Genomic DNA, 57671 nt, shown 5'->3' with positions numbered 1-57671 from the left:
ATTTACAAAATAAATAGTGCCGTATCCAGTTGCTTCTTTACGTCCGATACTACCACCATAATGAAGCCCTTTACCTGTTAATACTCCAGCTTCATATTTACCACGAAGCATTTTATATTGGCCGAATAAATAACCAATTTCCTTTGCACCAACGCCAATATCGCCAGCAGGAACATCAACATCAGGTCCGATATAATTCACTAATTCATTCATAAAACTTTGGCAAAAACGCATAATCTCCGCATCGGATTTTCCCTTTGGGTCAAAGTCGGAGCCACCTTTTCCACCACCAATAGGCTGCCCGGTTAGTGCATTTTTAAAAATCTGTTCAAAACCTAAAAATTTAATAATACTAGCATTCACAGACGGGTGAAAACGCAGTCCTCCTTTATATGGACCTAGTGCACTATTAAATTGAACACGAAAGCCACGATTGACATGAACCTTACCATGATCATCTACCCATGGTACCCGAAATGTAATGAGACGTTCAGGTTCTACAATGCGACCCAAAATATTTAAATCAACGTATGTAGGATTTTTAACAAGAACTGGTTTGATAGAAATGATTAAATCACGTACAGCTTGGTGAAATTCCTTTTCATAGGGATCTCTACTTATTATCTTTTGAAAAACAGATTCTGTGTAATGTTGGACCCTTTCTTCAATCGATATACCACGTTTATTCATTTGCATGCATGTGTCACTCCTTCACGTATACACCCCGTTAACGATCTGTATTTACGCTACTATTTTCATGATACATAAACAGGAGGGAAAGTCATGTTAAAAATAAAATCGGCATAGGCCGACTGTATTATGTATATGAAGATTACCGTAAATTTATTATCTTCTTTCTATTTTACATGTATTCATGCAACGAATCAATTTAAATCATGCATATAGATAGATGAACTAAAAATATAAGGTCACAAAATTGGTGGATAACTTTACGTTAAATCGTTCAATATGAAACTCACTTCTACTGTTATAAATCAATTAAACTTAATTCACCTGTTACAGCATGAACGAAATAGGGGCAAGATATTTTCCCACATAATTCATATGACTGTTTTTCCACATCGTACACATAGGTTGGCGTTAATGTAACATGTTTTTGTAGCTTTTCAAAAGCTTGTTCTTTTGTAATGACAGCAGCTTTCGGTTCTTTTAAATTCACATAAAGATTATCCCATAATGCTTTGTCGTCCAACACATGAACAATATGGTACAGTTCTGCATCTTGTTTTATAAATAATGTATGCCGTGGTTCAATAGCTACATCATAATCTTTATTTGTTTGTTTTAAGATGGCGATAAGATATATATCGTATCTGTAGACTTCACATAATCTCCAACGGCCGGTATCAGAGGGTGCCACAGCTTGAAGATAATGTGTTGCTTCGTGGATACATGCATCCATATCTTGTTCTGTAATCTGCTGTACAGCAGGGGCTGGTTCGTGACTGATTGCTTGCTCAATTGATATATTCCGTTCAACTTGTATTTGTTCATTTATTTTTAAATTATCCGATGTTTTCTTTTCTTGCCATTCTAGTAGCACATCCATTTTTTTGAATGTACCGTTGCGTGTGACTGTATCAACGGGGAAATGTTTCTTCCCATCATTCGTTACAAATTGATCATGTATGCCATATACATATTTCCAACTAGTATCCCCTGGAACTTTCATTAATTTACAATTGGCAGAAGCGATATATGCTGTTGCTTCTGGGATAAGTGAAAATGGCTCCCAATTCAACATTTCTTCGCTAGGGAAAACACCATCTTTTGTAAAAGAAACGAGCTGGTCATGATGATTAAACTCTAAATCAATCGTACCTGTTGGCCAAACAGGCATATTATCAACTGTTGCTTGAAAATGAAATTCCTTTTTATCTAGCGACTGTGAATGCAACTGGATTTGTCTTCCCCAAGTAAGGCCGGTCATGACTTCAATCCAATCAATAATATGTTCTAAATCTGGAGTAGGAAACACCTGCTCCTTCGTTGTATACGTCACCCCATTTACAAAAATGATAGAATTGACATCTTCTGTATGGAAATCTACTTCAATTACTGCGGTCCCGTCCGGATTTGTATCCTCCACCCATTTCGCATATTGATTAGGAAACCACTCCATCGTGATGTAATAGTTTGTTTGTAATAGAGAATTCACACGTCGTGATAGATGGTATGTTTTAAGAAAATAATCATTTAAACCAAATGTTCGTTGGATATCTTTTGTCATTTTTTCAATACGCTTTTCCATTATAAATCACCCTCACATTCCTCACTAAAGTGTACCATGTATCATTTCTCTTGAAAATAAAAGTAGACATGGCATTTCCCTTATCAAAAATGGGGGGGAATACAGATGTCTAGAATGTCTATGAGCAGAATATATGATTCTTTGATATTGGAGGAGTAAAATAAAACTGTAATTGAAAATATTACAGGGAAAGGGAGAATTTCAAATGAATGTAAATCAATATGTAGATTCTTCATATAAACTATATATCAATGGTCAATGGGTTGAGGGGACAGAAGGTAATAAGATTACGAGTTTTAACCCAAGTACAGGTGAAAAACTATCTGAATTTATCGATGCAACACATGCAGACGTTGATGCAGCAGTAGTTGCGGCAACAGAAGCATTCAAAACGTGGAAAACAATCGGCGTAGAGCAAAGAAGTAAAATGCTTCTTGATATCGCCGACTTAATAGATGAAAACCTGGAGCATTTAGCAATGGTCGAAACATTAGATAATGGGAAACCATTACGTGAAACACGGACTGCAGATGTTCCATTAAGTGCAGATCACTTCCGTTATTTTGCCGGAGTCATCCGCTCAGAAGAAGGAACTGCTAAAGAATTAGACGAAAATAATTTAACTCTCACATTAAAAGAGCCAATTGGTGTTGTGGGACAAATTATTCCATGGAACTTCCCTATATTAATGGCAGCATGGAAATTAGCTCCAGCACTTGCAGCAGGTAATACAGTCGTGATCCATCCATCATCGACAACATCGTTAAGTATTTTAGAATTAGCGAAGTTATTGGATCAAGTGTTACCAGCCGGTGTTGTAAACGTCGTAACAGGTCGTGGTGCTGACTCTGGAGATTATATGCTTCATCATGAAGGATTTAGCAAATTAGCATTTACGGGCTCAACAGAAGTTGGCTATACCGTTGCAAAAGCAGCTGCAGAGCGCCTAATCCCAGCAACACTCGAACTAGGTGGAAAATCAGCAAATATTATCTTTAATGATGCACCATGGGATCGCGCAATCGAAGGTGCGATGTCAGGTATTTTATTCAACCAAGGACAAGTATGTAGTGCAGGCTCCCGGATATTTGTCCAAGAAGGTATCTTTGACAAATTTGTCGGCGAATTAAAAGAACGCTTTGAGAACGTAAAAGTTGGCTTACCTTGGGAAGATGGCATCCAAATGGGTGCACAAATTAACAAACGCCAACTAGAAAAAATATTGAGCTATGTAGAAATCGGCCAACAAGAAGGTGCTGAGTTACTTACTGGAGGATATCAGCTTACTGAAAACGGCTTAGAAAATGGTGTGTTCATGGCACCAACTATTTTAGTTGCAGACAGTAATGATGCGCGCATTGCGCAAGAAGAAATCTTTGGCCCAGTAGCAACCGTAATTAAATTCAAAACAGAAGAAGAAGTAATCGCATTAGCGAACGCATCTGAATATGGTCTCGGTGGTGGTGTATTTACCCGTGATATTAACACTGCGCTACGTGTAGCACGCAAAGTAGAAACAGGGCGTATGTGGGTAAACCAATATACAAACTTCTCAGCTGGTGCACCATTTGGCGGATACAAAAAGTCAGGCATCGGTCGTGAAACGTACAAGAGCATTCTTGATGCATACACACAAACAAAAAATATCTTCATTAATATGAATGAAGAAACGGATGGATTGTATGAATAATAAATCATGCAAATTCTGTATCGTAAATAAGATGAAAAAAGCTAGCTACTTTCCTGTGGCTAGCTTTTTTAAATGGTATAGATGTCTTGTTATATGTTAGAAATGGCCTGATATGTCCTAATACGAGCATACTACTTTATATGCTGGAGTAAAATTAGATATTTATCTCATGAATTTACCCAACTTGTTTTTCATACACAGTGATTTGTTTGGAAGTATTATTTGTGCCATTGCACGCTTTCTTTAAATTTATAGATATGAAGCAAATCGTCATCGTCTATTTGAATTAGAAAATTGTGTTCGGCTGTCTCCATTTTGTATATGCTGTTATTCACAGCATGTATATTTTTAATAGTAGACATACTTCCCAAGGCTTCCAATCTGACCGAGGAGTCTTCAAAAATACTTTTAATCGTTTCTTTATCGTTATGATCCGAAATGCCTTTTTGGCGTATATACTTTATATACGTAAATACTTCAATGATTTTATCGGTATTAAACGTGACTAAAAAGGAATTACTTGTAGATGTCATATGGTAAATACCAGCACCAATATATTTACTCTTTAGTATTTCAGCATCATCCCCAAATACAGCTTCACGAACGGCAGGGTCTTTAAAAATGCTATTTAAATCAGTCATTTCAAATTCAGGATTATTACCTTGACCCGCACTATCAGATTGCTGGTTAGTTATAAAGAAGTAGCCTACAGCAATAAAGACAAACAATAATAGCAATGTATGAATGGCGGGAATCATTGGCTTCCAGAGCTTTATATTCTTTTGTTTATTATGAGATATCGACTCTATATCACTTGAAATCTTGGACTTCATTTCGTCTCTATCCATGTCACGAAGACTAATAGTGTTCAAACTTTTAAAGATCTCGTCATATTCGCTATGTTTATTATTCATGTTCATAACCCTCCTTAATCATTTGTCTTTTTAATGCATGTAACCCCCTAAACAACGTTACTTTTACCTTTGATTCACTCCAATTTAGTATTTCAGCAGTTTCCTTTATGGAAAGCTCTTTGATTTTCCTCAATATAATTACTTCCCGATAAGACCTTTTTATTTTTCTAAGAGACTTATATAGTTGCTGTTCCTTTTCCCCTAACAGGAGGATGCTTTCTGGAATATTTTCTTGCCAGTTATGATTTGGATTTATTGCTTTCATTAAAACATTAACGGGGTTCCTTTTTCGAAAGTAGTCGATAGTCAAATTTCTTGATATTTGATAGAGCCAATTTTTTGCACTCGTTTGGTTTTGAAAACTTCCAAGGTTTATAAAAGCTTTAATGAAGGTATCGTGTGTTAAATCTTTGGCTTGTTCATGATTTCCTGTAAGCATGAGAACAAACCGATATATTTCATCGTTATATTGTGTATACCAGTCTGTTATTATTTGCTTGGTATTCGCATTCTCCCCCAATCATTTCACCTCTTTCAATTAAAGTTATTTATTATAAAGACGATTGAGTTATAGGAAAGTTACACTTATTCTAATAAATATTTTACATGAAGAATCTCTTTTGCCATAGGGACTTACTCAAACCGTTTATTTACAATAACTCAACTATCGCAGACTAATTTAAGGATAAAAACCTTGACACAATTGGTGTAGAACAGACTTTTTAACGAACTTTTTTTTGCATTGGAAAAAGTGACATATAAATGGAATAAGGTTTATAACGCCGTTACCTTCCACGAAAGGTGACATGCTTTATCATTCAGATGATTATCTGCACACTCTGTAAATACCACTAGGAGATTAAATATGGTACTGAAAAGAGGTTGTTGCTGGCAAAAAAATGATGACACCTATTTTAGGCATCTTGCATATACGTAGACTCCTGTGGGAAGTAAGAGATCGGCGAGACCCCGCAGGACGGTAGTCCGAGGAGGCTCGGCACTCGCCCACGGAAAGCGAAGTATATGCAAGGTGCGGTGTTTTGATTACCTGTTTCTATAAAAAGTCGTGTCAAGAACACTATTCTAGGTAATTATAAGTATAATCATAACAAGTGTATTCCTCTTTTTCGGGGTGTGAAAGTTGAGCAATAATAATTTGCTAAGTCCCCTTTACCTTCCCGCCACGTTAACGTTTATAATCAATACAAAGGGGAGGAGATACGGTATGCAAATAAAGGAAGTGGCGCAACAATTACACACGACAGCACGAACGATTCGTTACTATGAAGAAAAAGGGCTCATTCATCCAGATAAAGATCCAGAAAATGACTATCGGATTTTTTCGGAACAGGATGTGATGCGTTTAACTACGATATTGGCACTACGAGAAGTGGAAATGCCACTTGAAAAGATAAAACTATTACTACAAGACGAGAAGATGAGTATTGGTGACTATTTAAATGTGCAGCGTGCGGCATTATTTGAGAAGTGGTTGGAGTTGCATGACATGATCCAAACGATAGATGAGATGGTGAGGCAAACGAATGCAGGGAGTTATTCAATAGAAGGAATTCATCAACTAGCAACTCATCTCCATCATTTAAAAGCAATGCGAAAAGGTTGGGAAGATCGCTGGCATTTTGATAAACAGGCAGACACATATGATCGATCCATTAAAAAGGCTGGTCATACGTTCAATATTCATGCGAGTTATGATGAAGCATTAGCGATGGTTGTGGACGAGGTAAACGTTAGACCAAATGATATTGTACTAGATATAGGTATTGGAACGGGTAATCTAGGTGCCATGTTTTTGGAAAAAGGGGCAACCGTCATCGGTGTGGACCAATCAGACAAAATGCTAGCAACATGTCACCAGAAACATCCAGCAATTGAAACGAGAAAAGGTCATTTTCTAGCTTTACCACTAGTTGATCAACAAGTTGACGCTATTGTTTCAAGCTATGCCCTTCATCATTTGCCAGACCATGAAAAGCTCCTAGCCTTTCAAGAAATGCATCGCGTATTAAAGCCAAATGGCCAAATTTGTATTGCTGACCTCATGTTTATCGATGGAAAACATCGTGAAAAAGTGATAGAAAAGTATCGGGAGTCTGGAAATATGGAGGCAATTCTTTCCATAGAGGATGAATATTTTGCAGATCAAACATTACTCACAACATGGTTGCGAGTCAATGGGTTTCATGTGAGAGAGCATCGATTTCATGGTTTTCTTGGGCTCATTTATGCAAGGAGAGAGTCTGGTGGAAACTAGGTTCATAGTATTAAATAAAAAGACGAGCGTAACCGGGAAGATGGATATAAGCGAGACAAATTCGCTTATGATCGTGGATGGAAGAAAAAAACATCCATGCTAATGTAAGTTAAAAAATCAGGAAGCACCTCTTTATTGGAGTGCTTCCCGGGTTCGCTTAGGGAGACTTCTTTTCAAACACAAACTTTGCAAGTCCTTCCAAAATGGCATCTGCAACTTCATTTTGAAATTCCTTTGTTTGTATTTTCTTCCAATCAGAAGGGTTCGTCATAAAACCTAATTCTAGTAAAACAGCAGGCTGATTGTTCTTACGTAAAACGAGATAATTGGAACGTTTCATTCCACGGTTATCTAATGGTACGTGTTCCTTCAAGGATGAATGGATATTTTGTGCTAAAGTTAAACTTTCGCCTTTCTTACTAAAATGTGTTGTCACACCACTTGCCTCTGTTCGTTCAAAAGAATCAAAATGGATGCTAATGAAGGCATCTGATTGATGCTGATTACTAATAGCCGCTCGATTTTCTAATTCAATGAATTCATCACGACTTCGTGTAAGTGTTACAGTGGCACCTACTTCACGTAAATGTTCCGCGACTACTTCTGCGGTAGCGAGTGTGAGATCCTTTTCTTGTGTATCTTTTATAACTGCACCAGGGTCTTTACCACCATGACCAGGGTCAATTGTAAAATGGAAGTTTTCTAAAGCTTTAATCGACTCGTGTGAAACTTTTGGTTTTTGGGGTTGATGTGCATTTAATTTCTTTTTTTGTGGCACATTACTTTTTTCTGTCACTTCGTCCGAAGAGTTATCTTCACGGTCATTCGGCTCCTCGACTTGTTGTTCTACTAGTGCATCACTTAAGTCTAGTAATCTAGATTGAAAATATGGTAAAAAGTCTTGAAGTGTTGGCTTGTTGTCTCCGCTTTTACTATCTGTAGCTTGCTCCGTATCTTTTGTATCATTCTTTTCACCACTGTTATGCGGCCTATTTAAATTTGTATCTCTTTTCTTCCTTTTTTTGTCTTTCTTCGCGTTTGCTTTTTTCCTTTCTTTCTCAGTATCAATAGATAATGGAATTAAATGTTGTTCTGCTACCCATACTGGTTTTCCATTATAAAAGGTCTTCACCCAACCATTGTCTTTAGCAAATGTCTTTAATTTACTCCCGACGGTTAACTGACCAATAATTTCTGCATCTAATGATGGGCCTGTACGCATATTTAAAAAAGTAACACCAACTTCATACGTCGTATTCTCTTCTGCCTTTGCATATGCTACCGTAAAAGGTATACATGTGAATATGAAAGTAAAAACAATAACTGCAATCAAACTACGTTGTAAATTCCCCATGTTTTCTGCCATCCCTTCGGAAAATAGTAAACTAGTAAAAGGATGGACACAATCTATTGTAATTATACGTAGTAGACTAAAAGAAAATAAAATTTGCACAATCCCCATTTATGGTTAGTTAAAAGAGTCGGGCCTTTCTTTGCTTTTAATCCACTGTCAATCAATCTTAAAATCCCACGAATACTTGAAGTGGGGACTTACAGTTGTTTAACTTGCGATAAAAAAATCCCCTACAGAAATGTAAGGGAGATAAGGAAAACTATTATTTTTAATCGTCATTCTTAAAATCTAATGTAATAGGTTCATTGTCTGCCATTGTAGCTTTGTATAAGCTAATTTGGCCTTTTTGAATAGGTTGGTTTGCTTGGTCAACATGGAAGTTTTCATTTAAAGCAATTGTCCAAGCAGCACTTCCGTCAGGATTTGTTAGTACAACCGCAAGGGTACCGTACTGATTAATATGATCCCAATCGAAAGAATCTGTATTTCCATTATCAATAATAGTGATGCCATCTGTATGACTAATAACCTGTATTTGATTGCCTATCCACGTACCATGTATTTCAGCACCAACATAATAATAGGAAGTTCCACCACCACGATCACCGTATGTGCCGATGTATTGATGGATAGATTGATCGGGCGCCGTGTATGTGACAGCTGCTACATCATTTGCTAACCATGCTACTTTAAATTCATCTGTCATTTGTTTCGGTAAAATTTCCTTTGGTCGGGCAAATATACCATAGTAGGATCTGTAATACATAGCTAATCCAACATTTTTGGTCATTTTTATGGATAAGATATTTTTATAGTTAGGGGATATACTCGTGATATTTTTAATTTTATCATTGTCTGAAATGAGTAAAGCTGCATTTACGGTAATAAATAGGCTAACAATTACAACGCCAATTATCTTCCACATTTTTGATAAATGAAGGAGAAATTGAAAAGCGAGTGTGAGACAAAGTACGCAAAGGATGTTTACGATATAAAATAATCGGTTATCAATAAGCTCTACGTGGTATATGTGATGAAGGAAAAGGTAGCCAATTTGAAAGCATAAGCAACCGATAGCGACGAGTAACAATACCCAGCCGACTATTGTTAGTCTATTCGATTGTTTCATCTGGTTCTACCTCCTTTGCGAATTCCCAAGTCTCCCCGTTATCATTAGAAATAAATGCCCCTTTTACTTGTCCACCTTTATAGTCTCCATTTGGTCCTTGATTCACAAGTACAGTTAAATGATTGTAATCTTTTTGTGGCACTTCAGCTGTGGTGAAAACTTTATCATACGTTTCTGGTATATGAAACGTAGCGAATGTCCAAGTTTCCCCGCTATCTTGTGTTACATATAACTCAGGTTCTTCAGGGTTAATTCTACTAAAGGATAAAAAGCCAACTTGTTCATCAAGAAAAGCCCCATCAGAAATTAAAGTAACTGTATCTGCTTGATTTGTTACTTGCCAATTTTCCCCACCATCATATGTTAAGAATACACTTGTGGCTTCGGCAGACATGGTACGATCTGTTGAAACAATCATATAACCAAATGAATGATTTAAAAAGGCTATTTTTCTAAAGCGTAGTGAGGGGACGTCCGCTAACTTCACATGTTGCCACGTTTGTCCTTTGTCTTTTGTGTATACAACGGCAAGTTGCCTATTATCATGACTTGCACCATCAAGATATATGAAAGAAGTATTGTGGTTTGATAGTACAAAGCTTCCGTCAATCAGTTTATCTTTAGCTCCATTATACTCTCCACCAAATAACTTATCTATCTCAACAGGAACAGTGCTCCATTTCGAACCGTTGTCAAAAGTAATGTAAAGCTCATGATCTTGAAACGCATAACCAATATTGTCTTGTTCGTAAATCGGCTGTATTTTTTTGGGCTCGTTTTGTGTTTGGTTCTGTGTTGTATCATGATCTGGATGTCCACGTAGTATTGGATATGCATCAGCAAGTGTTAGGGGTGGCAACTTTTGATAATAGATGGTAGCTACACTTAATCCGACAATAATGATACAGGCAATACTGATTATGATTTTTTTCATTATCGTACGCTCCTATCTTGATAAAGTAAAACTTTCGTTAGATTAAAATAATCACCCAAATCGAAACGTGTTCTGATTTGGGTGATTGAAGGTACGTTATTCATTCAGATTCACAATATGAATGATAACATATGAACGATATGTTATGCACGTAGCCATTTCCAAATTTCCTTAGGTGTCGCATTTTTTCCGTACATTAAAATACCTACTTTGAATATTTTCCCAGCCAATTTCATAAAGAGCCAAATACTTACGATGAGGATGACAAGGGCGATTGCAATTTCGATCCAAGGCCATTCCTCTAGCATCGTTAAGCGTAATAGTAAAATACCTGGAGTTGTAAACGGTACATATGTGCCAATTTGGGCAACCAAACCACTTGGATCACTAATGACAGGTCCTATTAACGCAAATGGTAGGAATGGAAGCATCATCACAATACCTTGGAAGTTTCCTGCTGAGCTAACATCTGCCATCGTTGCTCCAATTCCAACAAACAGTGAAGCAAATAATAAGTAACCTAGAATCGCAATGAATACGAGTAATAACGTTTCCGGTACGAATAAGTATTCAAATACAGGAATATCTGTTTTCCACAATGTAATTGGAATCGCAAAGAAAAGTAAAACCGCCGCTTGCACAAGTCCGAGTACAAAATAGCCAATAATTTTCCCTTGCATCAATTCCCCAGGTGTAATGGAAGATAAAATTATTTCCGCAATTTTATCTTTCTTTTCTTGGGAGGCGCTTTGGAAAATATACATCCCTGCAAAAATAATCGATAGCAAGATAATGCCAGCAAACATACCTGGTACGAGTGTTTTAAATAAATCATCACCTGTTAATCCATCTACCCCAGAACTTTCACTGTCATCTTCTTCTACAGCGGATCCAACTTCTTCAAACTGAATATGTGTGGAAACAGCTGCTAACTGCTCATCCGATAAACCAATTTCTTTCATTTGTTGGGCCTTAATAGGTGATTCTAATACTTGTACTTCACTCATAAAATAAGAGGCGATTTCTTCACTTGTATAAACTGGAATGATACCTTCATCTACAGCACGCTTATCCACAAAAATATAAGCGGCATCTTCTTTATCAGCTAAATCCTTTTCCGCTTCTTCCTCAGAAAGATCTGCCTGATGTACATTCCAATCAAGCTCAGCCACATTTGCAGTTTCTTCTATTACATCATAGACACCTAATGCATCAACAATATAAACATTTGTCATTGCCTCATCGTCATCTGAACCTACTAAACTACCAATAAATGCAAATCCTAAAATAAGTAATGGCGTAAGGAATAAGCCAATTAAAAATGTCTTATTCTTTAAATTACGCTTTATTTCCCACTTCGCAACCTTCATAGCATTACGCATATTGTTCACCTGCTTCTACTAATAAATTTCTATCTGTTGCAATGTCGATAAAAATCTCATGAAGTGAGATTCTATCAATCGTTAATTCGTGTATGACAAGATACTCTGGCAATTCTCTTAGCCATGTTGTTGGAAAAACATCCTTTTCTAAGTATAGGATGGAAACGTCATTTTTTTGTTCTACACGTTGTACACGAGGGATTCTCTCTAAATCAGCTAGTTTATTTTTCCCGCGTATCGTACATTTAAAGTTCGCATATTCAGTTTTCACTTCATCTAAAGTGCCATAAATAATCTTTTGTCCTCGTTGAATCATAAATAACCGATCACAAATCTCCTCAACTAAATTCATCTGGTGAGAAGATAATAAAATGGCAGTTCCATTATCTGCTAGGCTGCGGATTTCGTCTTTGAATATGTCTTGACTAACCGGGTCAAGTCCTGAAAAGGGTTCATCTAAGATTAACAGTTCCGGCTCATGCAGGATGGAAGAGATAAATTGAACCTTTTGATTCATTCCTTTAGAAAGTTCTTCTAGATTCACATTTTCTTTTCCCTTTAGGTCAAACTTTTCTAAGTAAGCGAATGCTCTTTCTTTCGCTTTTTTTAAAGGATAATCTTTCAATTCAGCAAGATATAGTAGCATATCCATTACTTTTACATTTTTATATAGGCCACGCTCTTCAGGTAAGTAGCCAATTTTATGCCGTGGAATATCGTGATAGTTTTCAAATTTGACGGAACCAGTATCGGGATACATGATTCCCATGATATTCCGAATCGTTGTTGATTTACCTGCACCATTTGGCCCTAATATAGCCATGATTTCTCCCTTTTTCACTTCAAATGTTATACCATTTAAAACCTTTTTATCTTTAAATGATTTCTCTAAATTATTTACAGCTAAAACAGTATTCATTTATCTACTTCCTCTCTTGAAAACGATATGTTTACATTATCTCTTTATTAAACTATTGCGTATTGGCGATTCTCCATCAAACTGAATTTGTATCCCAATCCCATTCTCTTCTGCATGTATATGTAGATGTGGCTCAGTTGTATTACCAGAGTTCCCAACCTTCCCAATTATTTCGCCTAGCATCACCTGATCCCCGATATGTACTTGTATACTATCCTGCTGCATATGTGCGAGATACACGGTAGCCTGTGATCCTTCACATTGCATACCGATATAATTTCCATAAGGTTTCTTACTGTCCATTTGGAGTGGCGTTAAATCAGGTAACGTATTTTGCATGTCAGTCACAACACCATTACATGGGCTATACAGTGTATCACCAAAAATTTCATATTTTTCTAGCTCGCTTGGAAATATTCCGGTGGCGCGTGAGCCGTATGTATTTAGTTTTACAATATCATATGCATATTGTTGTGGTACATTATCATGATGATTAAGAAATCCTGTATTCCCACCTTGCCCAATATAATAAGTACCATCTTGAAGCGGAAACGTAAGATGTAAAGGATGATGACGGTCTGTAAAACTCATCAAGATGGAAAAGCCACCAAATAAAAATACACTTATGGCTAGGTAAATGAAAATATTTCTAAATCCTAATAGCTTTTCAGTGGAGAGACGGTTCGGTAATGATTTTACACGTAACCATGAAAAAACGATTGCGATGACGAGTAATACGACCAAGACGTAACGAATGTAATACCCTAAAATATCCCACGCACCAATTAGAAAATAAAGGATAATGAAAAGGGAATACAAAAGCATGGACAAAAGCCAACTAAATTTACTTTTAAATTTTGCTCTCCACAGTTCAATGATAAATCCAATTGGAATAATGATATGGAATAAAAAAATAATCATATAATCGATAAAACTCATTTAATCCCCCTTTCAACGATTTGTGTAATATATAGTACGTTGAGGGAATTTGGAAGGTTTCAATAAAAGTTAAAAATATGACTTTCATTATAAATGTGGTGGGACTGGATTAAATTTGCGATAACATCATTTATTTGAACGATTGATATGATAGGGTTACACATAGATGGATGTCACAAGTTTGCCATAAACTAAAATAAGTTTGTGAAATGATGAACAAACTAATGCAAAATATATAGAACCATGTTAATATAAAAGCGTAGTAGAAACAGATTAAATTTATCACTATATGTGAATGGTTGAACAAACAAAAAGGAGTGGTGGATATGTTTTTAAATTTCATTCGGACTAATAAAATAAGTGCAGGTATTTTAGCTTTCTTAAGAATTTATATCGGTTATGCCTGGTTAACTGCTGGAATTGGAAAATTAACTGGTCCTGGTTTTGATGCAAGTGGATTTTTGCAAGGTGCGATTGCAAGTGCAGGTGGAGATCATCCCGCAGTACAAGGATGGTGGGCAGCGTTTTTAGAGCATGTTGCACTACCAGGTGCAGGAGTTTTTAGCTATCTCGTCATGTTTGGAGAAGTACTTGTTGGTCTTGCTTTAATACTAGGTATTTTCACAAACTTCGCAGCAATTATGGGGATGACAATGAACTTTGCCTTCTTGTTTAGCGGTACCGTAAGTACAAATGCTCAAATGGTACTGATTACATTCTTTATCGTTGTAGCTGGAGCAAACGCTGGAAAAATTGGTTTGGATCGTTGGGTAATTCCATTTGTTAAAGAACGTCTTCACAAAGATAACCATAAAAGTGAAAAACATATTGCAACAGTTTAACAATTCATTATTCGATGGGCTTTCCTAAAATATAGGAGGCCCTTTTTGTTTTGGCCTTCACGATTTACACTGGCGTCTATGCGTGTAATCAGTGAAAAGGGCAAATGAGGTGGCGCAGCATTTCCTACTACGAAATTATTGTAAAGTTTATCACGCGGTAATAAGTTTATTGAATTTAAAAATGATGTTTATTCCCGCGAAGTGTTGTCGATAATTGTGAGTGACAACAACTATCGGAGGGATTGACATGAAGAGAAGTTATACCATTTTTATTTTTGCCATGTTTATTCTCATTGTCGGTGCTTGTTCTAATTCAAATGGAACTGAGAAGGATCAAAACGAGGGCACTGCTGTTGAAACGACGGTTGCAAATGAGGAAACGCCTTTAACAGCTCATGCAACGATGATAAATACGCAAGGTGAGAAAGTCGGTACAGCTAAATTAGAACAAGTAGATGATGGTGTTATGATATTTATTGAAGCCTCAGGTTTAACGCCAGGGTTACACGGCTTCCATGTTCATGAAAAAGGTAAATGTGATCCGCCAGATTTTGAATCAGCAGGTGGGCATTTTAACCCGACAAATAAGGAACATGGATTTGATAATCCGAAAGGGCCACACGCGGGAGATTTGCCAAATATTGAGGCAGATGAAGAAGGTTATGTAAGAGCGGAAGTACTGGCCAACATGGTTACACTAGAAAAGGGAAAGAAAAATTCCTTGTTTAAAAAAGGTGGAACAACACTCATGATCCACTCGCAATTAGATGATTATAAATCACAGCCAGCAGGTAACTCCGGTGATAGAGTATCTTGTGGTGTGATTGAAAAATAACAAAATGGCTGATTTCCGAAAGATGGGGATTGGCCTTTTTATTTAAATGCGTGAATATTTTCTTGCATGCTTGAAGGCGATGGTCTAACAGCATGTAAATATGCGATGAAATTGTCATGCAACATATATTGGCTATATTCTTTCCAATAATTCGAATAATCATGTATAATTATATTTCGAGTAGCGAAAGAAGGAGACAATCATATGGGGATTCAACAGAACATACAAGCATCACCTAAGGTAGAAAAAATCTGGTCGCGCGACTTTATTCTCGTTTGTATTGCGAACTTTTTTATTTTTTTAGGCTTCCAAATGACCTTACCTACATTACCACTATTTGTGAAGGAATTAGGGGGGAGCGACCAAGCAATTGGCTTAATCGTTGGTAGTTTTACATTTTCCGCTTTAATCTTTCGCCCTTACGCAGGACAATTGTTGGAGACAAAGGGAAGAAAGTTTGTGTATATGTTGGGCCTAGGCATTTTTGTCGTATCAATTGGTTCATTCGCCTTTATTGCTAGTATTGGCTTTTTAGTTGCCATGCGGATGGTGCAAGGCATAGGTTTTGGTTTTTCAACGACAGCAACAGGGACAATTGCTACAGATTTAATTCCTCAGAAACGGCGGGGTGAGGGGCTCGGATATTTTGGTTTATCGGGCAACTTGGCATTAGCATTAGGTCCTTCGCTTGGGCTTGCTTTAGTTGGAAAAATATCCTTTGCGATGTTATTTCTTATTTGTGCAGTTTGTGGATTAGTTGCATTTCTTCTAGCGACAAAGGTTCGCTATAAACAAGTGGAGCAATCACCAAATCGCGCTGCAACTGTAAGATTTGATTTCTTTGAGAAAACAGCTATACAACCATCCATCTTACTGTTTTTTATTACCTTCACATTTGGAGGAATTGCATCTTTCCTACCTCTATACGCAACGGAAAAAAGTATTGCTGGAATTGAATGGTACTTTCTTATTTATGCGTTATTCCTAATGTTATCCCGTACATTTGCGGGAAGAATATATGATCAAAAAGGGCATCTTTACATCTTTTTACCGGGTACGGTACTTATCTTTATTGCGATGTTATTGTTGTCATGGCTTCCGAATACAGGTGTTTTATTGTTTGCTGCCGCATTATACGGTCTAGGGTTTGGAAGTGTTCAGCCAGCGTTACAAGCATGGGCGGTTGATAATGCCCCTGCACACCGAAAAGGGATGGCTAATGCAACCTTCTTCTCCTCGTTTGATTTTGGAGTCGGGATTGGTGCAATCTTATTTGGTCAGCTTGCTTACATGTTCCATTACGGTGTTATTTATGCAACAGCTGCAGGTTCAGTGATGATATCTATCTTGTTGTATATATACTTATATATGAAAGCACGCCGATAAGGGGTCTGACCCCTTATTCGTGCGTATAAATGACTTCTATTTTTAACAAATGAACGATGTGTATTCCTACTAATATGATAATATGAGGATGTGGGATGTTAGGATATGAAGATCGTATATACAGGTTGAGTTAGAGGTTGGCAAAGAACGTGAAATGAGGGAATTAGCCAAGCTTCAACCTTCGTAATCCCGCCTTTAGAATGAAATGATGAAGAATGGATAGGGTGTGTATCTAAAATGAAAGCTGTACCCATCAAAAACTTAGTTGAAAGGTTTTCTTTAGAAGTATTAGTAGGTGAGGATGTATTAGATCGTCTAATTACGAAGCCAAGAACATATCGACCCGGCTTAGAATTTACTGGATACTTTGATTACTTTCCCAAAAACCATGTACAAGTACTAGGTCGAAAGGAAATTACTTATTTGCATAAGCTCAGCCAGGAAGAAAGACAAATTCGGATAGGGAATATCGTAAAATATCGCCCACCTTGTTTTATCGTGACTGCGAATCAAGAAGGGTTAACATATCTTATCCGGTACTGTAAGGAAGAAGGCATTCCATTATTACGTACAAAGGATTCTACTTCCTCATTTATTGAAAAATACGATGCATACATGGTGAGGGAGCTTTCGCCTGAAATGACGATACATGGTGTTTGCGTCAGTGTTTTTGGAATGGGTATTTTATTGCGGGGGAAATCCGGTATTGGTAAGAGTGAAACGGCACATACGTTAATTGGCAGAGGACATCGTTTAGTTGCAGATGATATTGTGGTGTTAAAAAGACTTGGCCCAGATACTATTTTAGGCACACATCATGAAAATAATAAGGAATTTCTTGCATTACGTAGTATTGGCTTACTAAATGTGGCACGGGTTTATGGATCAAAGGCTTTTCAGGACGAAACACGAATCGTACTTGATATTAAGTTGACAAATTGGGAGAAAGATTCCTTACATAATGATTTAGATTTGGAACCTAGATATTCGCAATACTTAGGGGTGGAAGTACCATATATTGAGATCCAACTACAGCCCGGCCGTGATATCGTAGGTTTAATTGAAGCGGCTGCAAACAATTGGTATCTCAAACAACAAGGTTACAACGCTGCCCAGGAATTCATGAAACGCGTAGAAGGTCGTGAACTGTAAATTGAACGGCAAAATAAATGTGACATCATTTGCAGATGCTTAATCGTTTGATGTTATTGAAACGACAGCATGCTGTAATCACACTAATTTATGCACGGTTTTCAATCCTATATATATAAAGGATAGCTAGCAATCAGCTTCTACGAATGCTAGTTTTTTTCTATATCATTTAGTTCTGATTCATGAACCAGCAAATGAAATAGATAGTGGAGATTTCTTCTGTAAATTATTTTTTACATCGTATATGCAATTTAATAGTAAAGTAACTGTCTAATGTTTCATAAATTAAAATACCTCACACTATAAATATGACGGTGTAATCTGTTAGAATAGTACATAGTATCATTTTTTATATAGTTGAAAAAAGGCAGGTAAAACCATGTCAAATATACTATCGAAAGTAAACTTAGAACGAATGTTTCCGTCGTTTTTATATAAACGTGGACTGAAATATTATCAAGAAGGTCGAGTTAGTGACCTTTTGTATGACATTAACCACCATGTTTGGACTGCAACGGTACATGGTACGGAAGATTACTTTGTTGAGATTAATATGCAGGATATAGAAAAAGGTACAATCCGGCCATACTGTGATTGTCCGGCTTTTCATGCTTATGATGCTTGTAAACATATTGTAGCAACACTATGTAATGTGCAAGCAAGGGCAACAAATCAGCAATATCCTGGAAATAGGGTGAATTATACGCTGACAGACAATTTTATTCGTGCCCTTACCTCCGTACAGCGTAGGTCAGTTTCGACAGAGGTTTTACCTGAAAAAATACCATTGGCAATCGAATATTACTGCCAAATTACGTATGATGAAAAATTAATATTAGAACTCAAAGCAGGCGCGAAACGGTGCTATGTAGTGAAGGATATAAAACGTTTTTTAGAAGACGTGTTACAAGAGCGAGAACACGAGTTTACGAAGAACTTTTCATATTCGCCAGAAAATCACAATGTGTTACAACAGGATTGGGAAATCTTTGAAGTACTTTACGACGCTATTAGAAATCGTGAAGTATATCGTGATCACTTTTATTCTAGTGAAAGTTTCGATGAGAATCGTTATATGGTCATCCCACCATTAATTGCGAAAGACCTCATTACAAAGCTCATCACACGGAACTTTAGGATGGGAAAAGTAAATCATATATCGAACCAACTGAACATGGAGGCAGATGTACTTCCTTTTCATTATTCATTGACGAAGAATAATGATGATTTATTATTGCATGTAGAATCAGGAAAACATCTGGTGTATTTAAAAGCATATCAGATGATATATGACGATGAAACATTTTATTTTCCAAGTAAAGAACAAATCCCGATAGTAGAGCAAATGGCGCAGTTTCGAATAAATGGTCAAGAATTACCAATATCGAAGGAACAGGCAGATCAATTTGTATCCGAAGTGTTACCTGCACTAAAAACAATCGGATCAGTTGAAATAGCGGATAATGTTGCTTCAGAAATTATTCAAGTTCCGCTCGTGGCGAAGCTATATTTGCAACTAGAAGAGGAAAATATTGTTGGGAATTTGGAGTACCATTACGGAAATGAAAAGATTGATCCATTCTTACAGTCCCAACCTAAAGATGTGTTTATTGTTCGCGATGTGGAAAAGGAACAACAAATTATGCAGCTCATCGAACATGCCAATTTCCATTATAATGGAAAGCAATTATATATTGAGGCCGATGAAGAATCTTTATATGATTTTTTATATCATATTTTGCCTATATTAGATGAATATGTTGCCTTGTTCTTGACGGCAGATGTGCGTAATATGATTGTAGAACAAGATACGGCACCAAGTACGCATGTGAGTATGGAATCTTCGACTAATTTATTGGAGATTGGTTTTGATATGGATGGTGTCAATCAGGATGAGGTCGAGCATATTTTAAATGCAGTTATTGAGAAAAAGCGATATTTTCGTTTGGCAAGTGGTGGCTTACTCTCACTAGAAAATGAAGGCTTTACATCATTACAGCAACTCATTCAAGATTTGAAAGTTAAAAAATCAGATATGCATGATGGACGTATCGAAATGCCGGCCTATCGTGGTATGCAAATTGATGAATTAATTGAAACGGATAAATCATATGATGCTTCTTTTCGTAAATTATTACGTCACTTGAAATCACCAGAAGAGCAATCATATGAATTACCAGACACCATACAAGCAAAACTAAGAAAGTATCAATTAACAGGTTACCAATGGTTTAAATCATTAAGCGCCTATCATTTAGGTGGAATTTTAGCCGATGATATGGGGCTTGGAAAAACATTACAAACCATCGCTTATCTGGCATCTGAACCTAGTGAAAACCCGCATCTCGTCGTTGTGCCATCCTCTGTTGTGTACAATTGGAAAAGTGAAATAGAAAAATTTTCACCTTCAATGTCCGTGGCAGTCCTTACAGGAAATCCTGTGGAACGACATGATAAAATTGTCGACTCACAAGAAATTGATGTTTGGATTACTTCTTATGCAACATTGCGACAAGATATTGCGTTATATCGAGAATATACATTTCAAACACTTGTTTTAGATGAAGCTCAATATATTAAGAACTATGCAACGAAAACATCCAAAGCAATCCGAGAGATAAGGGCGAGTCGTAAATTTGCGCTTAGTGGTACACCAATTGAAAATACAATTGATGAGTTATGGGCAATTTTCCAAGTTGTGTTACCAGGGCTGATGCCAAACCGTAAGGAATTTCGTCAATTGGAACATGATAAAATTGCTTTTTTAACGAAGCCATTTATTTTACGAAGACTGAAATCAGATGTATTAAAAGAATTACCTGAGAAGATTGAGTCGGTCAGTATTTCTGAGTTAACGAAGGAACAAAAAGAACTGTATGTTGGTTATTTACATCAATTACAACGAGAAACGACTCAAAGCTTGAAAGAACAAAGTTTCCAAAAAAATCGTATGAAAATATTGGCTGGTTTAACAAGATTGCGTCAGTTATGCTGTCATCCTTCGTTGTTTATTGAAAATTATGCGGGGCAATCGGGGAAACTAAATCAGTTAATGGATACGATTCATACTGCAATAGAGAATGGAAAACGAATGCTTATTTTCTCCCAGTTCACAAGTATGCATGAACTAATTGCTACAAAGCTTGAAGATGCTGGCATTAGCTATTTTTATTTACATGGTCAAACGCCGTCGCAAGAACGTGTAGAGATGAGTGAGCGCTTTAACCAAGGTGAAAATAGTGTCTTTCTTATATCACTAAAAGCTGGAGGAACTGGCTTAAACTTAACGGGGGCAGACACCGTCATTTTATATGACTTATGGTGGAATCCAGCGGTAGAGGACCAAGCAGCGGGAAGAGCACACCGATTTGGGCAAAAAAATACGGTACATGTCATTCGTATGATTACTGAAGGAACGATAGAAGAGAAAATTTATGAACTACAGCAGAAAAAACGGAAGCTCATCGACCAAGTAATTCAACCAGGTGAAACAATGCTTTCAAGCTTAAGTGAAGATGATATTAGGGAATTGTTAAGTGTATAAAAAGAGAAAAACTATTCTGTTTAGCTTGCTGCAGAATAGTTTTTTTCATCATGGCAGTTATTAAAAAACGAGTTATTGATTAACTTTTACTCTTAATGTTTTTCTCGCAATAAAGTAATCTCCATCAATGGATTCCTCTTTCTTCGTGAGGTCACCAGTTAGTTTATCTCCGTTCTTTCCATAAGCCTCTCTTACATGCGATCCGTTATTACTATCATGTGGATCAAGTGTTAGAATCAAATCATATTCCGTAACGTTTTTTAATTTTGAATTGCTTAGTGGATTTTTGTAGTAAATGGTAGCTGTACCATCTGGATTTATCTGACTTATTCCATCAAAACCAAAGGAAATATAGTCTGGTATATCAGCCCTAACATGTATACGAGCATTGTCTACGATGTTACTTTTTAATTCGACTTTCATAAACTCTTCTCCAGCAATTACTTCAGGTTCCATGCGAACTTCGGGGCTACCTAAATCTTCCGGTTTTTCCCACTGCGGTGGTGTAATTGGAATCGTATGATTATTTTCCTCTAATAAAATAGTAGTTTCAAATGCTGCTATATCATATGATTCACTTGCGTCACTATATATGCGCACATAATCTCCTACTAACTTATCCATATATTGCTGCTTAATGGTCTCGTCTTGTTCATGTGGTTTAAAATTTATATTGATATGCAAAATATCCCCATTAAATGAATTTGGGAGTTTCGTTTCCAATGTAAATTCTCCATCCTCTGTTACATTACCAAAATCAGAAGTACCGATAAGATGAACACCTTCAGAATCTAGAACGAGACCGAGCCTTGAACCAGGTAATAAATTAGTTTTTCCGGTTGCAATAACTTGTTTACCGTTTATTTCAATTTGTCCATCAAACCAAACGTCTACATCCCCTTGATCATCAGGGGCGATAACTTCTGTGACTTCTACGTTATTTTTATCTTTTTTATCTTCTATATCTGTCTGATTATCTTTTTGATTGGTTTCTGTTTCTTGCGGATTAGTTTGTTCGTTCTTTGTATTTTCATCCTGTTTACATGCAGTAAGAAGTAATAATGGCAAACAAAAGATGATAAAAGTAAATACTGCATATCGCTTTTTCATTAAATCAGCTCCTAGTCAATTTAGATTACTTCCTTCTAAATTTTAGCAAACGACTGCGTTATAATATATAGGTATTTCTCATTATAAATGAGAAGGGAAACGTCATTTGTAGGCATAACGTATGAAAAAGAGAGCAAGTCAAATATAATAAATCAAGATACGCTAAAAGAGTTACCCCGAAGAATAGCGTTTTATTTTATCCTTCGAGGTAACCACCTAATCTCATATTTACTATTAATCTAAGCCTTTCGCTTTTGTTAAGAGCTAATTCCGATATCTATTTGAAATAGCTTTCTCGGTCTTCCTTTTACATATGGCTTTTCCTCACCAACAACTTTAATGACCTGTCCGGAGAGTAATTTATTAATTGTCCGTTCTGCGCTACGTTTTGTAACTTGATAATATTGTGCCACGTCGTGTGAAGAAAAAGGCTCATTATTTCTTAGTGTAATAAAATCAATAAAATTATATGATAGCTCATTATTCAGGCGTGCCTGATGAATTAATGCCCGATACAGTTTTGATGTATCAATCTTTCGTTTTACCCCAATTGGACCAATCGTTTCTTGGCGGTCGTTGACAATGTAACAACAGCTTACAGGGTCCTTGCTACACGTTTCAAGTGCTAGTTGTGCATGTTTTTCTGCTTGCTTTGCTGTTAAGCCTAAGCCAAAACCTATTTCAACTGGTATATCTAATGTCTCTTCTATTTCTTCTAGCAATGGAAAGGTTCGAAAGTGATTCGTAATGTGATCAAGTACCCCTCGTGTACCAAAAATAATATAGTTATTTTTATCATCGGTTAGTAAGGAGGCATATGTCTTTTGGGCAAATCTCTTTAGAATCACATGTAAGTTTTTATATATTTTATCTTGTTCGTCCCGCCCCTTTTTACTCGTTGGATGCTGATCCTTTAATCGTACATAACCTGCGACAATTTGCGAACTAATACTTTTATTTAAGGCAATCATGGACTTTGCCCTCTTTAAAGCATGTTCGAGGTTTGCTTGAGGTATTTGCATATAGTAATTCGGAATGTCCATATTGGTTAATCTTAAGGAAACTTCATGACTTGATGTTAAAACATAATCAATCTTATCGTTATCCCATAAGTTTTTATGGTGAAAAATAATGCTGTCAATTTGATCTAAGGGAAGATGACCATAACTATATGTATACACATTTCGATTTGTTAGTTTAAGCTCTTGTAATACCTCTTCCACATGACAAACTTCTAACAAATCAATTGAAATTCGGTCTATCGCTTCTTTCTTATCATATACAAGGTGATAAAAAGATGTTAGAATCGCATATTCATCTAGTTCAACATTAATAGTAGGTAAACGTTTTACCTCGATTTTATCCTTTACAAATAAATAGGAAAGTGCCTCGGTAAATAGATAAACATCACACATGACAGCTCTTTCTATTAGTTCGCGTGTTTCTATTGCTTCATGATAAGGAAATGGAATCATTTCAATATTGCCTTTCATTTCAATTAAAGCTTGCACACGATTAATAATCTCCTCTCTTCCAAACACAGCAACCTTTACAGTCATCTTTTTCTCCTCCGGTCATATCATTAACGGTATAAATAATAGTTAAATAAGTCCATATTTTCAGAATAAAAATGATAGCCTAGTTTAAGATATTTAAAAATAATCTAACTATATAAATATTATCATATTGAATTTTCTAAAAATTGTCAAGAGGAGAATCAAAAATATTCTTTATTTGAATGAGTTTTTTATCGCAAAATTTACTGTGAAACTATCACATCAAGGATTCGAGGAGTCTACCTTTGATAAACGAGAAATCAAAAACGAGTAAAAGCCTGATTCGTTCTATTTATATTAGTGGAGAGGGTCGAACATCGCTACTAATTACGTCTTCTCTACACAGTAGAGTGACTACACATGTTACAATGAAGGGGATTATAAGGGCTAAGGAATGATACATATGTCGGGACAACGTGATTTTACCCAGGGGAATATATTCAAGCAACTCATTGTATTCTCTGGACCCATTATGTTAACGAATTTATTACAAATTTCTTATCAAATCGTGGATAGTTTGTGGGTTGGAAATTTATTAGGGGCAACATCATTAGGTGCTGTCGCAGTTTCAGGAACAATTGTATTTACAATGCTGTCTTTTGTTATTGGCCTTAATAATGCTGCCTTAACAATTCTATCCCAGCAAAAAGGTCGAAAAGATGAAGCGGGATTGAAAAGGTATTTAAATGCCTTTGTTGTAATTTTAACTGTTATGTCTATCGGATTAGGTGTGGTAGGCTTCATTTTCTCTGAAGGACTCTTGACATTATTAGGTACGCCGAGCACGATGCTTTCGAGTGCCACCTCATATTTACAAATCAATTTCATTGGCATTCTCTTTTTGTTTGGATATAACTTTATAAGCACAGTGCTGCGTGCGTTAGGTGATAGTAAAACACCGATGCGCTTTGTGCTTATTGCGGTACTTTTAAATATTGTCCTCGATCCTTTGTTTATTGCTGTATTTAATTTGGGAGTAAAGGGTGCAGCATATGCGACGATTTTATCTCAAGGTATTGCCTTTTTATATGGTTTGATTTATGTATTATATCGAAAACTGGCACCATTTACTATTCCGTATGTACCAGCAGCTCGCGACATTAGGTTGATATTAAACTTGGGAATACCAGCAGGATTACAAATGGCAGTAATATCTGCTGGGTCTGCAGCGATTATGAGCGTCGTAACAGGTTTTGGTGCCCATGTTGTTGGTGGATTCAGTGCTGCCCAAAGATTGGATAGTATCATTATGTTACCTGCACAAGCATTAAGTACTGCGGTTAGTAGTATGGCTGGTCAAAATATTGGCGTACAAAATTGGGAACGTGTACGAAAAATCGCCAATTACGGTGTTATCTATAATTTTTGCATTATGTTTGTTATTGGTTTACTTGTAGTTGTTCTTGCACAGTATGGAATCCAATTATTTATTCAAGATGTTGACGCCGTTACATTTGGGACTGTTTATTTGCAGATTATTGCTTTAACGTATCCATTTCTTGGCATTAACTTCATATTAAATGGTATTGTTCGGGCAGCTGGTGCGATGTATCAAGTTTTATTATTAAATATCATCTCATTTTGGGTATTACGTTTTCCTTTCACAACATGGTTTTCAAATCTTTTTGGAGAGAAGGGAATTGCGATGGGAATGGGTGCGAGTTTTATGATAAGTAGTATCATTGCATTTCTATACTTTCGTTTTGGAAAATGGCGTGAAAAGAAGTTGTTTACACAAAAACAGCAGACTTCTACACAATGACATATCCACAAGCTGTGCATAGTATTGAGGATAACTCCATATTTTGTGGTCATCAAAATGAATTCATACAAAATGTAGACAGAAATACGCAAATTTCGACGGGAAACCTGTGTATAACTCTGTGGACAGTGTGTAAAGATTACATCATGTGGATAGGTGGTGTTGAAAATCAAAATTATATTAGCATTGGACGCTTATAAAGGTAGCTTAACGCAGATAGATGCAATAAAAGTGATGAAATCTGCCATACAGGATGTTTTTCCCTATGCGGATATTGTTGAAATGCCAATGGCAGATGGGGGAGAAGGTACGCTTGATGTCATTTCTTATGCAATGCCTTCCGTAGAGAAGGTTCCAATTTGCGTGACGGGTCCTCATGGTAAAAAGATTGATACATCTATGGGTGTCATGAATGAAGAGACGGCACTCATCGAAATAGCAAAAATCGCCGGACTAACACATGTACCAGAGCAGAATAGGAATCCCCTTAACATGACGACGTATGGTATTGGAGAGGCAATACAAATAGCTTTAGATAGTGGAATAAGAAAGTTCATCATTGCGCTTGGCGGAAGTGCAACTAATGATGGTGGTATAGGTATGCTATTGGCATTAGGTGCTGACATCCGAGATAAAGTAAAACAAATGATAAGTAAATATGGCAAAGGTTTGTTAACAATCAAATCAGTAAACATAGATCCGGTTATGGATCGATTGGGGACGTGCACCTTTCAAATTGCAACAGATGTTACAAATCCGCTTTTAGGCAAACAAGGAGCAAGTGAAGTTTATGGCCCACAAAAAGGAGCAACAGCGGAGCAAATAAAGAGTTTAGATGAAGGATTAGCGAACTTTTGCCATGTGATGGAACAAAGTTATCCACATTTTATCAACATACATAAACAGTCAGGCACTGGTGCGGCAGGAGGATTAGGATATGCCTTTCGTTTATTAGGCGGAAGACAGTATTCAGGTGCAAGCTTGATTGGTGAAATGATGGGGCTAGGAGGAGAAATTCAAGATGCGGATCTCGTTATTACAGGAGAGGGAAAGAGTGATGCGCAAACTTTACTAGGAAAAGTACCGTTCTATGTTGCAAAATTAGCGAATATGCATGGAAAACAAGTATGTTTAGTATCTGGTACGATTGAAGGAAGGGAAAACATACAGGATTATTATACAAGGCTTTATGAATTAAAGAATGAAAGTATGTCTGTAAAGCAAGCGATGGAACAAGCAGAAAGTTTATTATATAATCAAACTAGGCAAATGATTGTAGACTTTATCGAGGGGAGAAATGAAACATGTTAAAAGAGATTCACGCAGAGGTGGCACCAGCAGCTATTGGGCCTTATTCACAAGCAATTCAAGCAGGGGACTTTATTTTTGTTTCTGGCCAAATTGGGGTAGATGCAAAATCGGGAGAAGTAGTAGCGGGTATTGAAGCCCAAACAAAACAAGTATTAAATCATTTGAAAGCTATTTTAGCTGAAGCAGGTACAGATTTTTCGAAAGTCGTGAAATTCACGATTTACTTGTCATCTATGGATAATTTTGCTGTCGTAAATGAAATATATGCGAGTTACTTAACAGAGCCTTATCCGGCTCGTGCAACTGTTGAAGTAAGTAGGTTGCCAAAAGATGTATTAGTAGAAATGGATGTTGTCGTATATAATGGCTAAATCTGCCCAGCTTACTTTACTTGTAATGAATAAGTAGGGGAGCTGAATACGATGAAGTGTGTGAACATCCTCATCATTCGACAAAATATATTTCCTGGGCAATGAAAAAACAGGATTGCTGTCGAAGGTGTGTTTATATAGATGACAATGAGATTATTTCAATCCTCATTTGTTGCTCGCACATTTGACAGTAAGTTTCGCTTAAGGATAGTTGATAAACTAATGGACTTACACGCTTTATTTGATAAACATAAACAACAATTGAATTCACAGCGCAAATCACATACAAAAGGCTGGGACATAAGGGTCTGACCCTCCCTGTTTGTCCCAACCTTATTATTTATCTTTGTCTCATAAACGAATGATGAAATATTTAAGTTGCCTGAATCATTTCGACTCTGTTTCCGAATGGGTCTCTGAACTCAAAGCGTTCAAAGCCTGGTATCGGTACTCCCTCGACTATTTGAATATGATGTTGCTTTAATACATCTTTCCAGTATGATATATCCTTCACTTGGTAAGCTAAATGGGCTTTTGTTGTTAATCGGTCAAACCCGTTCTCCGTACCTACATGTACATCTCTATCTCCAACCTCTAACCAAAATCCTCCACGTCCCTTTAGGGATGCAGGCTTTTCCTTCTCAGGTAAACCGAGAATTCCGCAATAAAATTTTTTACCCTCTTCTTCAGCACCTGTTGGAATCGTAATCTGTGCGTGATGTAAACCAAGAATCATAAAATCCCCTCCATTTATAATGAGAATTTGTAACCTATAATAAAATTCCTTCGATATGAAATGATATGCTTCCTATATATTTTATGTTTTTCATATCAATAAGTAAAATACCTATTTTATATACTAATTGATAACTATTATTTATATAGCGGCTATGATATGCTCTTCAAAGGGTTCTTTAAATGGAAGAAAGTTATCACAAATATAAACTATCCGAAATAGTTTTCTTTTCATGTAAAAAATCTTAGTGCTCTTAAAATTGAAAAGACCATATGAAATCAATGTACATACCTTGATTTCATATGGCTCTACTTTTTAGGATATAATTTTATATTTATTGAAACATTGTACGCAAAAACCCATTATGTCGGTTGCATGATACCTTCTTTTATTTCTTCTAAGTAATGGCAGGCTGCTTGATGCCCGCCCTCCATAAGATTGGTTGTTCTTAATTCAGGAACGTCTGTCACGCATTTCTCCGTTGCAAATGGACATCTTGTATGAAAGCGACAACCAGTTGGTGGGTCAATTGGCGATGGGACATCTCCTTTTAAAATAATACGGTCACGCTTTTTCTCAGGATCAGGGCTTGGAATTGCTGATAAAAGTGAAATCGTATAAGGGTGTTGTGGATTTGTAAATAAAGACTTTTTATCTGCAATCTCCACAATTTTACCTAAATACATGACGATAACACGATCGGAAATATGTCGCACAACTCCAAGGTCATGAGAAATAAATAAGTACGTAAATTTAAACTCACGCTGTAACTTCTTCAATAAATTTAATACTTGTGCTTGTATCGATACATCAAGTGCAGATACAGCTTCATCACAAATAATTAATTTAGGATCAACTGAAAGAGCTCGAGCAATTCCAATTCTCTGACGTTGGCCCCCACTAAATTCATGTGGGTATCTGTCAATCTGGTGTGCGCCAAGCCCAACAATATCTAGTAATTCTAAAATTTTGTTTTCCTGTTCCTTTTTGGGGACTACTTTTTGGATATTCATTGCTTCACTCAAAATCTGTCTCACCGTCATACGTGGATTTAAGGAAGCATATGGATCCTGGAAAATAATTTGTAAGTCTTTTCGAACACTGCGCATTTTTCTTTTTGATAAGCTTAGTAAATCAGTATCGTTAAAAATGACTTCACCTGATGTTGGTTCATCTAATCGTAAAATGGAACGACCAGTCGTTGACTTTCCGCAACCAGATTCTCCAACAATGCTTAATGTTTCCCCTTCATTTACGTGAAATGTAATGCCATCCACTGCTTTAACATGGTTAACCGTTCGTCCTAAAAATCCACCTTTGATAGGAAAGTATTGTTTTAAATCGGTTACTTTAAGTAGTTCTTTCTGCATATACATTCACCTCCGGCTCGCCATCCCATTGATCTGAATAAATCCAACAACGAATTTGATTGCCATTTTCATCTGTTACAAGGTCTGGTAATGTTTTGCAAATATCACTTGCGAACGGGCAACGTGGTGCAAAACGACAACCTTTAGGCATTTCAGTTGGATTTGGAACCATTCCTTTTATAACAGGTAAATCTCCTTCAATATCTCGATCGTGTGCTGGTAAGGAGTTTAATAATCCAACAGTGTATGGGTGTTGTGGATTTTTAAATATTGTTTTTACATCTGCATACTCCACAACTTTCCCACAATACATGACGGCAACATAGTCACATGTCTCTGCGACAACACCAAGATCATGTGTAATTAATAAGACAGACATTTGAAATTGTTTTTGTAAGTCTTTGATTAATTCTAAAATTTGCGCCTGAATAGTCACATCTAAAGCTGTAGTCGGTTCATCTGCAATAAGCAATTCTGGGTTACAAGCCAAGGCAATCGCAATCATTACCCGTTGTCGCATTCCACCAGATAGTTCATGTGGATATTGATGCACCCGTTTTTCAGGTGAGGGAATACCGACTACTTTTAACATATCAATGGAGCGTTTTAATGCCTCTTTCTTACCTAATCGTTCATGAATACGAAACGACTCACTAATTTGATGACCGATAGTAAATGTAGGATTCAAAGAAGTCATTGGTTCTTGGAAAATCATTGATATTTCTTTTCCGCGAATTTTCCTCATTTCAGCTTCTGTCTTTTTAAGTAAGTCTTCTCCTTTGAATAATAGTTCACCACCGACTACTTTCCCCGGCTCGTCAACTAATTGTAAGATTGATAAGGATGTGACGCTTTTTCCGGAACCAGACTCACCAACGACGCCAACTGTTTTTCCTTTTGGGATGGAAAAGGATACACCATCTACAGCTTTTACTTCTGTTTTACCTGTGAAAAAGGAAGTTTGTAAGTTTTCTACCTTTAATATTGTTTCAGATGATGTTTCTGTGATAGACATAGTTTCGCTCACCTCTTTTTTCTATTAAGCTAACGTTTTTAACCGCGTTTCCTTCATTTCCATTAATTTAAATCAACACGTTTATTTAAAAATCGATATGTAATGTCAACAATTAAGTTCACGACTACGAATAATAAGGATGCAACGAGTACGCCACCTTGTACGATTGGGAAGTCACGTGCAGTAATGGCATCAATAATTAATTTACCTAATCCATTAATCGCAAAGACTGTTTCTGTTAATACTGCACCACCAAGCAGTCCACCAAATTGAAGTCCAACAACGGTTACAACGGGTATAAGGGCATTTTTCAATGCGTGTTGGTAAATGACAACACGTTCCTTTGCCCCTTTTGCTCTTGCAGTACGGATATAATCTTGATCAATTACTTCTAACATACTTGATCGTGTCATTCTAGCAATAATTGCTGCACCACCTGTACCTAGCGTGATGACAGGTAGGATGACCTGTTGGAAGGAGCCCCAACCTGAAGGTTTAAACCAACTCGTATTACTTATAAATGGAATCCAAGATGGCAAATCAATTCCAATTGCAAACCATTTAATGAGCATTAATCCAAGCCAAAAGTTTGGCATAGATAAGCCAAATAGTGCGATCACCATTAACGAGACGTCTTTCCACGAATATTTTCGCGTGGCGGAAACAATTCCGGCTATCAAACCTAAAAAGACACTTAAAATCGTACTATAAATTGCCAGTTCAACAGTGACCCAAAATCGACCGCTAATTTCCTCCGTCACATCTCTTCCATTACGAATGGAAGTACCTAAATCACCTTGTACAACTTTACTTACGTAATTCCAATATTGTACGGGGTATGGATCATTTAAACCAAGTCGTTCCCGAATGTTTTCTACTTGCTCTTTTGGTGCAGATTCCCCAGCCATAATTTGTGCAGGGTCACCTGGAATAAAGTGCATCAACGAAAATACAAGAATCGTAACGCCGATGAATACAGGTATGGTTTGAATAAGTCTACGAACGATATATCTTAGCATATGTGCACTCCTCTCTAGTTTTTTGTTTTTGGATCAAGTGCATCTCTTAATCCGTCACCAAGAATATTAAAAGCAAGTACGACTAGCACAATCATCATTCCAGGATAAAAGGCAACATGTGGTGCTTTAAATAAGTAGTTTCTTCCATCACTCAACATCGCTCCCCATTCAGGTGTAGGTGGCTGAGCACCCAAGCCAAGAAATGATAGCCCACTTGCTGTTAAGACAGCTGTAGCAATATTTAACGTAGCTTGTACGATAATTGGTGAAGAAACGTTTGGCAAAATGTGCTTAAATATAATTCTTATATCACTTGCACCTAAAGCTTTTACGGCATCAACGTATTCTAATTTCCTAGCCGCAAGTGTTGAACCGCGAACGATTCTTGCAAATACAGGCACTGAAAAAATAGCGACAGCAATGATAACATTCTTCGTGCTCCCACCAAGCACACTAACGATAGCTAAAGCTAGTAAAATACCAGGAAATGCTAGTAACACATCCATACATCTCATAATGAAGGAATCTATTCTCCCTCCATAATAGCCAGAGACAATCCCCAATAAGACTCCTGCAGTTGCGCCGAGTATAACGGAAGAAAAGCCAACAATTAATGTGAGATGCATACCATGGATCACGCGGGTAAATATATCTCGCCCGTGATGATCAGTACCAAACCAATGATCGGAAGAAGATGTTGCAAGCTTATTTTTTACATCCCCAAGATCCGGATCATATTGGGTAATAAATGGCCCGATAATGGAAACGACAATAAAAAATAAAATTAAAAATCCACCAAACATGGCTGCCTTGTTCTTTCTCAATTTCGTAAAGAAGATTTTAATGCTGCGAAGACGTGGATTGACTGGCTTTTGCGTCAGTGTTGTATCCACTGCTGGTTCTCCCATAAAGATGACACCCTTTCTAATTTGTTATGTAGTAATTAAAGTGTGGATGCGGAAAAATGTAGAATACTGTCGATAAATGTCTACTAAATTTAGAATACCTGTTTTATTTTAACTTATTATATCATTTTGTGTTAAATATACAAACGTAAAAATTTATAATTGTCTTGTAATTTCATTTGTAATGAGATATATTAATATATAATTCTTTTCATTCCAAATAACTAAAACAGGGGGTATGAGTGTTGAAGAATTTTAAGAAGCTATTAATTCTTCTTGTATTTTCATTGCTTGGAAGCATTATTCTAGTTGGTTGTGCAGGATCAGGTGATGGAGATAGTGGAGGAAATAAAGGAAACGAAGGAAATGATAGTGATAGCGCGGAAGGTTCTGAAGGAGGAGACTTAATTATTGCGAACACTTCAGATATCGTAACGCTTGATCCAGCAGGTCAAAACGATCAACCGTCTGCTAACGTCCAAGAAAATATTTTTGAAAAACTAGTTAAATTAAATGCTGATATGGAAGTAGAACCAAATCTAGCTACAGAGTGGGAAGCTGTAGAAGATAATGTTTGGGAGTTTAAACTTCGTGATGATGTTAAATTCCATGATGGTTCAGACTTTAACGCTGAAGTAGTAAAAGCAAATATTGAAAGAATACTAGATGAAAAGGTTGGTTCACCTAAAGGATTTTTATATACGATGGTGACGGAAGTTAAAGTAGTAGATGATCATACAGTTCAGTTCGTAACTGAATATCCATTTGCGCCATTACCTTCGCATTTAGCTCATAGTGGTGGTGGAATGGTATCACTAGATGTTATTAAAGAAGACTATGAAGCGATGGAAGATGGAAAAGAACCAGGTACTGTTATTAATGAGAAACCAATTGGGACAGGTTACTTCAAATTTGAAGAATGGAAACCTGGTCAAGAAGTAAAAATCGTTCGTAATGATGACTATTGGGGCGATAAAGTAAAATTAGACTCTGTTACATTTAAAGTTATTAATGAGGACCAAACGCGTATTGCGGATTTAATTACGGGTAATATTCACATTGCTGACCCAGTAAGTCCTTCTGATGTTGATCAAGTGGAAAATACAGATGGATTATCTGTGCCAAGACAAAGTAGTGTAAGTTTATCGTATATCGGATTTAATATGGAAAAGGAACCATTTGATGATCCCAAAGTTCGCCAGGCTATCAATATGGCAATTGATAAGAGTCAAATTATTGATGGTATCTATGATGGTGTCGGTATTCCGGCTATAGGTCCACTAGCACCACCAGTATTTGGTTATGATGATAGTGTAGATGGATTAGAATATGATCCTGAAAAAGCGAAAGAGTTGTTGAAAGAAGCAGGATATGAAGATGGATTTAAAACAACTTTATGGACGAATGATAGTCGTGAACGTGAGGATGCGGCAGTTAACGTGCAATCACAGTTAAAAGAATTTGGTATCGAAGTAGACGTACAAGTTCTTGAGTGGGGAGCATACTTAGAAAAGACTGCAGCTGGAGAGCATGATATGTTCGTACTTGGTTGGTCAACTGTTACGGGGGATGCAGATTACGGTCTATATGCATTGTTCCACTCTGATAACATAGGTGACCCAGGAAACCGTACATTTACTAAAGATGCTGAACTAGATAAATTATTAGATGATGCTCGTAAAAACCCAGATCCTGAAGAGCGAAAAGCATTGTATAAAGAAATTCAAGAAAAGTTAGCTGAAGTAGCACCAATGCTCTATCTACACCACTCAGAGTTTTTATTAGGTGTTAGCGATAAAGTAAAAGGTTTAGAACAGCTACCAACACAAACATTAGTGTTACAAAATGTAACGCTTGAAGAATAAGATATGATAAAAAAGAAGGTTGCCATACGAGATATGGTAACCTTCTTTACTTTGATTAGCTTCATAAACAGTATTGCATAGACCAGCAAACCTAAACTGTTCAGTAGTGAAAACTACCCTCACTAACATCGCTACGGAAAAACACTACATTTTAAGTTGGCGGCTGATGAGCTCCGACACACAGGATGTGCTGTGTTGATGAAGTCAAGGACGTGACCGCTTTTAGCCGACCTCCCACAGATTACTTCGGCACATACATCGTACGAGGAAAAGTGTTTTATCTTTTTCGAGTCTCCTTGTTTTTCTTTTATTGAATAGGCAAAGAATGTTGCTGCTTCTTTGCCAACTCATATTTATACCAAGCAAAAAGCATGAGACAACCACTTATAAGTAGCAACCCACTTGTAACATAAAAAACAGCAGAAAACCCATATAAACTCGATAACATACCTCCAAGTGCCGGTCCGATTATATTTCCAAAAAATCGTAAACTTGTATTATATCCAAGTACTTCCCCTTGCATTGCTAAAGGTGCTTCCTGCCTAATGTAAGCAATACGCACCGGAATAATCCCACCAATTGCAACCCCAAGTAGAAATCGTAAACATATCAATTGCCATATATTTGTAACGAATGCCCCGGGTAAATATACAAGCCCAGCCATAAACAACAAGATAATTAATATTTTTATATAACCATATTGATCTCCAAGCTTTCCCCAACGTCTGCTCATTAATAAATTACCTAGCCCTGCAGCGGAAAAAGCTAGCCCAGAGAAAAAGGCCAATTGGGTTAGACCGTGTAATTCTGCAACATACAAGGATAAAATAGGCTGAATACTAAAGTGAGCGATTTGCACAAGGGCAGAAATAAGCATGACCATAAGAAGAATTGGATTTCTTATAATATGGAGCAATACTTCTTTTCGAGTGTAAACTAGTTTAGATGATTGATCATGGGATGTTAAAGTTTCTTCTTTTATTCCCAGAAAGACAATAATTGCAGATAAGAAAATTGTAATGGAAATCCATTTGAAGGTAGTTCCAAAACCGAAATAATCAGCTAGAATTCCCCCTAATAATGGTCCCATTAATGTACCCGTAATACTGCCTGTTTGTAATGTACCTAATACCTTTCCGGCAATATGTTTCGGTGTTTGTGTAGAAATAAGTGCTTGCGAGACTGGAATAAACCCAGTGAATACTCCCATTAGTAAACGCAATGAAAAAAGTTGCCATACATTTTTAGCAAACCCCATTAAGAACACAGATAAACCAAGGCCGATTGCAAAGAAAATCAGTATTTTCTTTCGCCCATATTTATCCCCAAATCTACCCCATATAGGAGAGAAAATAAATGCAGTAACAAATGTTATGCCAAAAATCCAACCTGACCAATTTTGCACATACCCAGATGAGAAATCGCCAAATGACTGGATATATAAAGAGATAAATGGCAGTACCATCGTCATGCTTCCTGCAACAAAAAAGTTTGCAAACCACATAATGGTTACATTTCGACTTATTGATGTATTTTTACTTAAAATAAAAAAATCCCTTCTTTCTATTTCATTAAAAGTATTTCGTTACCCTAAATATTATCGCAAATAGGTCGAAATTGATAATGAAATGACGTTAGGTTCATTGTAAGTTAGGAGCGAGTGAGACATTGGTACGTCGCTAATATGAGTGGAATAAGTGCAAATTATACAAATGGCACTTTAAACTACTTGTAATATTCAATTTACTCAACGTCGTTAAATAAGCGTAAAGTTAGAAGCACATCATACTTTACAAAATGACCATTAAAACATAAAATGATATAAATGCTTTTTAAAAACCTTTAAAATGGCAATTATCGGAAAATAAATAATTATAGATACCATAATTCGACATTTTTTTTAGAAAAGTAATGCATTAATTTTAAAATAGTAGTATAATATTCATCACAGTTATATTTTATTAACGCTAAATAATCAGAATATACATGATAATCACAGTGTAAAAGCGTGTAAAAGTAGACGATAACTACCATCAATTGTCAGAATATTAAAGAATGAAGTAGTATTAATATCTGATGATGCGATGCTATTTTTTTTAGATGATATCGTCTTTTTCGGAGATACTATGGTGCATAGTCCCTTACTAAAAATAGGGATAAAGTGGTCAGGAGGAATGCAAGTTGGGAAATACATTACTTGAAATTAAAAATTTAAAAACCTCATTCCGCATTAAAGATGATTACTACGCTGCGGTTGATAACCTTTCTCTTCGTGTAAACAAAAATGAAGTGCTTGCGATTGTTGGAGAGTCAGGATGTGGAAAAAGTGCATTAGCTTTTTCAGTTATGGGGTTGCATAACCGTGCAAAAATCGAAGGGGATATTTTATTTAAAGGTCAAAATATCGCGAATGTATCACCTTCAGAGTTGAATAAATTACGTGGGAAAGATATGGGGATGATATTCCAAGATCCATTAACAGCATTAAACCCACTTATGATTATTGGTGATCAAATTGCGGAAACTATTTTATTGCATAATAAAGATGTTTCCAAAGTAGAACGTAAAAACAAGGTTATTGAGTTATTGAATAAAGTAGGTATCCCGCGCCCAGAGCATGTGTATGGTCAATTTCCACATGAGTTATCAGGTGGGATGAGACAGCGTGTTGTAATTGCGATGGCGATTGCGAATAATCCTGAATTATTAATAGCAGATGAACCAACAACAGCATTAGATGTAACGATCCAATCACAAATACTTGATTTAATAAAACAATTAAAAGAAGACATGGATGCAGGAATTATTTTAATTACGCACGATCTTGGAGTCGTTGCAGAAATGGCCGATCGTGTTGCAGTAATGTATGCGGGGCAAATTGTAGAAATTGCCGATGTGCATACGTTGTTTACAGATCCTAAACATCCTTACACCCGTTCATTGCTAAATTCTGTACCAAATAGTACAGAAGACCAATCAAGATTACATGTTATCCAAGGTATTGTTCCTTCATTACAAAACCTTCCACGAAAAGGTTGTCGCTTCAGTGCAAGGATTCCATGGATTGAACAATCTGCTCATGAAGAAAATCCAGAACTTCATGAAATCTCAACTGGACATTTTGTACGGTGTACATGTTATGAACATTTTCATTTTCCAGATGAGACAGTAGAAAAGGGGGAAGAGCGTCGTGTCAATACTGAAAGTTGAAGATTTAAAAGTTCACTTCCCAATCAAAGGTGGTATTTTTGGACGAACAGTAGACCACGTCAAAGCGGTGGATGGTGTTACGCTTTCAATCGAAAAAGGAACAACGTACGGTTTGGTTGGAGAATCCGGTTCTGGTAAAACGACGACAGGTCGGGCAATTATCGGATTAAATAATATTACTTCAGGAAAAGTCCTCTTTGAAGGAAAAGATATTACAAATGCTCGCAAGTCCAAGTCTGACTTTCATCGAGATGTGCAGATGATTTTCCAGGACCCGTATTCTTCATTGAATCCACGAAAAAGGGTACACGACATTATTGCTGAGCCATTACGGAACTTCGAAAGTTTATCAAAGAAAGAAGAAAAGAAACGTGTGCAGGAACTATTAGAATTGGTTGGACTTAGTCCTGAAAGTATTCAAAAATATCCTCATCAATTTTCAGGTGGGCAACGTCAACGTATTGGAATTGCTCGGGCAATCGCCTTAAAACCAAAATTAATTATTGCTGATGAGCCAGTTTCCGCACTTGACGTATCTGTACAAGCTCAAGTATTAAATTTCATGCAAGACATTCAAAAGGAACTTGATTTAACTTACTTGTTTATTAGCCATGATTTAGGCGTAATTAAACATATGTGTAGTCATATTGGAATCATGTATAAAGGCCGATATGTAGAAGAGGGTACTACAGAGGAAATCTTTAAAGATCCGCAACATATTTATACAAAACGTCTAGTAGCAGCTATTCCGGATATTGATCCAAAAAGACGGGAAGAACATGCGAAATTCCGTCAAGAAGTGAAGGAAGAGTACGAGAAATCGTATCATGACTATTTTGACGAAGAGGGCTTAGCTTATGACTTGCAACCACTTACAAAAACGCATTTCGTAGCGATGCCTGAGAAAGGTTGATAAGAGATGTGGAAATTTACTGTACGCCGTATATTGATCATGATTCCTCAAATAATATTATTAAGTGTTTTGGTCTTCTTAATGGCAAAAGCTATGCCAGGGGATGCTTTATCTGGACTGATTGATCCAAATGTTGACCCCGAAAGATTAGAAGAATTACGTGAAAAAATGGGCCTTAACGATCCGTGGTATGTACAATATGTTGATTGGGTTAAAAACCTATTCCACGGTGATTTAGGAACATCATTCCGTTATAAAATGCCTGTAACCGAATTAATCGGGGGCAGAATAGTAAATACATTTTGGTTGTCATTATTATCGTTGTTATTAATTTATTTAATTTCAATTCCACTAGGTATCATAAGTGGACGTTACCACGATACATGGATTGACCGTGCAATTACTGGTTATACGTATATTGGATTTGCGACACCATTATTTATTTTTGGTCTCGTCATGCTATGGTTCTTTGGTTTTAGTCTTGGGCTATTCCCTACAGGAGGTAGTGTTTCACCTGGACTGACCCCAGGAACATTTGAATATTTCTTAAGTAAAATCAATCACTTGCTACTGCCAGCATTGTCCATTGCTTTAATTGCGACAGTTGGTACCGTGCAATACTTACGAAATGAAATTATTGATACGAAACAGAAGGATTTTATACTGACTGCAAGAGCGAAGGGTGCGTCAGAGTCACGTGTTTATAATCGACATATCTTCCGTAACTCTTTATTACCGATAGCTGCATTCTTTGGTTATGAACTTACGGGACTTATTGGTGGAACTGTATTTATTGAGAAGATTTTTGGATATCCAGGAATGGGACAATTGTTCTTAGAGTCCATTACAACACGTGACTACACAGTTGTGACGTCATTAGTACTTTTATATGGATGTGCAACAATTATAGGAGCACTACTTTCTGATATCATTTTAAGTCTAGTTGATCCGCGGATTCGTATTAAATAGTGAGGCAGGTGAATAAAAATGGAAAAAGACAAATCAGTGACCGCCCAAAACGAACAGGTCGTTGTAGAAACTGCTGATGTAAGCAGCAAAGAGGAAAATCCTACAGGCCTACGTATTTTATGGCGAGAAATTGTTCGTGATAAAACAGCATTCGTATCCTTGATATTTTTAATATTAATTACAACATTTGTTTATGGTATTTCCTTTATTTTAAAACAAGATGAAATTGTTACGGTTGACTTATTTTCAATTCACCAAGCGCCAAATAGTGAATTTTGGTTAGGTACAGATTATGGTGGACGTGATATATTTGGACAACTAATTATTGGAACGAGAAACTCCTTATCAATAGGTATCTTAGTTACCTTAATGACGGGTGTAATTGGTATTATCTTTGGTCTTGTTGCTGGGTATTTCGGTGGACAAGTTGATAATATTTTAATGCGCATACTTGATTTCTTTATGATTTTGCCGTTTTTAATGATTGTTATTGTATTCGTTGCAATTGTACCGAAATATACAATCGTATCATTTTCCCTCATTATGACCGCATTCTTATGGATGGGTATTGCGAGGCTCATTCGTTCAAAGGCTTTGGCGGAAAGGGAATTAGATTATGTACAGGCATCTAAAACACTTGGGTCTTCGAATTTGAAGATTATGTTTACACAAGTATTACCAAATTTAAGTTCTATTATCATTGTAAACATGACATTGAATCTAGCCGCAAACATAGGCTTGGAATCAGGGTTATCTTTCTTAGGTTTTGGTTTTCCGGAATCGACACCTAGTTTAGGGACATTACTAAGTTATGCAACAAATCCACAAACATTAGAATATCGTTGGTGGATCTGGGTGCCTGCTGCAATTTTAATTTTAGTCCTCATGTTAAGTGTGAACAATGTTGGACAAGCGTTAAAACGTGCAACAGACGCAAGACAGAGAAGAGGTTAAGGAAACATATACGTATGAACAAGCGTAATGAAAACAGCTAGGAGGAATGAACAAACATGAGAAATTTACGTCTTGGAAAAGTGCTTATGGCACTAATGCTTGTTTTGTTACTTGCTTTATCTGCATGTGGCAAAGGAGATAAAGCAGAATCAGATAATAAAGGTAGCGATAAAACGACGGAAGATGGACTATATTCCATCGAAGACTTTACTAAAGAGGTCTCTAATAAAAAAGAGGCTATTAAAGGTGGGGAACTTAATTTTGGTTTAGTGACAGACACCCCATTTGAAGGAACATTGAATACGAATTTCTATAGTGGAAGTCCTGACTGGCAAATCATTAAATGGTTTGATGAGTCACTATTATCAATGGATGAAAACTATAATTACACACAAGATGGTGCAGCAACCTATGAAGTGAGCGATGATCACCGCACATTTACATTTAAAATTCGTGATAACGTAAATTGGCAGGACGGAAAACCGGTAACTGCTGAAGATTGGGCTTACGCTTACGAAGTAATTGGTCACCCTGATTATGATGGTGTTCGATATGATTCTACCTTTACAAATATAGAAGGTATGGATGCCTATCATAAAGGAAAGTCTAAAACAATTTCAGGTATTAAAGTTGTCGATAATAAAACGTTACAAATCACATATGAAAAAGGTAATCCATCATTAATTAATGGTGGGGTTTGGCCTTATGCATTACCAAAACATATTTTCAAGGATATCCCAGTTGCGAAAATGTCATCCTCAGATGCAGTTCGTAAAAACCCAATCGGTATGGGACCATTTAAAGTAAAAAGTATTATTCCAGGTGAGTCAGTCGTATTAGAGAAAAACAAAGACTACTGGCGTGGTGAACCTAATCTTGACAAAGTAACAATAAAAGCTGTAGATCCGACAGTTGTCGTAAAAGAGTTGGAAAAGGGTTCTATTGACTTAGTGGATAGTTTCCCTATCGAACAATTCCCTGATAATGAAAAAATGTCTAATGTCGATTGGTTAGGAAAAGTTGATTTAGCATACTCCTATATCGGCTTTAAATTAGGTCATTACGATAAAAAGAAAAAAGAAGTAGTGTCTGATCCAAATGCGAAAATGGCTGATGTGAACTTAAGAGAAGCAATGTGGTACGCAGTAGATAATGATACTGTAGGGGAGAAGTTTTATCATGGGCTTCGCTGGGGAGGAAATACATTAATTCCGCCTTCACACCCGCTTTATCATGATGATAAAATTAAGGCGCCAACGTTCGACCCTGAAAAGGCAAAACAAATTTTAGAAGATGCTGGCTACAAAGATACTGACGGTGACGGATTCCGTGAAGATCCTAATGGAGAAAAATTGGTGATCAACTTTGCATCGATGTCAGGTGGAGATACAGCTGAACCGATTGCGAATTACTATATCCAGTCATGGAAAAATGTAGGATTGAATGTCCAACTTACAGATGGTCGACTCATGGAATTTAATTCGTTCTATGATCGAGTACGTGCAGATGATCCGGATATTGATATTTTCATGGGTGCGTGGGGTGTAGCAAGTGATGTGGATCCATCCGGCCTTTGGGGTAGAGATTCCATGTTTAACTATTCACGTTATGCAAGTGATAAAAATGATGAATTATTAAAAGAAGGTCTATCTGATAAAGCATTTGACCAAAATTATCGCCAAGAAGTATATAACGAATGGCAACAACTTATGGTTGATGATATTCCTTTAATTCCGACACTATATCGTGCTGCTTTAATTCCAGTTAACAAGCGCGTAGTGAACTATTCAATTGCAGATGAAGATGCAGAACCATACCTATATCAAATTGGTGTGTCAGAAGAAAAACCGTTACTTGCGAAATAAGTAATTGGAAAGAGGCTAAGACAAAGGGGGTCAGACCCCTTTTGTCGGCCTCTTTTTATTAAAAAAGATGTGAATAATTTGATTTCCTTATATTTCGTGTCGTTAAATAAGGTTGTTGACCGAAGGTGGATTTTGGTTGCGAAATGATATATGGTAATTATTCGGAATACTAATATAGTGAAGCTTTTATGAACTATAATATTTTTTGTTTTTTTTAAAAAACTACTAGCATTATTTTGAAAAGGCTTGTATAATGTCAATATAGCTAAATTCATTAACGTCAAATTGTTTGAAAATTTATGTAATACTTGTTAATTGAAAATCCACTGATAAAGTCAATTCTTATGAAAGTAATCCGCTGGAGTATGATTTTGCTTTCTTGTAGCTACTAAATTCAGAATAAGGTGTGAATTTTGGATGTTACGTAATGCGAAGTTATTTCAATTAAGGAGGTGAGGCACATACATAATGCGTGTGGATGTACTTCATAACTGAATCAGTTTTATTAATCGGTACCAACATCTAAAAAGATGATGAGTATAAATCTAGTTCAACTGAATAGTTGGACAAACAAAAATAGGAGGAGACAGCATGAGAAAGTCAAATGTAGGAAAAGTATTAGCAGCACTGATGCTTGTACTAGTTTTAGCATTATCAGCTTGTGGTAAAGATGATGATTCTGCTAATAAAGATAAGGATAAAGGTAAGGACGATGGAGCTAAATCGACTGAAAATGAAGATGGATTATACTCTATTGATGATTTTGCAAAGGTTGTAGAAAACAAAGGGGAAGCAATGGATGGTGGCGAAATTACATTCGGTTTAGTTTCGGACACGCCATTTGGTGGAACGCTTAACTGGAATTTCTATGACGGAAATCCAGATTCGCAAATTCTTAAATGGTTTGATGAATCATTATTAGGAATGGATGAAAACTATAATTTCACTCAAAGTGGTGCTGCTACATTTGAAGTAGACCCAGATAATGATCATATTATTACATTTACAATTCGTGATGAAGTGAACTGGCAAGATGGTGAGCCTGTAACTGCAGAAGACTGGGCATATTCTTATGAAATTATCGGTCATAAAGATTATGAAGGTTCTCGATATAATTCTGATTTTACTATCATTGAAGGTATGGAAGATTATCACGCAGGTAAAGCGGATCACATTTCAGGTATTGAAGTATTAAATGATAAGCAAATGAGAATCACATACAAAGAAGCTAACCCTTCTTTATTAACTGGTGGTATTTGGACTTATGCAATGCCAAAACATATTTTTAAAGATATTCCAGTTGCAAAAATGGCATCATCGGATGCTGTGCGTAAAAACCCAGTAGGTATGGGACCATTTAAAGTAGACAGTATTGTACCGGGTGAAGCTGTGACATTAGTTAGAAATGATGATTACTGGCGCGGTAAGCCACAATTGGATAAAGTTACGATCAAAGTTGTAGATCCAACAGTTGTTGTAAAAGAATTAGAAAAAGGTTCAGTAGACTTAGTTAGTGAATTCCCAGCTGACCAATATCCAGATAATGCAGATATGTCAAACGTACAATGGTTAGGTAAAATTGACTTATCTTACTCTTATGTTGGATTTAAACTAGGTACATGGGATGCGGAAAATGGTGTCGTAAAACCTGATCCAAATGCAAAAATGGCAGACGTTGAATTAAGAAGAGCAATGTGGTATGCAGTTGATAATGATTTAGTTGGTAAGAAATTCTATCATGGTCTAAGATGGGGAGCAAATACGCTTATTCCTCCTTCACATCCAGCATATCATGATGATGATGTAGAAGCACCGACATTTGATCCTGACAAGGCAAATCAAATATTAGAGGATGCAGGTTATAAAGATGTAGATGGTGATGGTATCCGTGAAGACAAAGACGGAAATGAATTAGTTATTAATTTTGCGTCAATGTCCGGTGGAGACACTGCAGAGCCATTAGCAAATTACTACATCCAAGCATGGAAAAACGTTGGACTTAACGTACAATTACTTGATGGTCGTTTACAAGAATTTGAATCATTCTACGATAGAGTAGGTAGAGGTGGAAAAGACGATCCAGATGTAGATATTTATGCAGGTGCATGGGGTGTAGCGAGTGATGTTGACCCGTCCGGTTTATATGGCCGTGATGCAATGTATAACTTCCCACGCTATGCTAGCGACAAAAACGATGAACTTCTAAAAGAAGGTGTATCTGAAAAGGCATTTGATACTGAATATCGTCAAAAGGTTTATAAAGAGTGGCAAGAGTTAATGGTGGAAGAAATACCTGTATTCCCAACTCTTTATCGTTCAGAGCTAAATCCGGTTAACAATCGTATTGTCAACTACTCGATTGCGGATGAAGATGCAGAACCATACTTATATCAAATTGGTGTAACACAAGACAAAGCTGAACAAGCGAAATAATGAGAAATTTAGGGTCTACAATGAAAATTGTAGGCCTTTTTTCATGGGGAAATATAACTGGATATCATTTCCACTAAGTACAAAGAATATAGTGAGAACCTTGTACGATATACGGTTTATTCCTCCTCCATTTATTTGAAAAGTTTGGTAAAGTAGAAAACTATAAAAAATAGTGAAAAAATGACTTGTCATTAATCAGAAAATAATATATACTTTAAAACAATCATAGTAATATTACATTTCTGTTACGGATAGTTAAGAAAGGAATACACTTTTTTAATTTAAAATATTTGAATATTTAAAAGCGTGGTATAAATTAGTGAATAGTAACGGAGGTAATGGTTACAAAGTAAGTAGTAATTGTAAACAAAGAAGTCTAATTTTTCAGGGAAATATATAACGTGTAAGGATTGCCGAGACGGCTATTTTTCAAGTAAGGAGAGGACTAAATTTGGCGGGGAAGTTACTGGAAATTAAAAACTTAAAAACGTCATTCCGGATTCAAGATGACTATTATGCAGCTGTTGATGATGTTTCGCTAGCAGTAAATGAAAATGAAGTGCTAGCAATTGTTGGGGAGTCGGGTTGTGGTAAGAGCGCGCTCGCCTTTTCCGTTATGGGTCTACATAATCGTGCTAAAATTGATGGGGAAATTTTATTTAACGGGCGAGATATCGCAAGTGCTTCACCGAATGAATTAAATAAACTACGTGGTAAAGAAATGGGGATGATCTTCCAAGACCCATTAACAGCACTCAACCCGTTAATGCAAATTGGAGATCAAATTGGAGAAACAATTCTATTACATCATAAAAATATTTCTAAATCAGAACGTCGGGCGAAAGTAATTCGTTTATTAGATAAGGTCGGCATTCCCCGTCCGGAACATGTGTTTAGCCAATTTCCGCATGAATTATCTGGTGGAATGAGACAGCGAGTCGTCATTGCAATGGCGATTGCGAACGAACCAAAATTATTGATAGCAGATGAACCGACAACCGCATTAGATGCAACCATTCAATCACAAATATTGGATTTAATTAAGGAATTAAAAGATGACATGCATGCTGGAATTATCTTAATTACCCATGATTTAGGTGTCGTTGCGGAAATGGCAGATCGCGTAGCAGTCATGTATGCTGGTCAAATTGTAGAAATTGCGGATGTTCATACGTTGTTTGAAGAACCATTACATCCTTATACAAGGTCTCTACTAAATTCCATTCCTAATTCCGAAAAGGAACAGGAAAAGCTACATGTTATACAGGGGATTGTTCCTGCATTGCAAAACTTACCAAGAACAGGATGTCGGTTTAAAGAACGGATCCCATGGATTGATGATGCAGTACATGAAGAACACCCATCCTTACATGAAGTAAAGCCAGGACATTTTGTACGTTGTACGTGTTATAAGCAGTTTAAGTTCCCTGATGAGGCGAAGGAGGAACAACACCATGGCATTTCTTAAGGTGGAAGATTTAAAAGTTCACTTTCCAATTAAAGGTGGAATTTTTGGTCGAACAGTTGATTATGTAAAAGCGGTTGACGGTGTTTCTTTACATATTGAAAAAGGTAAAACATATGGGCTTGTTGGTGAGTCTGGTTCAGGAAAAACAACGACAGGTCGAGCAATAATAGGGTTAAATCATAAAACTGCTGGAAAAGTGACATATGAAGGACAGGATATTACGAAGTTAAAAAGAGCGAAAGCGGATATACGTAGGGAAATTCAAATGATTTTTCAAGATCCGTATTCTTCATTAAATCCGAAAAAGCGTGTATTAGATATTGTTGCAGAACCATTGCGTAACTTTGAAAGGTTATCAAAAGGTGAGGAAAAGAAGCGGATTTATGAATTGTTAGAACTTGTTGGGCTTAGCCCGGAAAGTATTTCAAAATATCCACACCAATTTTCTGGTGGACAGCGGCAGCGGATTGGAATTGCAAGGGCAATTGCTTTGAAGCCTAAGCTAATTATTGCGGATGAGCCAGTATCAGCCCTTGACGTATCTGTTCAAGCACAAGTTTTAAACTTTATGCAAGATATTCAAAAAGAACTTGATCTTACATATTTATTTATTAGTCATGATTTAGGGGTTATTCGTCATATGTGTGACCAAGTAGGAATTATGTATCGTGGACGATTTGTTGAAGAAGGATCAACGGAAGAGATATTTAATAATCCGCAACATATTTATACGAAACGTCTTGTTGCAGCAATACCAGATATAGACCCTAGAAGGCGTCAAGAACAACTTGCATTCCGTCAAGACGTAAAGATGGAATATGAACAATCCTTCAATGACTACTTTGATGAAGACGGGTTGGCCTATTCACTACAACCAATAACAGATACGCATTTAGTGGCCTTACCCGAGAAAGGTTGAAAAGTATGTGGAAATTTACGGTACGTAGAATATTAATTATGATTCCGCAAATTATTCTTTTAAGTTTATTAGTATTTATTATCGCAAAGGCTATGCCTGGGGACGCTTTATCAGGTAACGTTAGTCCAGACGTAGATCCGCAAACTTTAGAAGAATTGCGTGAAAAACTTGGTTGGAATGATCCATGGTATCAACAGTATGGACGATGGGCAAAAGATTTATTACAAGGGGATTTAGGAACTTCTTACAAATATAAAATGCCTGTAACAGAGCTAATTTCACAAAGAGTTATTAATACAGTTTGGCTTTCACTCTTTAGTCTGGTATTCATATACATTATTTCTATTCCGTTAGGGATTATTAGTGGCCGATACAATAACTCGTTGGCGGATCAGGTGATAACGAGCTATACATATATTGGATTTGCAACACCATTATTTATTTTTGCACTCGTTATATTATGGTTTTTTGGATATTATCTAGGGTGGTTCCCAACGGGAGGAAGTGTTGCACCCGGATTAGAACCCGGGACCTTCGAATACGTGATGAGTAAGTTTAATCATTTAATTTTACCATCTCTTGCGATAGCACTTATTTCGACAGTTGGAACGGTACAGTATTTACGAAATGAAATTATTGATACAAAAGAAAAAGACTTTATATTGACAGCTAGAGCAAAAGGAGCACCAGAATCACGTGTTTATAATCGACATATTTTTAGAAACTCTTTGCTACCAATCGCTGCCTTTATCGGATATGAAATTACGTTATTAATTAGTGGTACTGTATTCGTTGAAAAGATATTTAGTTATCCAGGAATGGGGCAGTTATTCTTAGAGTCCATTTTAGTAAGGGATTATACGGTTGTAACAGCTCTTGTATTATTAACAGGGGTTGCCACTGTATTAGGTGCTTTACTATCAGATATTGCATTAAGTATTGTAGATCCGCGTATTCGTATTAAGTAAAAAAATTAATGGGTTAGTTTTGAGACTCCGAGGTGATAAAAATTGGCAAAAGAGATATTAGAGATGGAATCCGGAGCCGTTCAGGATGCAAGTGATAGTCCCACTGGGTTACGTGTACTCTGGAGAGAATTAGTACGTGATAAATTAGCGTTAGGATCATTGATATTCCTAATCTTACTTATGTCATTTGTTTATGGAATTTCATTGTTTTTAGATCAAGAGGAAATTGTAAGAGTAGACTTATTTGAAATTCATAAGCCGCCATCTGAAGAATTTTGGTTAGGTACAGACTATGGTGGAAGGGATGTTTTCGGTCAACTTATTATTGGTACGAGAAACTCACTATCAATTGGAATTTTAGTTACATTAATGACTGGAATCATTGGGATCGGTGTTGGACTTTGTGCTGGGTATTTCGGCGGACATGTGGATAACGTATTAATGAGAGTAGTCGATTTCTTCATGATTTTACCATTCCTTATGCTCGTCATCGTATTCGTTGCACTTGTTCCAAAGTACACCATTGTTTCCTTTTCACTCATTATGACAGCATTCTTATGGATGGGGAAAGCGCGGCTTATACGTTCAAAGGCATTGGCCGAGAGAGAACTTGACTATGTGCAAGCCTCGAAAACACTAGGAACATCTAATTTGAAAATTATGTTTGGTCATGTACTACCAAACTTGAGCTCTATCATTGTTGTAACGATGACATTAAATTTAGCTTCGAATATTGGTTTGGAATCTGGTCTGTCCTTCCTAGGATTTGGATTTCCAGAATCAACACCCAGTTTAGGTACCTTGATGAGTTATGCAACAAATCCACAAACATTAGAATATCGTTGGTGGATCTGGGTTCCAGCTGCAGTACTTATTCTCTTACTCATGTTAAGCGTACGAAATGTAGGGGAAGCATTAAAAAGAGCAACAGATGCAAGGCAAAGGAGAGGCTAGGTTAAAAGCCTACTCTTGTAAAGTGAATTTACAAAATATTCCTATTTTAAGGAGGTGAGGCTGCGGCTAGCTGAAAAGGTGGCTGTAACGATACATTTTCATATGTATCAGAGGTATGCCCGGTTGGGGCTTTCCCAACAATTTAAGGATACACAATATAAGGGGAGGTTATACAAAGATGAGAAATATGAAGTGGACAAAATTATTATTTGCACTTATGTTAGCTTTAATGCTTGCGCTTGTCGCTTGTAGTAAAGACTCAGGTGGCGACGGTGATAAAGGGTCAGATAATGGTAAAGCAGCAGAAAAAGATGGGGATAAGGATAAAAAAGGCGACGAAGATGAAGCTGATGATGGGCTTTATTCCATTGAAGACTTTGAAGTAGACCTTCCAACTGGTGAGGGAATTGAAGATGGAGAGCTAGTATTCGGTCTAGTATCTGATACACCATTTGCAGGTACATTGAACTGGAACTTCTATAGTGGTGACCCGGATTCACAAATCCTAAAATGGTTTGATGAGTCACTATTATCATCTGATGAGAACCTTGTTTATACAAATGATGGTGCTGCAACTTTTGAAATTAGCGAAGATAAAAAGACATATACATTTACAATTCGCGATGAAGTAAATTGGCAAGATGGTGAGCCTGTTACAGCAGAAGACTTTTTATTCGCGCACGAAGTAATTGGCCATCCTGATTATGATGGTGTTCGTTATGACAGTACATTCAGAAATATTGAAGGTATGGAGGAATACCATGCTGGCGAAGCAGAAACAATTTCTGGAATAGAAGTTGTGGATGAGAAAACGCTAAAAATTACGTATATCAATCCTACTCCTTCCTTAACAGCTGGAGGATTCTGGTCATATCCATTAGCAAAGCACATTTTTGGTGATATGGAAGTAGCAGAAATCTCTGAGTCTAAGGAGTTACGTGAAAAGCCAATTGGTTTTGGACCATATGTAGTAGATAGTATTGTTCCTGGAGAGTCTGTAACGTTGGTAAGAAACGAAGATTACTGGCGTGGTAAGCCAGCACTTGCAAAAGTAACAATTAAAGTAATTGATCCATCTGTTGTTGCAAAAGAACTTGAAAAAGGAACAGTGGATATGGTAAGTGCTTTCCCAGCTGACCAATATCCTGACCAAGAGCATTTAACGAATATTAACTGGTTAGGTACAGTTGATAATTCTTACTCTTATGTTGGATTTAAATTAGGTACTTGGGATAAGGAAGAAAAGAAGGTTAAGCCAGATCCAGATGCAAAAATGGCTGACGTTAATTTAAGAAGAGCAATGTGGTATGCAGTTGATAACGATGAAGTAGGTAAGCGTTTCTATCATGGCTTACGTTGGGCTGCAAATACATTAATTACACCTTGGCATGGAGATTTCTATGCAGAAGATGTAGAAGCACCAACATATGATCCAGATAAAGCAAATGAAATTCTAGATGAAGCTGGCTACGAAAAGGGAGACGATGGTTTCCGTAAGACTCCAGATGGTGAAGAGCTAGTGATTAACTATGCATCTATGTCTGGTGGAGATATCGCTGAGCCTTTAGCACAATATTATATCCAAGCATGGAAAGCGGTAGGTCTGAATGTTCAACTATTAGATGGCCGTTTACAAGAGTTTGAAACGTTCTATGATCGTGTAGGACAGCACGGTGATGATGATCCAGAAGTTGATATCTATGCTGGTGCGTGGGGTGTAGGTATGGACGTTGATCCATCTGGATTGTACGGAGAACATGCACTATTTAACTTCGCTCGTTACTATGATGAGAAAAACGAAGAACTATTAGAGAAAGGTTTATCAGAGGAAGCGTTCGATAACGAATATCGTAAGCAAGTTTATAAAGAGTGGCAAGAATATATGGTAGAAGAAATTCCAGTATTCCCAACACAATATCGTTCAGCAATAGAGCCACTTAACAAGCGTGTTGTCAACTACTCTGTTGACCTTGCAACTGATTTGTATATGTATCAAATTGGTGTTACAAGTAACGAACCAGAAGTTCATAAAGATTAATTAAAAAAGGTCCGCGAAAGCGGGCTTTTTTTATGGCAAATAACGTCCCTCCTTTACAAAATGAAGAGAGAAAAACTATTCTTTTTTAAAAAATCTCTTAATTTATGTAATAGATTTTAATAGTTTTGGTAATCCTTGTAATAGACTTTTAAAAGTCTTGTAACGTCATAGCTTGTCATTTCATGTTACGATGGGCTATGTCAGAATTCAAGGAGGGACAAAAATGAAGAAAGCATTATTGACGCTTGCTATCGGCCTCGTGATTGCTGGCACCACGACAACGACTGTTTTTGCGGATGAACATGTAGTTAAAAAAGGAGATAATCTTTGGGACATTGCCAACACACATGATGTTACAGTTGATTATTTAATGGAAAAAAATGAATTGGAGAGCTCTATTATTTATCCAGAACAAAAGCTCTCGGTTCAAGAAACATATAAAGTGAAAAAAGGTGACACATTATATCGTATTGCGAAAGACAATAATGTTAGTGTCAAAGAATTAAAAGAATGGAATAATCTCCAAAGTAACCTTATTGTAATAGGTGAAGAGTTAATGATAAAAGCGGGTAGTATTGCAATAGAAAATGAACAATCACAACCTGTTATGGCATCAAAACAACAGAAGAACAAAGAGAAAAGCTCTCAAACAACAGCAAGCCCAGCAATGAAGAAGAGTGAAACACCAGAAGGAAAAACATTAACGGTTACTGCTACAGCATATACAGCAGATTGTGCAGGATGTTCAGGTATTACGAAAACGGGTATTGATTTACGAAATGACCGAAATGCGAAAGTCATTGCAGTTGATCCGAATGTAGTTCCACTCGGTTCAAAAGTTTATGTGGAAGGTTACGGATATGCAATTGCAGGTGATACAGGTGGTGCTATCAAAGGTAATAAAATTGATATACACGTACCGACTAAAAAAGAGGCGTATGCTTGGGGCGTTCGAACTGTAAAATTAACGATAGTTGAATAATAATGTAACTTTTACATTTGTTAAGGAAGTATCCAAATGAATTGGATGCTTCCTTTTTTGATACAAGCTTACATAAAAATACACATTTGTATCGTACATTATCCCCTAACCCTTGCAATAGACCCAAACTGTTCAGTAGTGAAAACTTGCCTTCAACTTAATTAGCTCGCTGCATCACTTCGGCAGAATACTTCACTTTTCGCGGACAAGGCAGGTTAATTTCGCAACGTCCTGTTGCAACACCTGCACTAGTATTTCCTGTACGTCGGAAGTTGAAGCGTTGCCCGCGGAAAGCAACGGTCCGTAGCGGAAAACAACCTAGCACGTTACCCGACAGTTTGGTTCAAATCACGCTAGTATTGTTACAATCTAAAATAAGAATATCATCCATTACTGCTCTTCTATGAACAATTTTTGAAGATATGTTAAACTATATGTAACATGAGCGCTTAATTGGCTTAAATACAATGAAGCGCTTACATAATGGAAGGAGATAGCTTAATATGTCTAGTAAAACATTAAATAACTTTTTAAATGAAAATATTACTGACTTAAAAAGTAAAGGTCTATACAATGAAATTGATCCTGTACAAGGCCCAAATGGCCCTAAAATCCAAATCAATGGAAAGGAACTTATTAACCTTTCATCCAATAACTATTTAGGTTTGGCAACAGATGAGCGACTTAAAAAGGTTGCAAAAGAAGCGGTAGAATCACACGGTGTTGGCGCAGGTGCAGTAAGAACAATTAATGGAACGCTAGATTTGCATGTAGAATTAGAAAAGACAATTGCAGCATTTAAAGGAACAGAAGCAGCGATATCGTATCAATCCGGATTTAACTGTAACATGGCAGCTATATCTGCGGTTATGGATAAAAATGATGCAATTTTATCAGACGAGCTAAACCATGCATCAATTATTGATGGTTGCCGTTTGTCACGTGCAAAAATCATTCGTTTTAATCATTCAGACATGGATGATTTACGTCAAAAGGCAAAAGAAGCAACTGAATCAGGACAATACAACAAAATTATGGTAATAACAGATGGAGTATTTTCCATGGATGGAGATATTGCAAAACTACCGGAAATTGTGGAGATTGCGGAAGAATTTGACCTTATTACGTATGTCGATGATGCCCACGGTTCAGGTGTAACTGGGAAAGGCGCAGGTACGGTAAAACATTTTGGATTACAGGATAAAGTTGACTTTCAAATGGGAACTTTATCAAAAGCAATCGGTGTCATCGGCGGTTATGTTGCTGGTAAACAGAATCTCATTGATTGGTTAAAAGTACGCTCGAGACCATTCTTATTCTCTACAGCGGTATCACCGGCTGATGCAATTGCAAGTACAAAAGCAATCGAGATTTTAATGGAAAGTACAGAACTCCATGATCGCCTATGGGAAAATGGTCGTTATTTAAAAGAGGGATTGAAAAAATTAGGATTTGACATTGGGAATAGTGAAACACCAATTACACCTTGTATTATTGGAGAAGAAAAGAAAGCACAAGCATTTAGTGCGCGTCTATTTGAAGAAGGTGTATACGCAAAATCGATTGTGTTCCCAACTGTACCACGTGGGACGGGTCGTGTAAGAAATATGCCAACAGCGGCTCATACAAAGGAAATGTTGGATGAAGCCATTGCGATTTATGAAAAGGTTGGAAAAGAGATGGGAATTATTTAAACAATGGATATGGGGCTTGGAACGAGGGGGGTCAGACCCCTTGTCCTAGCCTCCATCTTAAGCTTACGCGAAAAGAGGTAAACAGATGAGAAAAATTCTCGTAACCGGGGCACTTGGACAAATAGGGTCTGAACTCGTAACCAAACTCCGCGATAATTATGGAGTAGACAATGTCATTGCAACAGATATTAAGGAAGTAAAAACTGATGGACCATACGAGATAGTTAACGTAATGGATGGAGATAGATTATTTGATGTTGCCAAAAAGTATGAAGTCGATACAGTCATGCATTTAGCAGCTTTATTATCTGCAAAAGCAGAAGAAAATCCAAAGCGTGCTTGGGATATTAATATGGGTGGTTTAGTACATGCATTAGAAGTAGCCAGGGAGTTAGATTTGCAATTTTTTACACCAAGTTCAATAGGTTCATTTGGCCCATCAACTCCAAAAGATCTTACACCACAGGATACGATTCAACGACCAACAACGATGTATGGTGTGAACAAAGTAGCAGGTGAGTTGCTTTGTGATTATTACTTTGAGCGATTTGGTGTGGATACCCGTGGCGTCAGATTTCCAGGTTTAATCTCTTATGTAGCGCTACCTGGTGGAGGAACAACAGACTATGCAGTAGATATCTATTATGAAGCTATTAAAACTAAATCATATACTTCGTTTATCGCAGAGGGTACATACATGGATATGATGTATATGCCAGATGCTGTCCTAGCAATCATTCAATTAATGGAAACAGATGCAAGTAAGCTAATCCATCGAAATGCATTTAACGTTACAGCCATGTCTGCAGCACCAGAAGACTTTGCAAAAGCAATCCGGAAACATATACCAGACTTCACGTTGCAATATGACGTTGATCCTGTGAGGCAAAAGATAGCCGAAAGCTGGCCAAACCATATCGACGCAACCGCAGCAAAAGAAGAATGGGGATTTAAAGCAGAATACGACTTAGACAGAATGACAGCAGATATGCTTGAAAAATTAGGAAAGAAACTTAAAATGATATAATCTAGAAACGTCCTTTCGTATGGAGGGCGTTTTTTTCATGGCGGTCACAGAGAGGCGCTCTCATAGCCTGAAGTGTTTGCCCGCGGATACAGAACTTCTACCCGTGGGCGTGAAACTTCTACCCGCGGATGCAGAACTTCTACCCCCTGGTGTGAAACTTCTGCCCGCGGATACGAATCTTCTACCCTCTGGCGCGGAAACTCTACCCGCGGATACAGAACTTCTACCCTCTGGCGTGAAACTTCTGCCCGCGGATACGAATCTTCTACCCTCTGGCGCAGAACTTCTACCCGCGGATACAGAACTTCTACCCGTGGGCGTGAAACTTCTACTCGCGGATAACAGAACTTCTACCCTCTGGCGTGAAACTTCTACCCGCGGATACGAATCTTCTACCCTCTGGTGTGAAACTTCTACCCGCGGATACGAATCTTCTCCCCTCTGGCGTGAAACTTCTACCCGCAGATACAGAACTTCTACCCTCTGGCGCGAAACTTCTACCCTCGGAAACAAATCTCCTACGTAAAAGCTTTCCGTATGAATATAATCCAACTACCATCTATACAGCTGGTATATAATATGGTAGGCTAAATACAAAATAAGGCAAGGGGATGGTAATGGGATGTCGAAGACGGAAAAAATAACAGTGAATATTGATGTAGTAGATTTGGGTAAAATTGATTTATTGGTGGAACAAGGGTTTTATTCTAACCGAACGGACTGTATTAAAACGGCTATTCGAAATCAATTAGCATCACATTCAACTGAAGTAGAAAAGGAGATTACTGCAAAATCATATGGAATTGGCATTCGTATTATAACTAAAAAGGAGTTAGTAGATGCGAAACAACTTGGGAAAATGTTAAGTATCTATCATATTGGCATGTTAAAGTTGGAGGAAAATATTGATTCTACCCTTGCAACACAGACGATTCAATCTATAAAGGTTTTAGGCAGTTTCAGAGCGACACCAATATTAAAAGAGGCATTAAAACAGATGATAGAAAATTAGAGTGGGTTTAAGCCCACTCTAGAAATACGGAAATACATCTTGGATTTTGCCAAATAAATTTGTATAGTCCATTGCAGCTAAATAAACCATTCTACCGATAAGCAAAATACTAAGTGTGCTTGCAAACAATGTAATCTTTTTTCTTTGTTGCCCCTTTTTCAATACGTAGGTAAGAACAGATCCTATTAATGTAACTAAACCTACAATTAATAGTACACCTGACAAACCATCAATATTTATTGGCAACCAACCAAAATAGATGACTAAAGATAAATAATATACCCAAGCGATTGTAATAATAATAAAATTTACCATTTTTAACCTCCTTGGTTGGTGAAATAGAAAGAATCTGATGAATGATATGAGCTCTTATCTAATACTAGATAGGTATCGTTTACCACCTTCTACACTAGTGTAGTATTCCCTAGGAACGTTTTTACGATTATTTGAATGATAGCTTACCAGGATTTTCTTATTTTGTAAGCTGGTTACGATTGCAGTATGTTCCATCCAACCATCTGGAATAGGTAAGAAAACTTTGTTTCTTGTATCATAATGGTAGACGTCACCTAATTTAGCATTTGCATATTTATCTTGAACGGTTTTCATTAATATTCCTCCGGGTTCTCTGATGTAATTTCTAAAGCTGCCTGCATTAATCCACGCATTAGTATATGGCTTCCATTCTTTAAAGTGTGGAATCCCCCCGTAGCGCAATGCCTGTGATACAAAGTTTGTACAATCTGCTCCATTATAATATTTGTAGCTCTTATTTGGAGTTAAGGCATATTTTAATGCATAATATGCAGCTGCAGATCCTAAATAATTTTAAGACAGTTCGTTGTCAACAATAACCTCTTCTTCTGATGAATTTATAGAATAAGAATTATCCTTAGCTACTTCCTCTTTATATTTAGATACAAAGTCTTCGATACTTGTAATTTCAGATTTGTTTGCACTACTATCCATTACTGCAACATTTTCTAGATCTGTTTTTTCAGAGTTTATTACGTTATTCGTATCCTCCTTAATTTTTAACGTGATATCATCACCTAACCCTGTTTCAAAGCTTTCCTCATCACCTTGAAAGACAAAGTTTCGCGTGATATAAGCTTTAATGAGCATTACACCATCCTTGTCCAAGTCGACCGAAAGTTCCTCAATACTAAAATGGAAATCAAGCAGCTGTAATTTATCAATCTCCACCATAGCTGTGTATAGCAATACTGCTTCATCCGTTTCAGTAAGTTTTGATAAGGAACTATTTTCCATAACCCTCCCACTTTCAAAGTTTTCTTCTTGTTGATTTAACATTTGTAAGACTGTGTCATACCCAAGCTTGTTTAACGCATTCATATCAGTATCTGTAGTTGTGTTGGATTCACTTCTTTTATTCTCATCAATTGGGTTAGAAAAGCCAAGTGAAAATAAAAGAAAAGGAATCATAAGTAGAATGAATGTCTTTTTCATTTTTTCCCCTCCTATTCAACATTTATTTAGAAAAATAAATTAATTATATTTTACCACAAATCTGCTCAAAAAAACTTGGGAAAGTTGGCATGCAAAAGGCTTGTTAAATAGGCTCTACAATAAATAGTGTTGGTGATAAAAATTCACTAACACTATTTTTAGTATTAGTAAAAATAGAAAACAAGTGAGTTTCCCTGTAGAATTAAAG

General features: G+C 36.8%; 47 protein-coding genes and 1 pseudogene (1 of these 48 running past the window's edge). 26 read left to right on the top strand and 22 right to left on the bottom strand.

From position 1 onward, the window contains the following. Together gdhA and ACFFIS_RS05200 are read right to left on the bottom strand one after the other, a co-directional pair. Positions 1 to 696: the 5' portion of an NADP-specific glutamate dehydrogenase gene (gene gdhA / locus ACFFIS_RS05205; RefSeq protein ID WP_320380391.1), read on the bottom strand. It extends 684 nt beyond the left edge of the window; only the first 696 of its 1380 coding nucleotides appear in the window; the start codon lies at positions 694 to 696; its stop codon lies off the left edge, out of view. A gap of 292 nt (positions 697 to 988) precedes the next feature. Then, positions 989 to 2272, bottom strand: coding sequence for a hypothetical protein (locus tag ACFFIS_RS05200; protein WP_320380390.1), 1284 nt, complete (start codon positions 2270 to 2272; stop codon positions 989 to 991). Positions 2273 to 2477: 205 nt separating this feature from the next. Here ACFFIS_RS05200 and ACFFIS_RS05195 point away from each other — a divergent pair, with 205 nt between their 5' ends. After that, complete coding sequence (locus ACFFIS_RS05195) at positions 2478 to 3962, top strand: aldehyde dehydrogenase family protein (RefSeq protein WP_390186462.1); 1485 nt, start codon at positions 2478 to 2480, stop codon at positions 3960 to 3962. Positions 3963 to 4180: 218 nt separating this feature from the next. Here the strand turns inward: ACFFIS_RS05195 and ACFFIS_RS05190 are convergent, their stop codons facing one another. Next, positions 4181 to 4876, bottom strand: coding sequence for a hypothetical protein (locus ACFFIS_RS05190; protein WP_390186461.1), 696 nt, complete (start codon positions 4874 to 4876; stop codon positions 4181 to 4183). Beyond that, complete coding sequence (locus ACFFIS_RS05185; RefSeq protein WP_390186459.1) at positions 4869 to 5396, bottom strand: RNA polymerase sigma factor; 528 nt, start codon at positions 5394 to 5396, stop codon at positions 4869 to 4871. Before ACFFIS_RS05185 ends, ACFFIS_RS05190 begins: the two co-directional genes overlap by 8 nt. A 705-nt stretch (positions 5397 to 6101) precedes the next feature. On the opposite strand from ACFFIS_RS05185, the gene ACFFIS_RS05180 reads away from it, so the two are divergent. Beyond that, positions 6102 to 7151, top strand: coding sequence for a methyltransferase domain-containing protein (locus tag ACFFIS_RS05180; RefSeq protein WP_390186458.1), 1050 nt, complete (start codon positions 6102 to 6104; stop codon positions 7149 to 7151). A 157-nt stretch (positions 7152 to 7308) separates the two neighbouring features. On the opposite strand, the gene ACFFIS_RS05175 is transcribed toward ACFFIS_RS05180, so the two are convergent. From ACFFIS_RS05175 to ACFFIS_RS05150, 6 genes are all read right to left on the bottom strand, one after another. Continuing rightward, positions 7309 to 8505: an N-acetylmuramoyl-L-alanine amidase family protein gene (locus ACFFIS_RS05175; protein WP_390186456.1), complete on the bottom strand. Its 1197-nt coding sequence runs from the start codon at positions 8503 to 8505 to the stop codon at positions 7309 to 7311. A 268-nt stretch (positions 8506 to 8773) separates the two neighbouring features. Beyond that, positions 8774 to 9634 carry a hypothetical protein gene (locus ACFFIS_RS05170; RefSeq protein WP_390186454.1) on the bottom strand — a complete coding sequence of 287 codons (861 nt, stop codon included), beginning with the start codon at positions 9632 to 9634 and terminating at the stop codon, positions 8774 to 8776. Next, complete coding sequence (locus tag ACFFIS_RS05165) at positions 9618 to 10568, bottom strand: WD40/YVTN/BNR-like repeat-containing protein (protein WP_390186453.1); 951 nt, start codon at positions 10566 to 10568, stop codon at positions 9618 to 9620. The genes ACFFIS_RS05170 and ACFFIS_RS05165 overlap by 17 nt, the downstream gene beginning before the upstream one ends. Before the next feature lie 143 nt (positions 10569 to 10711). Further along, the gene (locus ACFFIS_RS05160) at positions 10712 to 11950 is read right to left on the bottom strand and encodes an ABC transporter permease (protein ID WP_390186452.1); all 1239 of its coding nucleotides are present in this window, start codon (positions 11948 to 11950) and stop codon (positions 10712 to 10714) included. Then, positions 11943 to 12869 carry an ABC transporter ATP-binding protein gene (locus tag ACFFIS_RS05155; RefSeq protein WP_320380379.1) on the bottom strand — a complete coding sequence of 309 codons (927 nt, stop codon included), beginning with the start codon at positions 12867 to 12869 and terminating at the stop codon, positions 11943 to 11945. Before ACFFIS_RS05155 ends, ACFFIS_RS05160 begins: the two co-directional genes overlap by 8 nt. A 36-nt stretch (positions 12870 to 12905) precedes the next feature. Beyond that, positions 12906 to 13808, bottom strand: coding sequence for a peptidoglycan DD-metalloendopeptidase family protein (locus ACFFIS_RS05150; protein WP_390186450.1), 903 nt, complete (start codon positions 13806 to 13808; stop codon positions 12906 to 12908). Positions 13809 to 14134: 326 nt separating this feature from the next. Between ACFFIS_RS05150 and ACFFIS_RS05145 the strand changes: the two genes are divergently transcribed. The 5 genes from ACFFIS_RS05145 to ACFFIS_RS05125 all read left to right on the top strand — a co-directional run bounded on the left by ACFFIS_RS05145 (position 14135) and on the right by ACFFIS_RS05125 (position 21567). Further along, positions 14135 to 14650, top strand: coding sequence for a DoxX family protein (locus ACFFIS_RS05145; RefSeq protein WP_390186448.1), 516 nt, complete (start codon positions 14135 to 14137; stop codon positions 14648 to 14650). Between the two features lie 247 nt (positions 14651 to 14897). Then, positions 14898 to 15485 (top strand): superoxide dismutase family protein, encoded by a 588-nt coding sequence (locus ACFFIS_RS05140; RefSeq protein ID WP_320380376.1) that lies wholly within the window; start codon positions 14898 to 14900, stop codon positions 15483 to 15485. A gap of 204 nt (positions 15486 to 15689) precedes the next feature. Next, complete coding sequence (locus tag ACFFIS_RS05135) at positions 15690 to 16871, top strand: MFS transporter (protein ID WP_390186447.1); 1182 nt, start codon at positions 15690 to 15692, stop codon at positions 16869 to 16871. A gap of 237 nt (positions 16872 to 17108) precedes the next feature. After that, positions 17109 to 18023 carry an HPr(Ser) kinase/phosphatase gene (hprK, locus tag ACFFIS_RS05130; RefSeq protein ID WP_390186446.1) on the top strand — a complete coding sequence of 305 codons (915 nt, stop codon included), beginning with the start codon at positions 17109 to 17111 and terminating at the stop codon, positions 18021 to 18023. 379 nt (positions 18024 to 18402) lie between these two features. Beyond that, a complete protein-coding gene (locus ACFFIS_RS05125; protein ID WP_390186444.1) occupies positions 18403 to 21567 on the top strand; it encodes a DEAD/DEAH box helicase in 3165 nt (1054 codons plus the stop codon). Between the two features lie 72 nt (positions 21568 to 21639). Here ACFFIS_RS05125 and ACFFIS_RS05120 read toward each other — a convergent pair whose 3' ends face one another. Then, positions 21640 to 22677: a hypothetical protein gene (locus ACFFIS_RS05120; RefSeq protein WP_390186442.1), complete on the bottom strand. Its 1038-nt coding sequence runs from the start codon at positions 22675 to 22677 to the stop codon at positions 21640 to 21642. Positions 22678 to 22934: 257 nt separating this feature from the next. After that, positions 22935 to 24236, bottom strand: coding sequence for a hypothetical protein (locus ACFFIS_RS05115; protein WP_390186440.1), 1302 nt, complete (start codon positions 24234 to 24236; stop codon positions 22935 to 22937). 400 nt (positions 24237 to 24636) lie between these two features. Between ACFFIS_RS05115 and ACFFIS_RS05110 the strand changes: the two genes are divergently transcribed. The 3 genes from ACFFIS_RS05110 (at position 24637) to ACFFIS_RS05100 (ending at position 27677) form a co-directional block, all read left to right on the top strand. Continuing rightward, positions 24637 to 25995: an MATE family efflux transporter gene (locus ACFFIS_RS05110; RefSeq protein ID WP_390186438.1), complete on the top strand. Its 1359-nt coding sequence runs from the start codon at positions 24637 to 24639 to the stop codon at positions 25993 to 25995. A 159-nt stretch (positions 25996 to 26154) separates the two neighbouring features. Then, a complete protein-coding gene (locus tag ACFFIS_RS05105; RefSeq protein ID WP_390186436.1) occupies positions 26155 to 27306 on the top strand; it encodes a glycerate kinase in 1152 nt (383 codons plus the stop codon). Beyond that, entirely contained in the window at positions 27300 to 27677 is a 378-nt protein-coding gene (locus ACFFIS_RS05100; protein WP_390186434.1) for a RidA family protein, read from the top strand. Before ACFFIS_RS05105 ends, ACFFIS_RS05100 begins: the two co-directional genes overlap by 7 nt. A gap of 373 nt (positions 27678 to 28050) precedes the next feature. On the opposite strand, the gene ACFFIS_RS05095 is transcribed toward ACFFIS_RS05100, so the two are convergent. From ACFFIS_RS05095 to ACFFIS_RS05075, 5 genes are all read right to left on the bottom strand, one after another. After that, positions 28051 to 28413 carry a VOC family protein gene (locus tag ACFFIS_RS05095; RefSeq protein WP_390186433.1) on the bottom strand — a complete coding sequence of 121 codons (363 nt, stop codon included), beginning with the start codon at positions 28411 to 28413 and terminating at the stop codon, positions 28051 to 28053. Between the two features lie 362 nt (positions 28414 to 28775). Continuing rightward, positions 28776 to 29789 (bottom strand): ABC transporter ATP-binding protein, encoded by a 1014-nt coding sequence (locus ACFFIS_RS05090; protein ID WP_390186431.1) that lies wholly within the window; start codon positions 29787 to 29789, stop codon positions 28776 to 28778. Next, entirely contained in the window at positions 29764 to 30798 is a 1035-nt protein-coding gene (locus tag ACFFIS_RS05085; RefSeq protein WP_390186430.1) for an ABC transporter ATP-binding protein, read from the bottom strand. The genes ACFFIS_RS05090 and ACFFIS_RS05085 overlap by 26 nt, the downstream gene beginning before the upstream one ends. A 62-nt stretch (positions 30799 to 30860) precedes the next feature. After that, positions 30861 to 31817: an ABC transporter permease gene (locus tag ACFFIS_RS05080; protein WP_320380367.1), complete on the bottom strand. Its 957-nt coding sequence runs from the start codon at positions 31815 to 31817 to the stop codon at positions 30861 to 30863. Positions 31818 to 31831: 14 nt separating this feature from the next. After that, positions 31832 to 32725, bottom strand: coding sequence for an ABC transporter permease (locus ACFFIS_RS05075; RefSeq protein WP_390186429.1), 894 nt, complete (start codon positions 32723 to 32725; stop codon positions 31832 to 31834). 242 nt (positions 32726 to 32967) lie between these two features. On the opposite strand from ACFFIS_RS05075, the gene ACFFIS_RS05070 reads away from it, so the two are divergent. Further along, positions 32968 to 34587, top strand: a complete 1620-nt coding sequence (locus ACFFIS_RS05070) for a glutathione ABC transporter substrate-binding protein (protein ID WP_390186427.1) — start codon at positions 32968 to 32970, stop codon at positions 34585 to 34587. 307 nt (positions 34588 to 34894) lie between these two features. On the opposite strand, the gene ACFFIS_RS05065 is transcribed toward ACFFIS_RS05070, so the two are convergent. Next, entirely contained in the window at positions 34895 to 36052 is a 1158-nt protein-coding gene (locus ACFFIS_RS05065) for an MFS transporter (protein WP_390186425.1), read from the bottom strand. A 716-nt stretch (positions 36053 to 36768) separates the two neighbouring features. On the opposite strand from ACFFIS_RS05065, the gene ACFFIS_RS05060 reads away from it, so the two are divergent. The 14 genes from ACFFIS_RS05060 to ACFFIS_RS04995 all read left to right on the top strand — a co-directional run bounded on the left by ACFFIS_RS05060 (position 36769) and on the right by ACFFIS_RS04995 (position 54981). Further along, complete coding sequence (locus tag ACFFIS_RS05060) at positions 36769 to 37797, top strand: ABC transporter ATP-binding protein (RefSeq protein ID WP_390186424.1); 1029 nt, start codon at positions 36769 to 36771, stop codon at positions 37795 to 37797. Next, positions 37778 to 38710 (top strand): ABC transporter ATP-binding protein, encoded by a 933-nt coding sequence (locus ACFFIS_RS05055; protein WP_390186422.1) that lies wholly within the window; start codon positions 37778 to 37780, stop codon positions 38708 to 38710. Before ACFFIS_RS05060 ends, ACFFIS_RS05055 begins: the two co-directional genes overlap by 20 nt. Positions 38711 to 38716: 6 nt before the next feature. Next, positions 38717 to 39679, top strand: coding sequence for an oligopeptide ABC transporter permease (gene opp4B / locus ACFFIS_RS05050; RefSeq protein ID WP_390186421.1), 963 nt, complete (start codon positions 38717 to 38719; stop codon positions 39677 to 39679). An 18-nt stretch (positions 39680 to 39697) separates the two neighbouring features. Further along, positions 39698 to 40633 carry an ABC transporter permease gene (locus ACFFIS_RS05045; RefSeq protein ID WP_390186420.1) on the top strand — a complete coding sequence of 312 codons (936 nt, stop codon included), beginning with the start codon at positions 39698 to 39700 and terminating at the stop codon, positions 40631 to 40633. A gap of 56 nt (positions 40634 to 40689) precedes the next feature. After that, complete coding sequence (gene opp4A / locus ACFFIS_RS05040) at positions 40690 to 42498, top strand: oligopeptide ABC transporter substrate-binding protein (protein ID WP_390186419.1); 1809 nt, start codon at positions 40690 to 40692, stop codon at positions 42496 to 42498. Between the two features lie 591 nt (positions 42499 to 43089). Continuing rightward, a complete protein-coding gene (gene opp4A / locus ACFFIS_RS05035) occupies positions 43090 to 44931 on the top strand; it encodes an oligopeptide ABC transporter substrate-binding protein (protein WP_390186418.1) in 1842 nt (613 codons plus the stop codon). A gap of 451 nt (positions 44932 to 45382) precedes the next feature. Next, a complete protein-coding gene (locus ACFFIS_RS05030) occupies positions 45383 to 46399 on the top strand; it encodes an ABC transporter ATP-binding protein (protein WP_320380365.1) in 1017 nt (338 codons plus the stop codon). After that, positions 46386 to 47318, top strand: a complete 933-nt coding sequence (locus ACFFIS_RS05025; protein ID WP_320380364.1) for an ABC transporter ATP-binding protein — start codon at positions 46386 to 46388, stop codon at positions 47316 to 47318. Before ACFFIS_RS05030 ends, ACFFIS_RS05025 begins: the two co-directional genes overlap by 14 nt. A 5-nt stretch (positions 47319 to 47323) precedes the next feature. Then, positions 47324 to 48286 (top strand): oligopeptide ABC transporter permease, encoded by a 963-nt coding sequence (gene opp4B / locus ACFFIS_RS05020; protein WP_390186417.1) that lies wholly within the window; start codon positions 47324 to 47326, stop codon positions 48284 to 48286. Positions 48287 to 48349: 63 nt separating this feature from the next. Then, the gene (locus ACFFIS_RS05015; RefSeq protein WP_390186576.1) at positions 48350 to 49240 is read left to right on the top strand and encodes an ABC transporter permease; all 891 of its coding nucleotides are present in this window, start codon (positions 48350 to 48352) and stop codon (positions 49238 to 49240) included. Positions 49241 to 49418: 178 nt separating this feature from the next. Beyond that, positions 49419 to 51278, top strand: coding sequence for an oligopeptide ABC transporter substrate-binding protein (locus ACFFIS_RS05010; RefSeq protein WP_390186416.1), 1860 nt, complete (start codon positions 49419 to 49421; stop codon positions 51276 to 51278). A gap of 223 nt (positions 51279 to 51501) precedes the next feature. Continuing rightward, positions 51502 to 52260, top strand: a complete 759-nt coding sequence (locus tag ACFFIS_RS05005) for a 3D domain-containing protein (protein ID WP_390186415.1) — start codon at positions 51502 to 51504, stop codon at positions 52258 to 52260. 503 nt (positions 52261 to 52763) lie between these two features. Continuing rightward, complete coding sequence (locus tag ACFFIS_RS05000; RefSeq protein ID WP_320380362.1) at positions 52764 to 53954, top strand: glycine C-acetyltransferase; 1191 nt, start codon at positions 52764 to 52766, stop codon at positions 53952 to 53954. Between the two features lie 85 nt (positions 53955 to 54039). Further along, positions 54040 to 54981: an L-threonine 3-dehydrogenase gene (locus ACFFIS_RS04995; protein WP_390186413.1), complete on the top strand. Its 942-nt coding sequence runs from the start codon at positions 54040 to 54042 to the stop codon at positions 54979 to 54981. A 328-nt stretch (positions 54982 to 55309) separates the two neighbouring features. On the opposite strand, the gene ACFFIS_RS04990 is transcribed toward ACFFIS_RS04995, so the two are convergent. Further along, entirely contained in the window at positions 55310 to 55540 is a 231-nt protein-coding gene (locus ACFFIS_RS04990) for a hypothetical protein (RefSeq protein ID WP_320380361.1), read from the bottom strand. A gap of 63 nt (positions 55541 to 55603) precedes the next feature. Here ACFFIS_RS04990 and ACFFIS_RS04985 point away from each other — a divergent pair, with 63 nt between their 5' ends. Further along, on the top strand, positions 55604 to 55993 hold the full coding sequence (locus ACFFIS_RS04985) for a ribbon-helix-helix domain-containing protein (RefSeq protein ID WP_320380359.1): 390 nt from the start codon (positions 55604 to 55606) through the stop codon (positions 55991 to 55993). Between the two features lie 18 nt (positions 55994 to 56011). On the opposite strand, the gene ACFFIS_RS04980 is transcribed toward ACFFIS_RS04985, so the two are convergent. The 3 genes and pseudogenes from ACFFIS_RS04980 to ACFFIS_RS04970 all read right to left on the bottom strand — a co-directional run bounded on the left by ACFFIS_RS04980 (position 56012) and on the right by ACFFIS_RS04970 (position 57463). Then, positions 56012 to 56308, bottom strand: coding sequence for a hypothetical protein (locus ACFFIS_RS04980; protein ID WP_320380358.1), 297 nt, complete (start codon positions 56306 to 56308; stop codon positions 56012 to 56014). 54 nt (positions 56309 to 56362) lie between these two features. Next, a pseudogene (locus ACFFIS_RS04975) lies at positions 56363 to 56806 on the bottom strand (amidase domain-containing protein); the annotation flags it as partial. 15 nt (positions 56807 to 56821) lie between these two features. Further along, entirely contained in the window at positions 56822 to 57463 is a 642-nt protein-coding gene (locus ACFFIS_RS04970) for a hypothetical protein (protein WP_320380357.1), read from the bottom strand. Positions 57464 to 57671: the final 208 nt, after the last annotated feature.

Origin of the sequence: Paracerasibacillus soli (assembly GCF_042432965.1) — a bacterium.
Taxonomy (GTDB): domain Bacteria; phylum Bacillota; class Bacilli; order Bacillales; family Amphibacillaceae; genus Paracerasibacillus; species Paracerasibacillus soli.
The sequence above is the reverse complement of the archived record's forward strand: the minus strand, read 5'-3'. Positions and strand labels throughout refer to the sequence as shown.

Excerpts from the sequence above, each read along its gene's own strand:
- opp4B (WP_390186417.1), top strand. The coding sequence starts at position 47,324 with ATGTGGAAATTTACGGTACGTAGAATATTAATTATGATTCCGCAAATT.
- ACFFIS_RS05190 (WP_390186461.1), bottom strand. The coding sequence starts at position 4,876 with ATGAATAATAAACATAGCGAATATGACGAGATCTTTAAAAGTTTGAAC.
- ACFFIS_RS05175 (WP_390186456.1), bottom strand. The coding sequence starts at position 8,505 with ATGGGGAATTTACAACGTAGTTTGATTGCAGTTATTGTTTTTACTTTC.
- ACFFIS_RS05180 (WP_390186458.1), top strand. The coding sequence starts at position 6,102 with ATGCAAATAAAGGAAGTGGCGCAACAATTACACACGACAGCACGAACG.
- ACFFIS_RS05110 (WP_390186438.1), top strand. The coding sequence starts at position 24,637 with ATGTCGGGACAACGTGATTTTACCCAGGGGAATATATTCAAGCAACTC.
- ACFFIS_RS05100 (WP_390186434.1), top strand. The coding sequence starts at position 27,300 with ATGTTAAAAGAGATTCACGCAGAGGTGGCACCAGCAGCTATTGGGCCT.
- ACFFIS_RS05150 (WP_390186450.1), bottom strand. The coding sequence starts at position 13,808 with ATGAGTTTTATCGATTATATGATTATTTTTTTATTCCATATCATTATT.
- ACFFIS_RS05195 (WP_390186462.1), top strand. The coding sequence starts at position 2,478 with ATGAATGTAAATCAATATGTAGATTCTTCATATAAACTATATATCAAT.
- ACFFIS_RS04990 (WP_320380361.1), bottom strand. The coding sequence starts at position 55,540 with ATGGTAGTTGGATTATATTCATACGGAAAGCTTTTACGTAGGAGATTT.
- ACFFIS_RS05155 (WP_320380379.1), bottom strand. The coding sequence starts at position 12,869 with ATGAATACTGTTTTAGCTGTAAATAATTTAGAGAAATCATTTAAAGAT.
- ACFFIS_RS05125 (WP_390186444.1), top strand. The coding sequence starts at position 18,403 with ATGTCAAATATACTATCGAAAGTAAACTTAGAACGAATGTTTCCGTCG.
- ACFFIS_RS05005 (WP_390186415.1), top strand. The coding sequence starts at position 51,502 with ATGAAGAAAGCATTATTGACGCTTGCTATCGGCCTCGTGATTGCTGGC.
- ACFFIS_RS05145 (WP_390186448.1), top strand. The coding sequence starts at position 14,135 with ATGTTTTTAAATTTCATTCGGACTAATAAAATAAGTGCAGGTATTTTA.
- ACFFIS_RS05015 (WP_390186576.1), top strand. The coding sequence starts at position 48,350 with ATGGAATCCGGAGCCGTTCAGGATGCAAGTGATAGTCCCACTGGGTTA.
- ACFFIS_RS05090 (WP_390186431.1), bottom strand. The coding sequence starts at position 29,789 with ATGTATATGCAGAAAGAACTACTTAAAGTAACCGATTTAAAACAATAC.
- hprK (WP_390186446.1), top strand. The coding sequence starts at position 17,109 with ATGAAAGCTGTACCCATCAAAAACTTAGTTGAAAGGTTTTCTTTAGAA.
- ACFFIS_RS04970 (WP_320380357.1), bottom strand. The coding sequence starts at position 57,463 with ATGAAAAAGACATTCATTCTACTTATGATTCCTTTTCTTTTATTTTCA.
- ACFFIS_RS05200 (WP_320380390.1), bottom strand. The coding sequence starts at position 2,272 with ATGGAAAAGCGTATTGAAAAAATGACAAAAGATATCCAACGAACATTT.
- ACFFIS_RS05065 (WP_390186425.1), bottom strand. The coding sequence starts at position 36,052 with ATGGTACTGCCATTTATCTCTTTATATATCCAGTCATTTGGCGATTTC.
- ACFFIS_RS05140 (WP_320380376.1), top strand. The coding sequence starts at position 14,898 with ATGAAGAGAAGTTATACCATTTTTATTTTTGCCATGTTTATTCTCATT.
- ACFFIS_RS05075 (WP_390186429.1), bottom strand. The coding sequence starts at position 32,725 with ATGGGAGAACCAGCAGTGGATACAACACTGACGCAAAAGCCAGTCAAT.
- ACFFIS_RS05025 (WP_320380364.1), top strand. The coding sequence starts at position 46,386 with ATGGCATTTCTTAAGGTGGAAGATTTAAAAGTTCACTTTCCAATTAAA.
- ACFFIS_RS05010 (WP_390186416.1), top strand. The coding sequence starts at position 49,419 with ATGAGAAATATGAAGTGGACAAAATTATTATTTGCACTTATGTTAGCT.
- opp4A (WP_390186418.1), top strand. The coding sequence starts at position 43,090 with ATGAGAAAGTCAAATGTAGGAAAAGTATTAGCAGCACTGATGCTTGTA.
- ACFFIS_RS05115 (WP_390186440.1), bottom strand. The coding sequence starts at position 24,236 with ATGACTGTAAAGGTTGCTGTGTTTGGAAGAGAGGAGATTATTAATCGT.
- ACFFIS_RS05165 (WP_390186453.1), bottom strand. The coding sequence starts at position 10,568 with ATGAAAAAAATCATAATCAGTATTGCCTGTATCATTATTGTCGGATTA.
- ACFFIS_RS05095 (WP_390186433.1), bottom strand. The coding sequence starts at position 28,413 with ATGATTCTTGGTTTACATCACGCACAGATTACGATTCCAACAGGTGCT.
- ACFFIS_RS05160 (WP_390186452.1), bottom strand. The coding sequence starts at position 11,950 with ATGCGTAATGCTATGAAGGTTGCGAAGTGGGAAATAAAGCGTAATTTA.
- ACFFIS_RS04985 (WP_320380359.1), top strand. The coding sequence starts at position 55,604 with ATGTCGAAGACGGAAAAAATAACAGTGAATATTGATGTAGTAGATTTG.
- ACFFIS_RS04980 (WP_320380358.1), bottom strand. The coding sequence starts at position 56,308 with ATGGTAAATTTTATTATTATTACAATCGCTTGGGTATATTATTTATCT.
- ACFFIS_RS05000 (WP_320380362.1), top strand. The coding sequence starts at position 52,764 with ATGTCTAGTAAAACATTAAATAACTTTTTAAATGAAAATATTACTGAC.
- opp4B (WP_390186421.1), top strand. The coding sequence starts at position 38,717 with ATGTGGAAATTTACTGTACGCCGTATATTGATCATGATTCCTCAAATA.
- ACFFIS_RS05085 (WP_390186430.1), bottom strand. The coding sequence starts at position 30,798 with ATGTCTATCACAGAAACATCATCTGAAACAATATTAAAGGTAGAAAAC.
- ACFFIS_RS05080 (WP_320380367.1), bottom strand. The coding sequence starts at position 31,817 with ATGCTAAGATATATCGTTCGTAGACTTATTCAAACCATACCTGTATTC.
- ACFFIS_RS04995 (WP_390186413.1), top strand. The coding sequence starts at position 54,040 with ATGAGAAAAATTCTCGTAACCGGGGCACTTGGACAAATAGGGTCTGAA.
- ACFFIS_RS05120 (WP_390186442.1), bottom strand. The coding sequence starts at position 22,677 with ATGAAAAAGCGATATGCAGTATTTACTTTTATCATCTTTTGTTTGCCA.
- ACFFIS_RS05135 (WP_390186447.1), top strand. The coding sequence starts at position 15,690 with ATGGGGATTCAACAGAACATACAAGCATCACCTAAGGTAGAAAAAATC.
- ACFFIS_RS05045 (WP_390186420.1), top strand. The coding sequence starts at position 39,698 with ATGGAAAAAGACAAATCAGTGACCGCCCAAAACGAACAGGTCGTTGTA.
- opp4A (WP_390186419.1), top strand. The coding sequence starts at position 40,690 with ATGAGAAATTTACGTCTTGGAAAAGTGCTTATGGCACTAATGCTTGTT.
- ACFFIS_RS05170 (WP_390186454.1), bottom strand. The coding sequence starts at position 9,634 with ATGAAACAATCGAATAGACTAACAATAGTCGGCTGGGTATTGTTACTC.